Source organism: Sinorhizobium sp. 22678 (assembly GCF_052044265.1).
Lineage (GTDB): Bacteria > Pseudomonadota > Alphaproteobacteria > Rhizobiales > Rhizobiaceae > Sinorhizobium > Sinorhizobium meliloti_A.
The window spans coordinates 1-55,224 of record NZ_JBQEMS010000026.1 but is presented as its reverse complement, the minus strand read 5'-3'; the positions used below and the strand labels follow the sequence as shown (position 1 = coordinate 55,224).

51 protein-coding genes and 4 pseudogenes are annotated in these 55,224 nt (G+C 61.9%); 15 read left to right on the top strand and 40 right to left on the bottom strand.

Annotated features, from left to right (window positions below; all coding sequences use genetic code 11):
• Nucleotides 1–286 precede the first annotated feature (286 nt).
• Complete coding sequence (locus ACTJKL_RS27140; protein ID WP_440854273.1) at nt 287–1,072, top strand: alpha/beta fold hydrolase; 786 nt, start codon at nt 287–289, stop codon at nt 1,070–1,072.
• A gap of 244 nt (nt 1,073–1,316) precedes the next feature.
• Here the strand turns inward: ACTJKL_RS27140 and ACTJKL_RS27135 are convergent, their stop codons facing one another.
• Nucleotides 1,317–1,901, bottom strand: coding sequence for a GNAT family N-acetyltransferase (locus ACTJKL_RS27135; protein ID WP_440854272.1), 585 nt, complete (start codon nt 1,899–1,901; stop codon nt 1,317–1,319).
• Between the two features lie 368 nt (nt 1,902–2,269).
• On the opposite strand from ACTJKL_RS27135, the pseudogene ACTJKL_RS27130 reads away from it, so the two are divergent.
• Nucleotides 2,270–2,392 (top strand): annotated as a pseudogene (locus tag ACTJKL_RS27130) (GMC oxidoreductase); the annotation flags it as partial.
• Between the two features lie 198 nt (nt 2,393–2,590).
• On the opposite strand, the pseudogene ACTJKL_RS27125 reads toward ACTJKL_RS27130, so the two are convergent.
• The 3 genes and pseudogenes from ACTJKL_RS27125 to ACTJKL_RS27115 form a co-directional block, all read right to left on the bottom strand.
• Nucleotides 2,591–2,821, bottom strand: a pseudogene (locus ACTJKL_RS27125) (SMC-Scp complex subunit ScpB); the annotation flags it as partial.
• A gap of 33 nt (nt 2,822–2,854) precedes the next feature.
• Nucleotides 2,855–3,025: an invasion associated locus B family protein gene (locus ACTJKL_RS27120; RefSeq protein ID WP_440854297.1), complete on the bottom strand. Its 171-nt coding sequence runs from the start codon at nt 3,023–3,025 to the stop codon at nt 2,855–2,857.
• 196 nt (nt 3,026–3,221) lie between these two features.
• Nucleotides 3,222–3,482: pseudogene (locus ACTJKL_RS27115) on the bottom strand (helix-turn-helix transcriptional regulator); the annotation flags it as partial.
• Nucleotides 3,483–3,815: 333 nt separating this feature from the next.
• Between ACTJKL_RS27115 and ACTJKL_RS27110 the strand changes: the two are divergent.
• From ACTJKL_RS27110 to ACTJKL_RS27095, 4 genes are all read left to right on the top strand, one after another.
• Nucleotides 3,816–4,670: a type IV toxin-antitoxin system AbiEi family antitoxin domain-containing protein gene (locus ACTJKL_RS27110; RefSeq protein WP_440854271.1), complete on the top strand. Its 855-nt coding sequence runs from the start codon at nt 3,816–3,818 to the stop codon at nt 4,668–4,670.
• A complete protein-coding gene (locus ACTJKL_RS27105; protein WP_440854270.1) occupies nt 4,660–5,577 on the top strand; it encodes a nucleotidyl transferase AbiEii/AbiGii toxin family protein in 918 nt (305 codons plus the stop codon). The genes ACTJKL_RS27110 and ACTJKL_RS27105 overlap by 11 nt, the downstream gene beginning before the upstream one ends.
• Before the next feature lie 548 nt (nt 5,578–6,125).
• Nucleotides 6,126–6,737: a TetR/AcrR family transcriptional regulator gene (locus ACTJKL_RS27100; protein ID WP_440854269.1), complete on the top strand. Its 612-nt coding sequence runs from the start codon at nt 6,126–6,128 to the stop codon at nt 6,735–6,737.
• A gap of 38 nt (nt 6,738–6,775) precedes the next feature.
• Nucleotides 6,776–8,002 (top strand): MFS transporter, encoded by a 1,227-nt coding sequence (locus ACTJKL_RS27095; protein WP_440854268.1) that lies wholly within the window; start codon nt 6,776–6,778, stop codon nt 8,000–8,002.
• Nucleotides 8,003–8,070: 68 nt separating this feature from the next.
• On the opposite strand, the gene ACTJKL_RS27090 is transcribed toward ACTJKL_RS27095, so the two are convergent.
• Both ACTJKL_RS27090 and bla read right to left on the bottom strand, forming a co-directional pair.
• Nucleotides 8,071–11,046, bottom strand: coding sequence for an NAD(P)-dependent oxidoreductase (locus ACTJKL_RS27090; protein ID WP_440854267.1), 2,976 nt, complete (start codon nt 11,044–11,046; stop codon nt 8,071–8,073).
• A gap of 127 nt (nt 11,047–11,173) precedes the next feature.
• Nucleotides 11,174–12,160, bottom strand: a complete 987-nt coding sequence (bla, locus tag ACTJKL_RS27085; protein WP_440854294.1) for a class A beta-lactamase — start codon at nt 12,158–12,160, stop codon at nt 11,174–11,176.
• An 80-nt stretch (nt 12,161–12,240) separates the two neighbouring features.
• Here bla and ACTJKL_RS27080 point away from each other — a divergent pair, with 80 nt between their 5' ends.
• Nucleotides 12,241–13,275 (top strand): LysR family transcriptional regulator, encoded by a 1,035-nt coding sequence (locus ACTJKL_RS27080; protein WP_440854266.1) that lies wholly within the window; start codon nt 12,241–12,243, stop codon nt 13,273–13,275.
• A gap of 189 nt (nt 13,276–13,464) precedes the next feature.
• Here ACTJKL_RS27080 and ACTJKL_RS27075 read toward each other — a convergent pair whose 3' ends face one another.
• Both ACTJKL_RS27075 and ACTJKL_RS27070 read right to left on the bottom strand, forming a co-directional pair.
• Nucleotides 13,465–13,728 carry a hypothetical protein gene (locus ACTJKL_RS27075; RefSeq protein ID WP_100673320.1) on the bottom strand — a complete coding sequence of 88 codons (264 nt, stop codon included), beginning with the start codon at nt 13,726–13,728 and terminating at the stop codon, nt 13,465–13,467.
• 579 nt (nt 13,729–14,307) lie between these two features.
• On the bottom strand, nt 14,308–15,129 hold the full coding sequence (locus ACTJKL_RS27070; protein WP_440854293.1) for a DUF1206 domain-containing protein: 822 nt from the start codon (nt 15,127–15,129) through the stop codon (nt 14,308–14,310).
• Nucleotides 15,130–15,476: 347 nt separating this feature from the next.
• Here ACTJKL_RS27070 and ACTJKL_RS27065 point away from each other — a divergent pair.
• Nucleotides 15,477–15,850: pseudogene (locus ACTJKL_RS27065) on the top strand (VOC family protein).
• Nucleotides 15,851–15,942: 92 nt separating this feature from the next.
• On the opposite strand, the gene ACTJKL_RS27060 reads toward ACTJKL_RS27065, so the two are convergent.
• The 15 genes from ACTJKL_RS27060 to ACTJKL_RS26990 form a co-directional block, all read right to left on the bottom strand.
• Nucleotides 15,943–16,131 carry a hypothetical protein gene (locus ACTJKL_RS27060; protein WP_440854265.1) on the bottom strand — a complete coding sequence of 63 codons (189 nt, stop codon included), beginning with the start codon at nt 16,129–16,131 and terminating at the stop codon, nt 15,943–15,945.
• 328 nt (nt 16,132–16,459) lie between these two features.
• A complete protein-coding gene (locus tag ACTJKL_RS27055) occupies nt 16,460–18,112 on the bottom strand; it encodes an ABC transporter ATP-binding protein (RefSeq protein ID WP_440854264.1) in 1,653 nt (550 codons plus the stop codon).
• Nucleotides 18,109–19,026, bottom strand: a complete 918-nt coding sequence (locus tag ACTJKL_RS27050) for an ABC transporter permease (RefSeq protein WP_100673310.1) — start codon at nt 19,024–19,026, stop codon at nt 18,109–18,111. The genes ACTJKL_RS27055 and ACTJKL_RS27050 overlap by 4 nt, the downstream gene beginning before the upstream one ends.
• A 12-nt stretch (nt 19,027–19,038) precedes the next feature.
• Nucleotides 19,039–19,953 (bottom strand): ABC transporter permease, encoded by a 915-nt coding sequence (locus ACTJKL_RS27045; RefSeq protein WP_440854292.1) that lies wholly within the window; start codon nt 19,951–19,953, stop codon nt 19,039–19,041.
• A 76-nt stretch (nt 19,954–20,029) separates the two neighbouring features.
• A complete protein-coding gene (locus ACTJKL_RS27040; RefSeq protein WP_018096304.1) occupies nt 20,030–21,538 on the bottom strand; it encodes an ABC transporter substrate-binding protein in 1,509 nt (502 codons plus the stop codon).
• 75 nt (nt 21,539–21,613) lie between these two features.
• Nucleotides 21,614–22,519, bottom strand: a complete 906-nt coding sequence (gene kdgD / locus ACTJKL_RS27035; protein ID WP_102763196.1) for a 5-dehydro-4-deoxyglucarate dehydratase — start codon at nt 22,517–22,519, stop codon at nt 21,614–21,616.
• 60 nt (nt 22,520–22,579) lie between these two features.
• Nucleotides 22,580–23,344, bottom strand: coding sequence for a FadR/GntR family transcriptional regulator (locus ACTJKL_RS27030; protein WP_440854263.1), 765 nt, complete (start codon nt 23,342–23,344; stop codon nt 22,580–22,582).
• A 250-nt stretch (nt 23,345–23,594) separates the two neighbouring features.
• Nucleotides 23,595–24,674, bottom strand: a complete 1,080-nt coding sequence (locus tag ACTJKL_RS27025; RefSeq protein WP_440854291.1) for a proline racemase family protein — start codon at nt 24,672–24,674, stop codon at nt 23,595–23,597.
• Between the two features lie 14 nt (nt 24,675–24,688).
• A complete protein-coding gene (locus tag ACTJKL_RS27020) occupies nt 24,689–26,164 on the bottom strand; it encodes an aldehyde dehydrogenase family protein (RefSeq protein ID WP_440854262.1) in 1,476 nt (491 codons plus the stop codon).
• Between the two features lie 39 nt (nt 26,165–26,203).
• A complete protein-coding gene (locus ACTJKL_RS27015) occupies nt 26,204–27,439 on the bottom strand; it encodes an NAD(P)/FAD-dependent oxidoreductase (RefSeq protein ID WP_440854261.1) in 1,236 nt (411 codons plus the stop codon).
• A gap of 128 nt (nt 27,440–27,567) precedes the next feature.
• On the bottom strand, nt 27,568–28,446 hold the full coding sequence (locus tag ACTJKL_RS27010) for a dihydrodipicolinate synthase family protein (protein ID WP_440854260.1): 879 nt from the start codon (nt 28,444–28,446) through the stop codon (nt 27,568–27,570).
• A 28-nt stretch (nt 28,447–28,474) separates the two neighbouring features.
• Nucleotides 28,475–29,140, bottom strand: a complete 666-nt coding sequence (locus ACTJKL_RS27005; protein ID WP_440854259.1) for an amino acid ABC transporter permease — start codon at nt 29,138–29,140, stop codon at nt 28,475–28,477.
• Nucleotides 29,141–29,151: 11 nt separating this feature from the next.
• Nucleotides 29,152–29,814, bottom strand: coding sequence for an amino acid ABC transporter permease (locus ACTJKL_RS27000; RefSeq protein WP_440854258.1), 663 nt, complete (start codon nt 29,812–29,814; stop codon nt 29,152–29,154).
• Between the two features lie 9 nt (nt 29,815–29,823).
• Nucleotides 29,824–30,603, bottom strand: a complete 780-nt coding sequence (locus tag ACTJKL_RS26995; RefSeq protein ID WP_440854257.1) for an amino acid ABC transporter ATP-binding protein — start codon at nt 30,601–30,603, stop codon at nt 29,824–29,826.
• A gap of 70 nt (nt 30,604–30,673) precedes the next feature.
• A complete protein-coding gene (locus tag ACTJKL_RS26990; protein WP_440854256.1) occupies nt 30,674–31,507 on the bottom strand; it encodes a substrate-binding periplasmic protein in 834 nt (277 codons plus the stop codon).
• Nucleotides 31,508–31,709: 202 nt separating this feature from the next.
• Here ACTJKL_RS26990 and ACTJKL_RS26985 point away from each other — a divergent pair, with 202 nt between their 5' ends.
• A complete protein-coding gene (locus ACTJKL_RS26985) occupies nt 31,710–32,429 on the top strand; it encodes a GntR family transcriptional regulator (RefSeq protein ID WP_100673296.1) in 720 nt (239 codons plus the stop codon).
• Nucleotides 32,430–32,486: 57 nt separating this feature from the next.
• On the opposite strand, the gene ACTJKL_RS26980 is transcribed toward ACTJKL_RS26985, so the two are convergent.
• From ACTJKL_RS26980 to ACTJKL_RS26965, 4 genes are all read right to left on the bottom strand, one after another.
• Complete coding sequence (locus ACTJKL_RS26980; protein WP_440854255.1) at nt 32,487–33,800, bottom strand: MFS transporter; 1,314 nt, start codon at nt 33,798–33,800, stop codon at nt 32,487–32,489.
• Between the two features lie 159 nt (nt 33,801–33,959).
• Entirely contained in the window at nt 33,960–34,160 is a 201-nt protein-coding gene (locus ACTJKL_RS26975; RefSeq protein ID WP_440854254.1) for a prevent-host-death protein, read from the bottom strand.
• Between the two features lie 198 nt (nt 34,161–34,358).
• Entirely contained in the window at nt 34,359–35,549 is a 1,191-nt protein-coding gene (locus tag ACTJKL_RS26970; protein ID WP_440854253.1) for an acetyl-CoA C-acyltransferase, read from the bottom strand.
• A 24-nt stretch (nt 35,550–35,573) separates the two neighbouring features.
• Nucleotides 35,574–36,341, bottom strand: a complete 768-nt coding sequence (locus ACTJKL_RS26965) for an SDR family NAD(P)-dependent oxidoreductase (protein WP_440854252.1) — start codon at nt 36,339–36,341, stop codon at nt 35,574–35,576.
• A 120-nt stretch (nt 36,342–36,461) separates the two neighbouring features.
• Between ACTJKL_RS26965 and ACTJKL_RS26960 the strand changes: the two genes are divergently transcribed.
• Nucleotides 36,462–37,505 (top strand): AraC family transcriptional regulator, encoded by a 1,044-nt coding sequence (locus ACTJKL_RS26960; RefSeq protein WP_440854251.1) that lies wholly within the window; start codon nt 36,462–36,464, stop codon nt 37,503–37,505.
• Here ACTJKL_RS26960 and ACTJKL_RS26955 read toward each other — a convergent pair.
• The 12 genes from ACTJKL_RS26955 to ACTJKL_RS26900 form a co-directional block, all read right to left on the bottom strand.
• A complete protein-coding gene (locus ACTJKL_RS26955; protein ID WP_440854250.1) occupies nt 37,487–38,005 on the bottom strand; it encodes an RES family NAD+ phosphorylase in 519 nt (172 codons plus the stop codon). The genes ACTJKL_RS26960 and ACTJKL_RS26955 overlap by 19 nt on opposite strands.
• Complete coding sequence (locus tag ACTJKL_RS26950; protein ID WP_440854249.1) at nt 38,002–38,391, bottom strand: antitoxin Xre/MbcA/ParS toxin-binding domain-containing protein; 390 nt, start codon at nt 38,389–38,391, stop codon at nt 38,002–38,004. The genes ACTJKL_RS26955 and ACTJKL_RS26950 overlap by 4 nt, the downstream gene beginning before the upstream one ends.
• 101 nt (nt 38,392–38,492) lie before the next feature.
• Nucleotides 38,493–39,497 carry an Ldh family oxidoreductase gene (locus tag ACTJKL_RS26945; RefSeq protein WP_440854248.1) on the bottom strand — a complete coding sequence of 335 codons (1,005 nt, stop codon included), beginning with the start codon at nt 39,495–39,497 and terminating at the stop codon, nt 38,493–38,495.
• On the bottom strand, nt 39,494–40,618 hold the full coding sequence (locus tag ACTJKL_RS26940) for a mandelate racemase/muconate lactonizing enzyme family protein (protein WP_440854247.1): 1,125 nt from the start codon (nt 40,616–40,618) through the stop codon (nt 39,494–39,496). Before ACTJKL_RS26940 ends, ACTJKL_RS26945 begins: the two co-directional genes overlap by 4 nt.
• Before the next feature lie 138 nt (nt 40,619–40,756).
• On the bottom strand, nt 40,757–41,647 hold the full coding sequence (locus tag ACTJKL_RS26935) for a glycine betaine ABC transporter substrate-binding protein (protein WP_440854246.1): 891 nt from the start codon (nt 41,645–41,647) through the stop codon (nt 40,757–40,759).
• 23 nt (nt 41,648–41,670) lie between these two features.
• Nucleotides 41,671–42,426: an ABC transporter permease gene (locus ACTJKL_RS26930; RefSeq protein ID WP_440854245.1), complete on the bottom strand. Its 756-nt coding sequence runs from the start codon at nt 42,424–42,426 to the stop codon at nt 41,671–41,673.
• Entirely contained in the window at nt 42,423–43,538 is a 1,116-nt protein-coding gene (locus ACTJKL_RS26925) for an ABC transporter ATP-binding protein (protein WP_440854244.1), read from the bottom strand. Before ACTJKL_RS26925 ends, ACTJKL_RS26930 begins: the two co-directional genes overlap by 4 nt.
• Entirely contained in the window at nt 43,535–44,197 is a 663-nt protein-coding gene (locus ACTJKL_RS26920; RefSeq protein ID WP_018096326.1) for an ABC transporter permease, read from the bottom strand. Before ACTJKL_RS26920 ends, ACTJKL_RS26925 begins: the two co-directional genes overlap by 4 nt.
• A 148-nt stretch (nt 44,198–44,345) precedes the next feature.
• Nucleotides 44,346–45,026: an isochorismatase family protein gene (locus tag ACTJKL_RS26915; RefSeq protein WP_440854243.1), complete on the bottom strand. Its 681-nt coding sequence runs from the start codon at nt 45,024–45,026 to the stop codon at nt 44,346–44,348.
• Nucleotides 45,026–46,330 (bottom strand): M24 family metallopeptidase, encoded by a 1,305-nt coding sequence (locus tag ACTJKL_RS26910; protein WP_440854242.1) that lies wholly within the window; start codon nt 46,328–46,330, stop codon nt 45,026–45,028. Before ACTJKL_RS26910 ends, ACTJKL_RS26915 begins: the two co-directional genes overlap by 1 nt.
• A 91-nt stretch (nt 46,331–46,421) precedes the next feature.
• Nucleotides 46,422–47,414, bottom strand: coding sequence for a GlxA family transcriptional regulator (locus ACTJKL_RS26905; RefSeq protein ID WP_440854241.1), 993 nt, complete (start codon nt 47,412–47,414; stop codon nt 46,422–46,424).
• A gap of 7 nt (nt 47,415–47,421) precedes the next feature.
• Entirely contained in the window at nt 47,422–48,957 is a 1,536-nt protein-coding gene (locus tag ACTJKL_RS26900; protein ID WP_440854240.1) for a trimethylamine methyltransferase family protein, read from the bottom strand.
• A 227-nt stretch (nt 48,958–49,184) separates the two neighbouring features.
• Here ACTJKL_RS26900 and ACTJKL_RS26895 point away from each other — a divergent pair, with 227 nt between their 5' ends.
• The gene (locus ACTJKL_RS26895; protein ID WP_100673278.1) at nt 49,185–50,072 is read left to right on the top strand and encodes a LysR substrate-binding domain-containing protein; all 888 of its coding nucleotides are present in this window, start codon (nt 49,185–49,187) and stop codon (nt 50,070–50,072) included.
• A 229-nt stretch (nt 50,073–50,301) separates the two neighbouring features.
• A complete protein-coding gene (locus ACTJKL_RS26890; RefSeq protein WP_440854239.1) occupies nt 50,302–52,722 on the top strand; it encodes a GcvT family protein in 2,421 nt (806 codons plus the stop codon).
• 84 nt (nt 52,723–52,806) lie between these two features.
• Here the strand turns inward: ACTJKL_RS26890 and ACTJKL_RS26885 are convergent, their stop codons facing one another.
• Entirely contained in the window at nt 52,807–53,040 is a 234-nt protein-coding gene (locus ACTJKL_RS26885; RefSeq protein ID WP_440854238.1) for a hypothetical protein, read from the bottom strand.
• Between the two features lie 208 nt (nt 53,041–53,248).
• On the opposite strand from ACTJKL_RS26885, the gene ACTJKL_RS26880 reads away from it, so the two are divergent.
• The 3 genes from ACTJKL_RS26880 (at nt 53,249) to ACTJKL_RS26870 (ending at nt 55,206) form a co-directional block, all read left to right on the top strand.
• Complete coding sequence (locus ACTJKL_RS26880; protein ID WP_275598260.1) at nt 53,249–53,494, top strand: type II toxin-antitoxin system VapB family antitoxin; 246 nt, start codon at nt 53,249–53,251, stop codon at nt 53,492–53,494.
• Complete coding sequence (locus ACTJKL_RS26875; RefSeq protein WP_440854237.1) at nt 53,494–53,931, top strand: type II toxin-antitoxin system VapC family toxin; 438 nt, start codon at nt 53,494–53,496, stop codon at nt 53,929–53,931. The genes ACTJKL_RS26880 and ACTJKL_RS26875 overlap by 1 nt, the downstream gene beginning before the upstream one ends.
• Before the next feature lie 329 nt (nt 53,932–54,260).
• Nucleotides 54,261–55,206 (top strand): IS630 family transposase gene (locus ACTJKL_RS26870; RefSeq protein WP_440853413.1). Its coding sequence is split into 2 segments (ribosomal slippage): nt 54,261–54,599 and nt 54,601–55,206, totalling 945 coding nucleotides; the frame shifts between segments, so codons are not numbered across the junction.
• The last annotated feature ends 18 nt before the right edge of the window (nt 55,207–55,224 follow it).

Genomic DNA, 55,224 nt, shown 5'->3' with positions numbered 1-55,224 from the left:
CACGTTCGCTTTGCGGGCTTCGTCCTGCCCTTCAGCGATGATGCCCATAGCGTATGCTATGGCTCATCCCCGCGCTTCTCGCCGGCTCCGGCATCGCCGCGGGGATCGAGTTGCGAGCGTCCGCGCCCCTCCTGCGGCGACGCCCTCGTTATGAAAATTTGTAAGCAGATGTACGGCTGCGTTCTCGCGACAAACTTCGTTACACCGCCGCGCGTTTCGAACATAACGCGGATACACCCGAAAGCTCGTATTCGCGGGTCACTTCAAGCGAAAGGAGATCGATCACATGTCCCGCTACACGCATATCCTCGCGGCACTGGCAGCGAGTGCTCTGGCCCTTGCTGGGCCGGCTTTTGCCGGTCAGAAGCCTACTGTCGTACTCGTCCATGGTGCGTTCGCAGAATCGAACAGCTGGAACGGTGTCGTGCGGGAGCTGGAAAAAGACGGCTATCCTGTCGTAGGGGCCGCCAATCCGCTCAGAAGCGTCAAGGGCGATGCTGATTATGTTTCAGCCATTCTCTCCGGGATCAAGGGGCCGATTATTCTTGTCGGCCATTCCTACGGCGGCAGCGTCATCTCCAGCGCCGCGAACGGTCATGAGAACGTCAAGGCTCTGGTCTTCGTCGCGGCGTTTGCGCCGGAAGCGGGAGAAACCGCCATCGATCTCACCGGAAAGTTCCCCGGCAGTACCCTGGGCCCTACCCTCGCCCCGCCGGTCACCCTGCCGAATGGAGGTCATGATCTGTACATCGACCAGAACAAGTTTCCCGATCAGTTCGCCGCAGACGTTCCGCTCGTTGAAGCCAGGCTCATGGCAGCGGGACAACGCCCTGTCGCCGAAGCCGCGTTGAAGGAGCCGGCTGGCGCGCCTGCCTGGAAGAAAATCCCGTCCTGGTTTGTTTATGGCGACGCTGACAAGAACATTCCGCCTGCCGCGATGTCTTGGATGGCTGAGCGCGCAAAGTCCAAAGAGACCGTGGTCGTCAAGGGCGCTTCGCACGTCCTCATGGTTTCCCATCCGGAAGCTGTCTCCCACCTTATCGAGAAGGCCGCAGCGTCGGGCGAGAAGTAGTCGCAAAGCTCCCGACGACATTATCGCGCGTCGGGAGAATACACCCCACCATCTTAGTGCGGTTCATCAAAATGGTCAGCCGGCGCCCGCCCTACGCCCTGGTAGTAGGGAAGATAGCGGCGCAGGCAGGAAAGACGCGCCTTGCCGAAGCAGCAGTGGCTTCGAAGTCGTCGCGGATCGTGCCGCAGACCACCGGAAACGGCACTTCTGGCAAGGGACGGGCGACTCTCCGACCGATTGAAGCTCAACGCGGCGGCCGCAGCATCGGGACGAGCGTCGGCGACGAACCGGCCTGGATCGCGCCGAGCGGTTCGAAGCCGTAGCGTCGATAGAACGGAATGTTGCGCGGGTTTGAGGATTCCAAATAGGCTGGCGCGTGATCGCGATCGCACCGTGCGAGTGCGTACGCCATCAAGGCGTCGCCGTGACCTTCGCCTTGATGCGCCGGGTCGACGCCGATCAGGGGCAGGTACCAATGGGGTTCGGTCGGGTGGTACGTGGCCATCTGTTCGAATATGGCCGTGGTTTCGGGGGCAAGAGAGCGGGCAACCGTGCTCTCGAGCACCGCACCAAGCCCCTCCTCGTCGGAATGCACCCCGGGCGATAGCCACAGCGCCGCCCCGGCGTGGCCGTCGGTGCAAAAGGCGGTTCCGTTAGCGAATGCGCTGCTCCCGAACGCCCGGATCATTCGTGGCATGGCCGCAAGGTACTGGTGTGCATGCGGCCAGGTCCATCGCGCCATGGGATCCGCTGCAAACGCCAGCACGACCGTTTCGATCGCCAGATCTTCCTCGGCCGCGGCCATAACTCTCACCGTTGGCGATTTCACACTGCCCTCCTGACGCAGGTGGTCCGACGAGACGCCCGTTCTCAGCTACGCATCGTAACCCGGATGGCGTGGAAGCGATACCGGTTGCTGCCGGCTCAGCGGTTCCGGATTCGCTTCGGTCCATTCTGGCCACAAACGACAGTCGGCTTTGAGGGAACAATGACCAGAAGCGGCTGTTAGGGGGACAAAGCTCGAGCGGAGGTAGTAGTTGTGATCCACCATGTCTCGGTAGGGCCGAATGATGTCGGGCGCTCGAAGCGCTTCTACGATGCCGTTTTGCCCATCGTCGGCCTTGTGCCAATGGACGAAGACGAGGGTGGACTGGCTACGGAAGCGTCACTTTTCGGTTCAGCGTTCAGGTTCCGATTGGGCTGAAGCGGCTGCGGATCGCGGATGCCTCGGTCATGCCGTCACTGACCAGCGGTAATACCAACGCCCCCACCATCATGATCGGCGAAAGAAATGCCGATTTCATCCTGCGCGGTATTTGAATCCGGCTGCCTGACGCCCTGGCGTCAGGCCTTCGGCGTGGAGAAGGTTTCCAGCAGGTCCACCAGCTGTTCAAAACGTTCCTTGCCGAAATTGGCCTCCAGATCGGCAAAGATCTTGGCGCTATCGGGCGTGACCTTGCACAGCATCTCTCGCCCGGCAGGGGCGATTTCCAGCATCACGCGGCGGCCATCGCTGTCGTACGCGATACACGTCAGCACCAGGCTCTCGCTCAGCGACAGCGGCCGGAGGTTATCGCCGAGCCTCGTCGCGACCCAGATCGCGTCACCAAACGACTTTCGCGTGCGATGCTGCCAGCCGCCGGCGACCTTGACCAGCTTATACGGGCGACCGCGCAATTCCTCGCGGATGTCGTCGATGATGAGATCGAGATTGCAGTCGCGCCCGACGACCCGCGCCAATGCCTCTCGTTTTCATCGCTCTGTTGCAATGGAGGTTGGGCGTCAATGCTCTTCACGGCGCCGCGAGGACTGACCGGTGGCCTTGTCATCGACCTGGAGGCTGGCGCCTTTCGCGAGTGCCAGCCCGAAGGGCAGAACCAGTATGCCGCTGAATTTGCCTTTGGCTGGCGCGTTGAGTTCGACGGCGAGAATACGCTGGCCATTGGCGGCCAAACAGGTCCACACCGGCGCGCTGCAAGGTTGTCGCGAAGGTTCGCCAGTAAGCCGGGACATGGGCATACCCCCCTTGAAACCGCATGGCGAGAACAGGAAGGTCTCGGTGCCGATGCGGCTTGGTAGCCTCCGCAAAAGCGCGATGGCGGAGACTAGGTTGAGGGGCTCTCGTTGCGGCGAGCAACCTTGCCTTACGAGGCGGCACTCCAAACTGCCGGACAAAAGCGTGGTTGAAGGCCGCCTGGCTTCCGTATCCCGTTTGGAGAGCGATATCGAGAATGTTCTGGTCGCTACGGGTAAGAAGCGCGGCCGCTAGGTTCAGACGTAGACGGCGCTGATAATTTCCCAGCGTATCCCCGAGTGCACGTTTTAGCCGGCGATTGAGCTGGAACGGGCTTAGGCCCACGGAGCTTGCCAGGTCGGCGAGACCCAAGGTCGGGGAATTGATTGCCTCCATCTGAGCCAGAATTTCAATGATTTCAAAGTCATCTAAAGCTTGCGGCACTTGAAGGCCAAATTCGGACCCCGAATTCGGGAGCAATAAGGGTTCCATCCACGAATGTCCTGCTGCTTGTCATTTCGACATCGTAAGCTCTTCTACGCCATATTAAAAAAGGTGATGTGATACAGCTCTTCGTACTCACCTTCAGAAGCCGCGCCAACTTCGATAAGGGGCGCCCGGCCGAACGTGGATGCCCAACTTTGAATTCGTTATTAGGCGTCAATCAAGAATTGACAGTTATGTCATGTAATAAAGTTCCACTGGCGCTGACTTTAACTTTATGCCAAAATGTCAAATATGCGTGGACGACCCGAACCAAAGCTAAAGCGGCTTCTCCAAGACGTGCCTCCCGGTTTCCTGGTGGATACAGGGTGGATGACCCGTCATGCCATCTCGCGGCAATCCGTTTCCGGATACATCAAACAGGGATGGCTCGAGCCCGTCATGACGGGCGTGTACCGGCGTCCATTCTCGTCAGACGCCAACCCAGAAGCCGCCACCGGTTGGAAAATACCCCTGCTCTCGGCCATCTGGCTCATGCAGCATAGATTTCATGTCGGCGGGGCAAGCGCTCTCTCCCTGCGGGGCCACACCCACTACATTTCCCCCGGCCACGAATTCCCCCTCTACCTCTATGGCGCCGACATCCCGGCATGGCTGACGAAACTGCGCACCGACGCTCGCATCTCGGTCAGACGCAACGCCCTGTTTGGCGACAGCGCGATAGGAGTGGAAAATTCCGACTTCAGCCTGTCGAATGAAGACGATCCGGAGCTGGCGCAAAGCCCATGGCGCTGGCCGATGCCGATGTCGTCCCCCGAACGCGCAATCCTCGAGATGCTGGATGAACTCCCGAAGGGCGAGAGCTTCCATATAATCGACATGTCATTCGAGAGCCTCGCCAATCTGCGTCCGAGGTTGCTGACGATGCTGCTCGCGCAATGCCGGAGCGTCAAAACCAAGCGCCTTTTCTTCGTCTATGCCGATAAGCACAATCATGCCTGGCGCCGGCACATCGACATGTCGGCGGTCGATCTCGGCAAGGGCGACCGGGCGCTAACGCAAGGCGGTCGGCTGCACCCCCTCTACCGCATCACAATTCCGACCGATCTCATGCCGCAGGAGACCCCGCATGGCACGTGAGCAATACATGCGCCAGGTCGATCTCCTGGTGCGGACCCTTCCCTTCATCGCGCGACACGACGCCTTCGCGTTGAAGGGTGGTACGGCGATCAACCTCTTCTACCGCGATATGCCGCGGCTCTCGGTCGACATCGACCTGACCTATCTGCCGATCGAGGATCGTTTGACGACGTTGAAGGGCATCGACGCGGCGCTCGAACGCATCCGCGAGGATCTGCAGCATAATCTCCGCGGCGTCGCCGTCCAGAGAATTGCCGGCGGCGGCAACAACGACACCCGCGTCCTCGTCAGACAAGGCGGCGCGGAGATCAAGATCGAGACATCGCCCGTCGCGCGGGGAACCGTCCATGCGCCGGAACTGCGCCGCGTGAGCCCATCTGTGGAAGATGCATTCGGCTTTGCCGAGATGCAGGTCGTTGCGTTCGAAGACCTATTCGGCGGAAAGCTTCATGCGGCGGTCGACCGGCAGCATCCGCGCGATCTGTTCGACGTGAAGCTGCTCTATGAAAACGAGGGGCTGACCGACCCGCTATTCCGCACCTTCCTGATCTATGTCGCGAGCTCGGGGCGCCCGCCGCACGAGCTGGTGAGACCATCTCTTGCGGAGCTCGACGACACCTTCGTCAAGGAATTTGAGGGCATGACTATCGAGACCGTCAGCTTGGATGACCTGAAAGCGGCGCGAGCCAGGTTGATGACTGACATCCGCGCCCGGCTTGACGAGAAGGCTATGCGCTTTCTGCTGTCTCTGCATAACGGTGAACCGGACTTCGAGGCTATCGGCCTGCCCCAAGCAGCAGATCTTCCGGCTGTACGCTGGAAGCTGCTGAACTTGCAAAAGCTAAAAGAGCAGAACCCGGCGAAACACGCTGAGCAACGGCGGGAGATCGAGGGAATTCGGCCATAAGGGCTCCGCCGCCGGAACCCGGGCCTCAAGCTATGCGCGTTCGCGCTCACTCGACCGGCGGGAATTCGGCCTCACGTGTCCGCGCCGCAACCACCGAGGGGCGCGCCGCGATCCGATGCATGTAGTAGGCAATTCCAGGCCAAAGTCCGAGTTCGATCGCGAACACTGGCATCCAGCCGAGGATCGTGAAAGGAACCCTGATCGCAGCCTCATCCCGTTTGCAATACGACCATTTCAGGTGCTCCCGCACAGTGATGAAGTCTGCTTGTTTGAGAAATATAGGTGCCGACTGGCCGTAGGCTGTGCAACGGCTAGAGCCTCGGAAATCAATGGCATGCAAACACCGAACTCGACCGGATCGGCAGACCACTGGTGGCCGAATGCTTTTGCGGTTTGCTCGATTCCGGCAGGACGTCGAAGAGATCGGCGATGTTTCTAAAAGTTGCACCCTGCACTGCAACTGCTCGTCATGAGAACTCAAGGAGGCGCTTGACCAAGTCGATTCCGCGACCTATTAGGAAATGAACGTTTCCTAATAGGTCGATCAGATGAGTTTCGAAAGCATCTCTCCTCGCCCCGCCGGGCGGCCACGCGAATTCGACATGCACCAGGCTCTGGATGCGGCGATCCGCATATTTTCCGAGAAGGGCTATCACGGGACCTCGATCGCCGAGCTCAAGGCGGAAATGGGACTGACCGCCGGCAGCATATACAAGGCGTTTCGTGACAAGCGTGACGTCTTCGTCGCCGCCTACGACCGCTATAAGCAAATCCGGGCCGATCTTCTGGATGAGGCGCTGTCCTCAGCCTCCACCGGTCGCGAAAAGATCGCCCGCGTCGTCGGTTTCTATGCCATCTCCGCCTGCGGCGAAACCGGCAGGCGTGGATGCCTGGCCATTGGCGCTGCCGTGGAACTGGTTCTGTCGGACGCCGAGATCGCCGAAAAGGTGGCCGGACACAATCGCCATCTCGTCTCCCGGCTCGAAGGTTTCATCCACGAAGGCCACCAAGACGGTTCAATCCGCCAGAACGTCGATCCTGCGGGGACCGCGCTTGCGCTGTTTTCCTATCTTCAGGGCGTCCGCATCGCCGGCAAAACCGGAGAGCTGGAAAACCAGATGCTCGCTTCCGCCGAAGCCGTCCTGCGCATTCTCGACTGATTGAACCGTCCGCCTCCTGCCTCCCAAGGAACTCTTCAATGACAGCTCCCGTATCCATCGCCCAGACGCAGCATCCGGCCGGGCTTTCTGCCGGCATGACATTTCTCATGGCCGCCGCCTGCGGCCTGATTGCCGCCAACCTTTACTATACCCAGCCACTCGCCGGCCCGATCGCACTCGACATCGGCCTGCCGGCAGAGGCAACCGGCCTGATCGTTACCCTGACCCAGATCGGCTATGGCATCGGATTGCTGCTGCTCGTGCCGCTGGGCGATCTCCTGGAAAATCGTCGGCTGATCGTGACGATGATCGGACTGGTCACTCTTGCCCTGATCGCGGCCGGTCTCTCGACCACACCCGGGCCTTTCCTCACAGCTTCGCTTGCCATCGGTCTAGGCTCCGTCGCAGTCCAGATGATCGTGCCCTTCGCTGCCAACCTTGCTCCGGATGCGGCTCGGGGCCGCGTCGTCGGCAATGTCATGAGCGGGCTGATGGTCGGGATCATGATGGCGCGGCCGATTTCCGGGCTGATCGCCGGCCTCAGCTCCTGGCATGCCGTCTTCTATGTTTCGGCCGTCGTCATGGTCGGGCTGGGCAGCCTGCTGTGGGTGCAACTGCCGACCCGCCGACCGGCGGCCCGGATGACTTACGGCCAGCTCATCAAGTCGATGGGCAAGCTCCTCGCGACGCAGCCGGTCCTGCAGCGCCGCGCCGCCTATCAGGCCTGTCAGTTCGCTGCGTTCAGCCTCTTCTGGACCGTCACGCCGCTCTATCTTGCCGGCCCGCGCTGCGGGCTTGGTCATAACGGCATTGCGCTTTTTGCCCTGGCCGGTGTCGCGGGCGCAATTGCTTCCCCCATCGCCGGGCGCCTCGCGGATAAGGGCTTGATCCGGCCGGCGACGGCATTCGGCCTTGTCGGTGTAGGAGCCGCTTTCCTGATGACGCAGGTCGCTACCGAAGGGTCCACTACCGCGCTCACGCTTCTGACGCTGGCGGCGATCCTGCTCGACTTCGGCGTGACCATGACCTTGGTGACCGGGCAGCGCTCGATCTACGAACTCGGCGCGGAGTTGCGCAGCCGGCTCAACGGCCTGTTCATGGCCATATTCTTCACGGGCGGCGCCATCGGCTCTGCCCTGGGCGCCTGGGCATTTGCCTCTGGCGGGTGGTGGCTCGCCTCCATGATCGGGCTTGCGCTGCCCGCTACGGCGTTCGCCATCTTCCTGACCGAGAAAATCGATCAGAAAAGAGCCCTGAAGCACTGATCGAATTCAGATTTTACGGCCACGCCCTGCGCGTCAAGCGCGAACGGCGTGGCCGGAAGACGACCGGTCTACTCCTCCACCGGTCCGTAGAGACCGAGCCGGTCGAGCAGCGCCCGCTGACGATCGACACTTTCGACGAGCAGGCCGGTATAGCGATCGATGATCCGGCCGCGGTGATCCCGGTCGGCAACGGCGGCGAGCGCGCCCAGGATTGCCGCAACCCTTTCCGACGTCTGCCGCAGCTCCACCAGGAGTTCCGCCTTGCCACCGACCTCGGCGACCAGCCGCTTCGTTACGCGGCCGATGCCGGCGGGCGTGCGGCTGCCGGCCGATACGTAGCCCTCGGGCAGATCCCCCTTGAGATTGGTGACCGACTTGAAGCGGATGACATCGAAGATCTGGTCTACCGCCTGTTTCGCGCCGGTCACGCGCGAAGGATGATCCGTGTCGGCTGCCGCGTGAGGCAGGAGTTCCAGCCGGCCCTTATGGCGTTCCTCTAGTGCCAGGTAAGGAAGCATCGGCCCGCTGAGCTTGCCGGTCGCGACGTCCTTGAAGAGGTCGGCATCGATCGCCGCATGCGCGATCTTGCCTGTCGACAGCGCCTCGTCAAGCGCGGCGGTATCGACCACCTCGCCCCGGTCGTAGTTGACCAGCACGGCGCCATCCTTCATCGCGCAGAGCACCTTCTGATCGACGGTTCCGGCGTTGGAATAGAGACCGGTCACCGGATCCAGGCGTCCGAGACCGATATGGACGGAGAGCACGTCGGCGCCGGTTGCCGCGGCTACGGCACTTTCGGCATATTCGAAGCCCTCTGTCTCGATCCAGTGCTTGTGGTGGTGGCGGGCGTAGATCGCGACATGCATACCGAAGGCCTTGGCGAGCTTGGCGACTTCACGGCCGATATTGCCGTAGCCGAGAATGGCGATCCTGCGGCCCTCGAGCTTGGCGGTCGGGAAATCCTTGAGCTGACGGCCGGTATCGAAGTCGCCCTCTGCGACCATCCGGTGCAGCCTGTCGACCGGCAGGTCTGGAACGACCTTCAGTATCGCCTTCATCGCCATCTGGGCGGTCGCGCGGCTGTTTATGCCCGGCGTGTTCATCAGCGGCGCCTGGCCCCCCTCGCCATTGCCACCGCCCCAGGAGGCCGAGCCCATGTTGCCGGTGCCGGCGCCGATGCGCACGCCGCCGAGCGGGAATACGGAAGCTTTCGGAATGAAGGTCGCCGCCGCAATCAGCGCGTCGTACTGGCCCTTGTCGGTCTGCGGCAGAATTTCCGCCTCGGTGCTCAGGTCCGGCTGGTAGAAGAAGTGGATGCGGCCCTTCTCCAGGGCAGACCGGTCGCCGATCGGCCCCAGGTGGAACACGCCGCCCTTTTCCTCGATATAGGCCTTCACCTCGCCGTGATCCGGCCGGCCATCGGCACCGAAGCGCAGTCCGACCAGGTCGGCGATCAGCACGGTGTAGGCACGGTCGGGATCGTCCTTGCGGACGGCCTGGCCGGCTTTGGCAGGGGCTTCGAACGTGACGCCCTTCTTCGCCAGTTCCTCTTCGAGAACGACGATCTTGGCGCGCAGATAGGCGTATTGCAGGTTCTCCAGCAGTGCGACGACGTCGTCTGGCTCGCGGATGCCGCCGACCCAGGCGCGATAGTCCCCGGGTGTGCCGGGGAAGGCATTGACGTAGCGGGCCGCGTCGAGGCCGGGCTCGTACTCGCCATTCGGATGGGTGATGCCCTCATAGCCGAGCAGCTGCTTCGAACGTGCAATGATGCGGGCGTGGATGTCTGTATCTGTGATGTCTTCGTCGACCACCTTCAGGAGCGTCACTGCCGCACCGCGACGCTCCGGATCGGCAACGGTCAGCTTCAGGAGCGGATGCGTCTCCACCCACTCGTCGATCACCTTGCGATTGGCGGCGGAGCGCCGGTTGAGCTCGACCACGGAGCCGACGCGCGCCTCGGACTGCAAGAGACCGAAGGTGGTCTCGGCGAACGCGAGCGCGCTGTAGGTATTTATGACGCCGCCGAGCATGCGGTCTTCGGCGGCATCGTAGAACGGGCCGGCGTCGACAGAGCGCTTGGCCGAAAATGGCTGCCTCGGGTCGACCGGCGGCGCGATCTTCAGCTGGCGCGGGATAGCCCAGGCAGGGTCTTGCTGGTTCTTCTCGATCAACGTCAGGGCATGCGGCGTGAAGGAGGCGACGAAATAACCGGAGACCCCGCCGATCGCCTTCTGGAAGGGCATGAACAGGCAGCACTTCGCCATCACGGCGCTGACCAGTTCCGGCTCCCACGGCATGGCGCCGAGCATCGAGGTGGCATCGAAAACCGCATGCCGGTTGGCCGGATCACCGTCGATCCACTTCAACAGTTCGCGGATCTCGCCGCTGGTATAGGCATTGGCGCCGGTCGTCTCGTGCCCGACGCCGACGAAGATCGACACGCCGAGGGCGGAGAGCTCTTCTGCCGTCGGAATCACGCCTTCGGAGGCTGCGAAATGAATTCGGCTCTCGCAGCCCTTCTCGGCGAATCGCTGCATTTCGACGAGCTGGGTCGCCCAGGACTGGCGGAAGAAGCCCGCGGCTCTCGAAGGATCGCTCTCTGGCCGCGGCGTATCGACATAGACGCGTTGGGAGGCGTCGTTGGCGTTCATCAGGTGCTGGACGCAGACAGTGAAACCGCTGTGGCCGCCGCCGAGACCCACTGCCATACGGTTCGCCTTCGGAAAACCGAAATAGCGATGGATCGCCCGCATCATGTCGGTCAAAATCTTGTCGGCCGGATAGCCGCGATGCATGCTGCGGGAGATTTCCGCCGTGGTAAAGCCGCCGATATCATTGCCGCTGTCGTCGAACTTGCGATAGGTCTTCTCGATCCAGGCGTCGAAGGCGATCCGCCGCAAGCGGCTGTCCACCTCATCGGTGGTCGCGTCAGTGATCGGGCCGACGCCGAAGAAAGGATTGGACGGCAGCTTCGGCGCGCCATTCCTCGTCAGTTCGAGTGCCTTCAATCGCCGTTCCTGCATCTGCGCGCTGTTCGTCATGATCTGCCATCCATTGTCGAGGCCTGAGGATGCGCGATAGTGGATCTAACGGAGCATAAACAAGACCTCATCTGCGCCGATCAGCACGCGGAATGCGTCATGCCCGTGCTCGCGAGTACCCGTACTGCTATTCGTAGGCTGCAGTGATGGCTCGAGCCGCGGCCGCGATGACGGCAGCACGTTCGGCCTGACCGGCGCGAGACTCTGCAACGAACGCAGCCACGGCAATGCGCCTCCCGTCTGGCGCCGTCAGAATGCCGACATCATTGGTCGCACCATTGATGCCCCCACGGGTCTGGCTCGTGCCTGTCTTGTGCCCGATACCCCATTCTGGAGGGATGCCCGCGCGCAGCCGATCGGGAAAGGTGGTCGTTTGGCTCATGACCGTCAAAAGGAATTCCGTCGAGCCCGCAGTCAGAAGGCTGCCTGACGCAAGGCTGTACAGGAAAGCAGCCATGCCGCGGGGCGTCGCGGTGTCGCGCGGGTCCTTCATGTAGGCCTCGAAGGCGGTTTGGCGGACTGCCGCGGGGACTTCCCTGCGCGCCTGCTCCAGCCTCTGCGGAAAGACGAACTCTGGCTGCCACATGAGCCCATCGGTCTCAGTTTGAAGCTCGCGCTCGGTTCGGTCGATTCGGACGCCCGTCAGTCCCGCCTTTTCGAGGAAAACCTGTATCGCCTTCGTCCCACCCAGGCGGGCGATCAACACGTCCGTAGCCGCACTGTCACTCGCGACCACCGCCCGGCGCACAAGATCCCGAACACTCGTCTCAAAGGAGCCATGCCTGGCGACGATATCGGCGATGGGCTGGATGTTTACGCTCAGGTCTTCGCGCCTGATGGTGATTTGGTCGTCCAACCGGATACGCTGTTCGTCGACCGCCTGCATGACGGCTGCAGCGACGACCAATTTCATGACACTCTGCAGAGAGAAGCGTTGAGCGCCGTTCACACAAACAGGCGCCTTAGGCTGGTCCTGCACGCAAATGCCGACGCGGCCGGGATGCCCGTCGGCGAGTGTCTCGAGCTCCAGACGAAGACGGTCCGTTTGGGTGATCTCGCCTGCGAATATTCGAGAAGAAAAGAGGTTTATGAGAATTGCGACCGCAGCGGTCATGCAGATGATTCTTGGCATGCTCTCACCAATGAAAGGATGTGCTTCGAGCAGTTGTTGCCATAGGATACAAACTGAGTCAAATGATAGAATCTCAGCGTAACCTGAATGAGATTCACTTTATGGACTGGTGCAAGGTCGACCTTAACCTCTTGAAGGTGCTGGCGGTCATGTTGGAAGAGCGGAGCGTTGCCCGCTGCGCCGATCGTCTTTTTGTCTCTCCCTCTGCAGTCAGCCACGCACTCGCCCGGCTGAGAACGATGTTCTCGGATCCTCTCTTTGTACGCAGTGGCGGGGCGATGTTGCCTACAATTCGTGCGCAGAGCCTGGAACGCTCGCTTTCGCTCCTGAGTACGGTTTTGAACGCCGAGCTCGAAAAGACGCGAGGGAGCCAATGCACCACGGCGTTCCATCCGGCCGAGTCGGTGAGAGATGTTAAGATCGTTTCACCTGGGGCATTGGAGCTTACGCTGGTGCCGGCCGTTATAGCCATATTGCACGAGCAAGCTCCAAACTGGACACTGAGAGTGGAGCCGTTTGAACGGCGCAGCTATGAATCAGATCTCGCGACCGGTCGCGTCGACTTCGTGCTTTCCATCGGTGGAACCACGCCTGTCGGAGCATTGGTGGACGGAATCACCTTATGGGAGGACGAACTCGTTGTCCTCGCCGGTCCACGTTCGGATCTCTACGATTGTGCCGATCGGATTTCGACCGAGCTCTTTCTAGCCCATCGGCACGTTTATCCGCTTCCGTGGCCAATTTCCCAGAACTACCTTGACGTGGAGTTGGCGCGGCGCGGGCAGCACCGCAATATTGCCGTCTCGTTACCGAGCTATGCCGCACTTGGCCATCTGCTGGAAGCCACCGACCTGGTTTCGTCGCTGCCGGACCGTTCCGCCCGCGCGCTGATGCGCAGCCATCCAGATCTAAAACTGCTTCGCCTTGAACCAGCGCGACGATCGGAGCTCTCGCTCCTCTGGGGGATCGCGGCTGCTCAAGAACCGGCGATCGCGTGGATACGGGACATCATTCAACGTGCCGCGGGCGAGCTAGAGAGCTTCCCGGACAACGCGTTGCCGGTGACCCGGCGCCTCAGCCGGTCGACCGTCGCTTAGGCCCATTCGATAGGCCTGTCGTCTCATCGGGTTTGCGTCCGAGTCTGCGCATTCGTTGAAGACCCAACAAGGGCCGAAGCGTCTTCCGCGGTTACACTCAAAGGCGAGATCTCGAAAAGAGTGGCAGCGCCGCACCCTCCGTCGACGCCGCCACTTCTGTGCAGGAACTCCGTCGGCATTCTGCAGGAGCTATTGCTGTCCGCCGCCCGAGGGCGCTGGCGTCGCCGTGCCGCCTGAAGGCGCCGATGTTTCTCCACCAGACGGAGCCTGAGGCGCTTCGACGTTCGGCACGTTCACGTCGACATCGGTATTCCCGCCGCCTCCGCCGCCGTTGAACAGGTCGCCGCCGAACAGGAACAAGGCTCCGACGATCAGCAGAACCACGATCACTGCGACGGCCCAACCAGCACCGTTGCCTCCGGTATTCACAACTGTTGGTCCTCTATCAGCCATGTTGTTTCTCCTTGTCGTAGATTCCTTCATCGAAACCATCACAGAAGATTTAAGTTCCCTGAACGTAGGTAAAAGAAGAAGATGGCGACAACAGTTCCGACAAGGAAATCGGTGATCGCGTTCGCCTCGGAGCCAACATTCGGATGGCGCAGGTTTGTCGCGAGATATCTACTTCAAGACACCTTCACAGGTGCATTGAGTCAGTAATGCCTCCGAGAAACCAATGTCATCCTCATATGCCGAGGGGAAAGGGCATTAGTATATATCGGACCTTAGTCCCATGGACCCTGACAAAAGTCTTACGGCAGTTGCCGAAAAGTTTACCCGACACATATCCCGATGAACGCCATGGCGGATCTCGTCACCTGCTATTGCGTTTGAGGCTCCGGAACTGCTCATGTCGTCCCTTGAAGGCAGTTCCGGTGCCTCATGGTCCTCTAAGGAGGCGACAATGGCCGGCAGACTGCCGAGAAAGCTTCGTAAACTCGGCTCAGCGGCTCGGCATGGCACACCGTAATTGCCGCTCTGCCTTCACCCCCCACACGCTTTCACCAGCTCTATCAACCCGGCTGCGTCGGGTCAGGTTTTCTGCAGCGAGATCGGCTGCTTCACCGCTGTCAGATCAGGGCCGCGGACGACCCGATACCGCGCTTCAATGAGGTTATAGATGCCGAAAGCAGCAATACCGACAGCCACGGCGATGTACAGGATCGAGCCGAACGGCAGTTGTCGAAGCCACTCCAGGGCATCGCTCATGCTGCCGGCCTGTTCCGGGTCAACCCGGAATCCGGCATAGGCGAACAGGATGCCGATAATCACGAAGACAGCGCCACGCGCGACGAGGCCGTAAATGCAGATTGAGGTAAGGACACGGTTCCGATCGGGAATGCGGAGATATCGCTCGAACTTTCGTGTGAGGCCTTTGTACACGGTGACGACCCCCCCGGCGATGAAGCCGGTCCCGACCGCGATCGCCAGGTACGAGCCGAACGGCTTCGACATGATCCATTCCGCCAGCCCTTTCTCGCCAGATTCGTGGTTTCCACCCGCAAGAAATAGTGCATGTCCGAGGGAGTAGCCGGCCAGCCCAAGGTATACTACGGCGCTGCCGAACAATGCACTGCGCACAGTGAGACCCTTGCGATCGGATCCGTGGCCGTCACTATCCGCAAGGGACTGGGCCAGTCTCCAGGCGACGAACCCGAGCAGGCCGAGCCCGATCAATGCGACCCAGATCCGGCCGAAGGGCTGTCCGAGCAGCGTCAAGAGCGCTGACTTCATTTCGGGCCGACCGCCTGTCACTCCGGAGAAAAGAGCGAGTCCGGCAACGAGAAGGAACACGACACCACGGGCCGTGTAGCCTGCTTTCGCCAGTAGGCCGAAACGAAATCTTGAGGGCATCGTGCTCTCCGCGCTCCAATTTACTTCGTCTACTAACGCACGACCTGCCGGAAGGTTGTCGCGGTTCGACCCAAGCTCTCGGCCGGCAACAGGCAAGCACCCGTTACAAGATCGTTTTCAATGCACGGGCCTTCCCCCGAACAGCCGCTTGTCTTGGGAATTCTAAGGGTTGCCGCGGCACTCCCCACCCTCTGTTCCTTGCCATCAACGGCTGAGACATGCCATCAAATGTGAGACGCAAGCCGCCGCGAAGACCTTTGCAGTGCAAGCAAACATTGCAAGGCGCGCAGCAGAGGTACGCTCGGGCGCATCTTCGTCGGGCAGGCCCACACACTTCAGGAGAAGTCATGTTTGACCATGTCAAATTCGGCGTCAGCGACTACGCAGCGAGCAAAGCGTTCTTCCTCAAGGCACTCGAACCACTCGGCGTGACCGTCGTCTCGGAGGGTCTGCCGACCTACGGTGTCGAGCTTAGCCCAAAGGGCAAGCTTCATTGTGCCTGTACCAAACCGAGGAGAAGCCGGCGCATCTCCACCTGGCGTTCACAGCCGAGAATCGCCAGCAAGTCGAAGCTTTCTATCGCGCGGCTCTCCAGGCGGGTGGCAAAGACAATGGTGCCCCTGGTTTGCGCCCGAACTACCACGCGAACTACTATGCAGCTTTCGTCATTGGTCCGGACGGGCACAACATCGAAGTCGTTTGCCACGAAGCTGATGCCTAATCCTGCCATCGAGAGGCATCGGCAGAAGGGCTTCGCCTACCTGCCGGGTCTTTCTCGTTCGGTGTGCGCCCAGTATACCCTCGCCCTGAACCTCAATACCTCCACTTAGGAGCGCGCTTTGCGTTGTGAAGCAACTCGCGAGCCGTGGCAAACCGGCCGAAGAGGCGGGTCAAGCGCCGTTTTTCTTCCTCGCACAAGTTTTGCCGTCGGCAAAACTCCGGCACTGACCACATTTTGGTTGCAGCCACTGCTATTGCGGCTTGCGGCTGAATGCGCTCCATAGAAATCCTCCATCCCATGACGCGAGCACACTACCAAAGTCTAATTTAGCTACAAATAAACTAAGACATGTGCTGAGGGGTTTTTTCGGCAGTTGGGGTTTCAGACATAATAATACGGCAGTCGCTCAGTCCCAGCATCCGCATAACCGCCAACGGCTGCGATAGGATGCCGGCCGCGCTGGCGATCAAAACTGACAAAGGTCGACCGGCAGCGCCTGGCGCCCTAGCGGGCGTGGAACTGCTTGGCAGTTGGAGTTCTGCCAAAAGTGTTTGAGCGACTAAAGCGCGACGCAGTCTAAACTGACAAGAATACCCGCCGCTCAGCTTTCTACTCGGCAACCACGGCCGGATCGCGCTGCAACCACTTCGGCTGCGGAACGGCCCGGAGCAGAGCTTTCGTGTATTCATGCCGAGGTGAGACGAAAAGGGCTTCCGTCTCGCCTTCCTCGACGATCCTGCCGCGCTGCATCACCAGGATCCGGTCGGCGAATTGGCGCACGATGGGCAGATCGTGGGTAATGAAGACGTAGGAGAGGCCGAGGCGCTGGCGGAGATCGGCCAGAAGCTCGATGACCTGCATCTGAATCGACACGTCGAGCGCCGAGACCGCCTCGTCGCAGACGATCAGCTCGGGTTCACTGGCGAGTGCCCGGGCAATGGCGATGCGTTGCCGCTGCCCGCCGGAAAACTGATGCGGATGCCGTTCGGCATGCTCCGCCTTCAGGCCGACAAGCTCCAGCAGCTCCACGACACGGTCGTTCCAGCGTTCACGCGGCAGAATGTCCCCGTGGATCGCCCAGGGTTCGGAAATGATCGAGCGGACGTTCATGCGCGGATTCATCGACCCGAACGGATCCTGGAACACCATCTGCACCCTTCGGCGGAAACCGTCAAGCGCCCTGCCCTTGAGCTTGAAAATGTCCTCGCCGGCAAAGAGTGCCGCGCCCGACGTGGGCTCGTTCAGTCTCAGCAGCATGCGTGCAATGCTCGATTTACCCGAACCGGACTCGCCAACGATACCGACCGTTTCCCCGCGACGAAGCGTGAAACTGACGTCGTCCACGGCCTTGAACTCCCGCTTGGGCGAGAACGGACCGGACCCCAGCTTGTAATGCTTGCTTAAATGGACGACTTGCAGCAGGACCTCGCCCTGTGCGGCATTCCGAGGCGCTTTCGGCGCGTCGGCATGGGGCACGGCCGACATCAGCCGGCGGGTATAGGCGTGGCTCGGATTGGTGAACACGTCCTGGGCCTTGCCGCTCTCCACCACCCTGCCGCCATTCATCACGATGATCCGATCCGCCATAGCCGCGGCGACCTCGAGATCGTGGGTGATCATGATCAGCGCCATGCCGGTCTCGCGCTGCAGGTCCAGCAGGAGTTCGAGGATTTGTGCCTGGACGCTGACGTCGAGTGCCGTGGTCGGCTCGTCGGCGATCAGGATGTCCGGCTTCAGCGCAATCGCCATGGCGATCATCACGCGCTGCCTCTGTCCGCCCGAGAACTGGTGCGGGTAATAGTCGATCCGCTCGTCGGCTTCAGGAATTCCGACCCGTTCGAGCAGCCGAACGACCTTGTCGCGCACCGCACCCCCCTCGCCTCCGCCATGGCTCTCGAAAACCTCGGCGATCTGCCTGCCGACAGTATAGACCGGGTTGAGATAGGCCAGCGGATCCTGGAAGATCATGGCGATGCGGCGGCCGTTCAGTTCGCGCCGGCCTTCATCATCGAGGCGGGAAAGATCCGTCCCGTCGAACACTAGCGAGCCCGAGACGATGTCGCCCGGCGGGCAATCGATCAACCCCATCACCGTTCCGGTGCTGACGCTCTTTCCCGATCCGCTCTCGCCCAGGATGACGAGGGTTTCCCCCGGGCAGACGTCGAACGAGACGTCGTCGACGGCACGCACGGGGTCGCCTTCGGACAGGAAGTCGACCGTGAGTTTGTCGATACGCAATATGGGTTTGTCCGGCGCGTTCATCGCGGAGCCTTTCGCAGCGATTGCAGACGCCAGCGCTGCAGCGGATCGGCGACGGTCCGGGCCCAGCTGGCGAGAATGTTCAGGGAAAGCGTCGTCAGCAGGATCGCGAGGCCCGGCCAGAAAGCGATCCACCACGCCGTCTTCAGATAACCGCGGCCGTTGGCCACCATGGCGCCCCAGGTGAAATCCGGAGGCTGAATGCCAAGCCCGAGGAAACTCAAGGAGGATTCGGCCAGGATTACGGTAGCGAAATCGATCGCGGCTATCGTTACCAGCGTCGGGAGCACGAGCGGTGCGATATGACGGAACAGGATGCGTCCGGTGCTCGCGCCCATGGAGCGCGCGGCACTGACGAACATGCGTTCTCGCAGTTCGAGCACTTCGGCCCGTGCGGTGCGGATGAAGATGGGCATGCGGGTAATCGCCAGCACGATCACCAGGTTCGTCATGCTGGGACCGAGCGTATAGAGCACGATGAGCGCCAGCAGCAGCGAGGGAAAGCTCATCACCACATCGGCCAGGCGCAGGATGACGTGGCTGTACCAGCGCTCCGAATAGCCGGCAGCAAGGCCGAGAATGCCGCCTAAAGCCATGGAGCAGAAGACGGCAGCGGCTGCGATGCCGAGCGTGTTCTGCGCCCCGACGATCAGCCGCGCCAGGATCGGCCGCCCGAGCGTATCGGCTCCCAGAATGTAGATGAACCCGTGCTCCAGTGCGAAGGGCGGCAGGTTGCGTTGCCTGAGCCCGAGCTTGCCCGCAAGTTCGCCAACGAAGAGCGGTCCGACAAGCACGCAGACGATGAGCACGAAGAGAAAGACGGCTGCGCAGAGCGCCAGCTTGTCCCGGGTGAGATAGATTGCGAGCTGCCGCAGGGCGCCGGGCGATCTTACGGATGGCAATGCCAGGTCGGTCATTGTCGCCTCCCCTCAGTAGCGGATGCGCGGATCGAGCACTGCGTAAAGAAGATCGATCGCGATGTTGACGATGAAGATGGCGATTGCCGTGACGAGGATCGTCGATTGCACCACGGCAAAATCGCGCTGAACGATCGAATCGATCATCAGCTTGCCGATGCCCGGCCAGCCGAAGATCGTCTCGACGACGACGGCGCCGTTGATCAGCCCGGTCGCCAGGTCACCGGCGACGGTGATCACCGGCAGCAGCGAATTCCTGAGCGCGTGACCGAAGATGATCTTGCGACGCTTCATGCCTTTGGCGTGGGCGGTCTTGATAAAGGGCGAGGCGAGCGCAGAGATCATCGTGCCACGCACGACCTGGACCAGCAGCCCGAAAGGACGCAGCATCAGCACGACGATCGGCATGATCCAGTGCAGGGCGGTGCCCGTACCCGACGTCGGCAACATGCCGAGCCCGACCGCGAAGACGAGAATGCCGACGATCGCGATCCAGAAATCGGGGGTGCTCGCACCCGCCAGCGAAACGAGGCCGGCGACGCGGTCGAACAGGCTCGCGGGACGGGCAGCCGCCAGCGCGCCGACGACGATGGCCAGAACGGTTGCGAGCGTCATCGCGACCAAAGCCAGCTTCAACGTGGCCGGAAAGGCCTCGAGAGCGACCTCGATCGCCGACCGGTTCTGTCGCAGGGACTGGCCGAAATCCAGGGACATGAGGTTTTGCAGATACTGGATGAACTGCACGTAAATCGGCTGGTCCAGACCGTTCAGGCGGGCGAAGGCCTGGCGCGCCTCGAGACTTGAATCGAGCGGCAGGTAGAGGGCCGACGGATCGCCGGTCAAACGCGTGAGGAAGAAGACGAGCGTCAGCAGGCCGATCACCGAAATTACGCTGTGATATGCCCGCCGGCCGATATAACCGAGCATCATGCGGAGCCTCTGGATTCCCTTGCAGTTCATGCGAGCGCGCGAACGTGCCGCGCGCTCGCCCGGATGGTGGCACTCAGTCCTTGAGGGCGATATTGGCGAGCGGGATCTCGCTGTTGGTCGTGATGTCCGGCTTCCACTCGAGGCGGCTGCCGACCCGGGTGTAGCCGATCATGTGGAACATCGGGATGTCGACCGCGAGATCGTCATGCACCTTCGCAAAGATCGCCTTGAACTTTGCCGTACGGTCCTCGCCGGTGGCAGCCATGGCATCGGCGACCTCCTTGTCGAGGCCCGCATCCTCGAAGGTCGAATAGCTTCCGCCCGAGGTGTAGAAGATCGGAACGGTGAAGGCGGCATCACCCTTGTTGTTGTCGTGCATCATCTGCAGCAGGTTCGGCCCGCGGCTCTCCGGGAAAGGCTTCTGCAGGTAGCGCAGCCAATCGTTCACGTCGAGCATCGTCAGCTTGACGTTCAGGCCGACATCCTGCCACATGGCCATCATGGCTTCCATGGCTTCCGTACCGTTGGGGTAGATGCCGTTGCGGCCGATCAGTTCGATTTCGGTATCGACCGGTACGCCCGCGGCCTTGGCCTCGGCAATCAGCGCGCGCGCCTTTTCGGCATCGAAGGCCCAGGGCGCCAGCTTGTCGTCGTGGCCGTTGATGCCGGTGACGACCATCTGCGAAGCCCGCTGTACGTCCTCGCCGAAAAGCTGCGCGAGACCATCCCAGTCGATCGCCAGGTTCAGCGCCTTGCGGATTCGGACGTCGTCGAGCGGAGCAAAGCCGGCATCGATGCGGATCGCGGTGGTTTCGGAGTTCAGATAGGCGAAGTCCGTTTCTGGATTGGTCGCGTCCTGGATCGCAATGGACGGCGTCAGATCGGCCTCGCCGGTCTCCACCATGGCGGCGCGAATCGAGGATTCCGGGCGCCAGACATAGCTGGCCTTGGCAATGGCCGGCTTCTCGCCCCAGTAGCCGTCGAAGGCTTCCAGCACGACCGTCTGCGGGGTGAAGCTCGAAAGCTTGAACGGCCCGGTTCCGACCGGATCGTTCACGGCCTTGTCCGCCGGCGTGTTCGGCGAGACGATCATGACCACGCTGAGCAGCGTCGGCAGAATCGGCTGCGGCTTGTCCGATTTGATCTCGACCGTCAGGTCATCGATCGGCGTGACGGTCAGCTTGGCATCGCCGAACTTGGCGATGTTGCTGCAGGTCAGCTTGCCGCCGGTCATCCGCTCGATCGAGAATTTGACCGCCTCGGCATTGAAAGCGGCTCCGTCCTGGAACTTGACTCCTTCACGCAGCTTGAGCTGCCAGGTGTTCGGATCGGTCTGCTTCCACTCGGTCGCAAGGCCGGGTATTGGCTGACCGCTTTTCGGATCGACGATGGTCAGCGGCTCGACGACGTTGCGGCTCAATATCTGACCGACATTGGTGATGATGGTACCGCAGGGCTCAAGATTGGCCGGCTGTTCCGGCAGAACGATCTTGATTTCCGAGGCGCTCTGCGCGCCGGCCCAGCCGGCCCAGCCGGCCACCACCATTGCGCCTGCGATGACGCGAACAGATTTATTTCCCATTGCACTCCTCCCCAGTTGGAACGACGACGTTTGAGGCGGGCGCCATACTCCTGGCGCCCGGCCCGATGTTTCTCTTCAGCGGCGCGATGCCTCTATCAGCCCCTGCAAGATCTCCCGCTCCTCGCCGGTCAGGTCGACCAGAGGCGGGCGAACCGGGCCCGGCGCAAAACCGGCAAGCTCCACCCCCGCCTTGATGATCGAAACCGGATAGCCGGCCTTGCGGTCGCGCAGGGCCGCGAAGGGGAAGAAGAACGTATGAAGAATGCCTTCCATCACCGCCTTGTCGCCGGCACGCATGGCCCGGTAGAAGCGCTGCGCCAGTTCCGGCACGAAATTGAACACCGCCGACGAATAGGTCGTGACGCCGACGCCGTTGAAGCCTTCCGCGAAGAGCTCATGGGTCGGCATGCCGCCGATATAGCAGAGCCGGTCGCCGAGCCGGGCCGTCACATGACGCACGAGGTCCACCTTGCCGGTGCCGTCCTTGAAGCCGATCAGGTTGGGGCAGGCCTCGGCAAGGCGCGCGACCGTGTCGGCATTGGCGACCGAATTGGCGCGGTTGTAGAGAATGACGCCGAGGCCGGTCGAATCGCAGACGGCCTTCACATGGGCATAGATGCCTTCCTGCGGCGCTTCCGTCAGATAGTGCGGCAGCAGGAGAATACCGTCGGCACCCGCCTCCTCCACAATCTTCGCCGTCTCGACGGCAAGCGACGTGCCGTAGCCGCAACCCGCAATGATCGGCACCTCGCCCGATACGTCCTTGGCCGCGCGGGTGACCTGGCCCACTTCGTTCGGCGAGAGCGAAAAGAACTCGCCGGTGCCGCCGGCAGCGAACAGGGCCGCGGCCTCAAAGCCGGAAAGCCACTCCACATGACGTCGGTAGCTCTCCAGATTGAGCTTGTAGTCCGACGTGAAGTGCGTGACCGGAAAGGACAAGAGCCCCGAACCGACACGCGACTTGATTTCTTCAGGCGACAATGAATTCCCTCCGGCTGCGAGCTTAAGACGGGAAATTCATATGATGACTTTTGAGATGAGTCAATCAACCTCGCCGTATTTTTCGCTCGGGCGCCAGGTCGTCAGCGAGCGGTACCGCTTGATCCCGGTGACGAGATGGCGACGCATGGCCTCCCGGGCCCGGTCCGGATCCCGCGCAAGGATCGCCTCGGCGATCTCGCGGTGCTCGAGGAGAATGGGCTCGTCCCGGCTCGGCAACGGATCAACGCCGCCCATGACCGTGCGAAACTTCACGCGCGGGATCATGCGGCGCCCGACATGCTCCAGAAAGGTGCGGAAGCGGGTGTTGTTGGTGGCCGTCGCTATAGCCATGTGAAACTGGAAATCGGCCTCATCCGTAGGCTTTCCTTCGGCGACGAGATGGGCAAAGCGCTCGACCTGAGTCTGGATTTCGGCCTCCTGCGCCGGGGAACTGCGCGCCGCCGCCAGGCCTGCCGCCTCGACTTCGATACCGATGCGCAGTTCGAGCTCCTCGATGATATCGGAAATCTTGTCGGTCTCGCCGGTGAAAAGCCTGAGGCCCGGGTCGCTCTGCCGCGGCCCTATCACGAAGACGCCCGACCCCTGCCGCGACTCCACCAGCCCATCGGCCCTAAGCGCTGCGATCGCCTCCCTTACCACCGTCCGACTGAAGCCGAACTTGTCGATCAAGGCCGGCTCGGTGGGCAACTTGTCGCCCGGCGCGTAGTATCCCGCCTCGATCTGCGCCTTTATGGCGTCTGCCACCTGCGAGGACAGCGACGGGCGCGCGCCTCCCTTTTTCGTACTCGGCATGAATATTCCCATACCCCGCATCTAAAATCATCATATGACTGCGACTGTTAGTTGTCGCAGACATCTTATGGGATTATCGAACGGCGGTACAGCAGATTTCGAACCGGTTACGCGCGGACGAGATGTCGCAAAGTGCTCCAAGGCCTTTTGAGATTGGGGCCACCCGCCGCCGCTTGTTTGATTGCCTCATTCCTGTGCTTGTCACAGGAATCCAGCCAGACCAAAGTCCTTGGGCTGGAAGAACTCTCCCGCGCCGCGCGTCTTATGAGACGCGCAAAGGGAACTGTAGCACTTTGAGCTGCTGCATGTTTTGTAGCAAGTGAACCTGTGGCCCCCAACTGTCAGAGAGTGCAAAACCATTCTTGAAGGGGTCCTCGTCGGAAATTCGGAGCTGTTCGCGACCGTAGACCCAGCCGCGCCCCGTAATCCGGGGCAGCACCGCGGGATGCCCGCCAACTTCCGTGATGCCGATCGCTTCGGCAACAAATTCGCCGCCGATGATCGAGCGGGACGTCCGCCGGTCTCCCACGAGGACTTCACCGCGCGCATAGAGCGTCGCAAGGTTTGCCGAGCTTCCCGTGCCGCACGGCGACCGGTCGACGCGGCCCGGTTTAAGCGTCGTACATGTGCGAACCACCCCGTCAGGCTCATGGCCGCGGAACATCACATAGGCGATCTCATCGATCCCGGGGAGATCCGGATGTTTTACTTTCACCTGCTCGGCAAGCAACGACTTCAGCTCGATGCCCGCCTCGGCCAGATAGCGCGCATTGGCCGGCGCGATATCGCTGCCGATTTGATCGACATCGACGATCGCGTAATAGACGCCTCCGAAAGCCACATCGACTTTGATGCGGCCCCAGCGCGGCGTCTCTATGTCCCGGTCCAACGCTTCCGCGAAACTTGGCACATTGTCGAGGCTGACCGAGAGGCAGCGCCCTTGGAAGCAATCGGCCCGTGCGACGATCAATCCCGCAGGCGTGTCGAGCCGGACGATCGTTTCGGGTTCACGCATCGCAACCCGTCCGCTTTCAAGCAGTGCGGTCACGACGCAGATGCAATTGCTGCCGGACATGGGGTGAGCGCGGTCGGCCTGCAGCACGATGAAGCCCGCATCGGCTTCGGGCCGCGTCGGCGCGACGAGCAGATTGACCGACATGGCAACGCCGGCGCGCGGCTCGAAGGTCACGAAGCGGCGGAGGCTGTCGTCCACCATGTTGATGTGGTTCATTTTGTCGAGCATGGTCGCGCCCGGGATTTCCGGCGCACCGCCCACGATCACCTTGCCGATCTCGCCCTGGCAATGAACCAGAAGCAGATCGAGCGAGTTGTCCCAATCCATCGAAATACTGCCGGTCATCTGATGTACCAACCCCATTTCTCGCCAGCGGCAAAGCGGGTGATCTGCTTCGTCTCGAGATAGTTTTCGAGACCCCAGCGGCCGAGCTCGCGGCCGATGCCCGACTCCTTGTAACCGCCCCAGGGCGCCTCGGTGAAGGTCGGCTGCGAACAGTTGATCCAGACGATGCCGGCGCGGAAGGCTGCGGCGACCCGTTCGGCGCGGACATCGTCCTTCGACATGACAGCCGCAGCGAGGCCGAAGCGGGAATCGTTTGCAAGCGCAACCGCTTCGTCTTCCGTCGAGAACGGGCGGATGCAGAGCACCGGCCCGAAAATCTCCTCGCGCCACGCGTCGCTTTCCAAGGGCACGTCGGTCAGGATCGTCGGCTCGAGGTAGTAACCCCTGTCGAAACCTTCAGGGCGCTTGCCGCCGCATGCGACGGTCGCGCCGGCCGCTTTCGCCGCCTCGATCGCCCTGAGCACCTGCTCGTACTGGCGCCTGGAGACGAGCGGCCCGAGCAGTACGCCTTCCTCGAGACCGTTGCCGATAATGATCTTTTTCGTCTCCTCGATCAGACGCGACAGCAGGCGATCATAGATCCGCTCCTGCACGAGGACGCGCGACGTGGCCGAGCAGACCTGACCCTGGTTCCAGAAGATCCCGAACATGATCCATTCGACCGCGTCGTCGATATCGGCATCGTCGAAAACGACGAAAGGCGACTTGCCGCCAAGTTCGAGGCTCACCCGTTTAATGTCGCGAGCCGCAGCAGCCATGATTTTCGAACCGACCGGACCGGAGCCGGTGAAGGCCAGCTTGTCGACCGCCTTGTGGTCGATGAGCGCCTGCCCGGCAACGGGGCCTGCCCCTGTCACGATGTTGAGGACTCCCGGCGGTAAGCCCGCCTCATCGGCCACCGCCGCGAGTTCGAGTGCGGTAAGAGACGTAACCTCCGCCGGTTTCAGCACGACCGTGCAGCCGGCGGCGAGCGCCGGCGCAACCTTCCAGGCGGCCATCAGAAGCGGGTAGTTCCAGGGGATGATGGCGCCGGCAACACCGATCGGCTCCCTGACGGCCTTCGAGGTGAACCGGGCATCGGCGAGCGCGATCGGCTCCTCCGGATCATTGTCGAGCTGTTCGGCAAGTCCGGCGTAGAAATCGAAGCAGCCCGCGGCATCGGCGACGTCCCAGTCCGCTTCAGGAAGCGGCTTGCCGTTGTCGATAACCTCCAGCCTCGCGATCTCCCCCTGCCGTGCCCTGATGCCGACGGCGATCGCCCGGAGGTAGCGCGCGCGCTCTCGGCCGGAAAGCTTCGGCCAGCCGTCCTTGTCGAAAGCACGGCGTGCCGCCGTGACGGCAATGTCCACATCCTCGGCGCTCGCTGCGGCAGCCTTGTGAATGACCTCTTCCGTGGCCGGATTGACGATGTCGACAGTTCCGCCTTTGACCGGTGCCACCCATTTTCCGTCGATAAAGAGTCCGCTGCGCATTCGTCGCTCCATTCGTTCTGGTCGCCGCCCGTTCCGAAATCAGAACCGGTTCACGCGGTATGGTTTGATGTCGATCGGGAGTTGGGCGCCCGTGACGAGGTCGGCGATGAGCCGCGCGGTCGTCGCCGCATAGGTGAGCCCCAGATGCCCGTGACCCGTGGCGTAGAAGATGCCGGGATCCTTCGCCGAAGGGCCGATGATGGGCACCGTGTCGGGGAGCGCCGGCCGATGGCCCATCCACTCCGTGGCCTTCTCAGGTCGCAAATCCGGCAGGGCATCCTGCGCCCGCCTGACGAGCACCTTTGCCCGCCGATAGTCCGGAGCGGCGTCGAGGCCGGCCATCTCCACCGTGCCGCCGACGCGGATGCCGCCGGCCGTCGGAGTGACCATGAATGCACGCGCCGGCCAGATCACCGAGTGGCGCATCGAAATGCCTGAAGCCATGATCTGGGTGTGGTATCCGCGTTCGGTTTCGAGTGGAATCGGCTCGCCGAGAAGTCGCGACAGCCTGCCTGTATAGGCGCCGGCGCAAAGCACGATCGCGGATGCATCAAGCGAACGACCCTCGTCGAGGCGCAGCCCTTTGACACCGTCCGCATGCTTGAAGCCGAGGACCTCCGCTTGCTCGATCCTGCCGCCCAGCGACAGGAATTTCTCACTCAGTTTCACCACGAGCTTGTACGGGTCGACGACGGAACGATTGTCGGGAAAAAGAACCGCCTTCTCGATCTTCGACGTCAATGCGGGTTCAAGGTCGCGAATCCCGGACGCGTCCAGGATTTCGTGACGAAAGCCGAAGCGCTCGATAACCTCCATATGCTCCCGGTCCGCCCGAAACTCGGCTTCGTCCGCATAGAGGCTGAGGCAGCCCTCCTCCGTCAACATGTCCGCAAGATCAGCCCTTCTGAGGAGAGGCAGAAGATCTTCGTAGACGCGGCTGCACAGCACGGCCCCTGCCGCCTCCAGCTCCCTCACACGCGACGGACGGCTCGCTTCGACAAACCGAAGAAACCAGGGCGCGAGCTTCGGCAGATAGGAGGGGCGGATGCGCACCGGTCCTTCCGGATCGACAAGCCATTTCGGCATCTTCGCCCAGACCGAAGGCCGCGAGGCGGGCATGAACTCCGTGATCGCGATCGAGGCCATATTGCCATAGGAGGCACCTTTGCCCGGCCCATCGCGATCGACCAGCACCACGTTCAGTCCGCGGCGCTGAAGCTCGAAGGCGATGGTGACACCGATGATGCCGGCGCCGACGGCTGCGATGGGAGACACGATCTATCCTCTAACCCTGAGCGTGAGAACCGAAGAGCAACGTCCATTTCTCCCTCGGCTCTCAGGTCACGATGATTTTTGAAACGCGGGATGCGGGCAGAAAACCGCACGCTTCTCGTCATCCCGCTCTAGCAGTTCAGGATCGGCTCCATCGCAGCGCGGAACTCGGCCTTTTCATCCTCGGTCAGAGGACCGAGCGGCGCGCGGCACTCACCCACGGGCAAACCCTGAAGCTCGCAACCATATTTGATCTTCTGGACGAACTTGCCGCTTTCGAGAATGTTCATCGCCCGGAAGAGCGTCTTCATCTGCTGACGTGCCGTGTCCAGATCGCCGGATTTGAACGTCCGGTCGAGGTCACAGCAGTCCTTGGCCATGCAATTCGACGGTCCGCAGATCCAGCTCTCTGCTCCCCAGAACATGAAGTCGAGCGCGATGTCATCCGAACCGGAAACCAGTTGAATGCGGCCGTCGTAGCGACTGGCGATGTCGATTGCGCGCTGCAGCACCCCGGAGCTTTCCTTGATGCCGATCACGCGCGGATTGTCGGCGAAGTGGTCCATCAGTTCGTAACCGATATCCGACCCATCCTTGGCCGGATAGGAATAGAGGACCAGGTTTACGTCGACGGCACCGAGCACGGTTTCATAGTGCCCGATCAGTTCGGCTTGCGTAGGCCGGGTGTAGAACGGAGGAGCGAGCAGCACCGTATCGTAGCCAATCTCTTTGGCGATCGCCGTCTGTTCTATGACCTCGCGGGTGGCGGATGCGTTGGTGCCGGCGATCAGAATTTCCCCCGGTCTGGCGAAATCCTTGACGAATTGCAGCACGTCGCGGCGCTCTTCAGTGGATTGGCTGAAATACTCGCCGGTCGAGCCGTTCGGAACCCAGCCTGTGACACCCGCGTCGCGCAGATGCGCCAGAAGCTTTTCAAAAGCCTTGAAGTCGACCCTGTTGTTCGCGTCGAACGGAGTGACGAGCGCGGGCATGACGCCAGACAGTTTCATGGAATATCTCCTTTAGAAAGAATTCGGTTCAGATAGCGAGCTTGGCGAGCACGCGCCGCTCGACGAGCGTGACTGCGCGCGTCAGCGGGAAGGCAATGACGAAGTAGATGAGGGCGACGACCGTCAGCACCTCGACCGGGCGCGCGGTGTTGTTGGAAATGTTCTGTCCGACGAACATCAGGTCGGCCATGCCGACTGCCGAGACGAGTGCGCTTTCCTTGAACAGGCTGACGCAATTCGACAGCAGCGTCGGGACGGCGCGCAGCACCGCCTGAGGCAGGATGACGCTCGTCACCTGAACCCGGCGCGACAGGCCGAGCGCGACGCAGGCATCGAGTTGCTCGCGGCCGATGGATTTCAGCGATGCACGGAACGTCTCGCTGGTGACCGCGCCCATGTAGAGGGTGAGTGCGATCACTCCCGAGGCGAGATTGGAGAGCTCGACGCCAAGGATCAATGGCAGGCAGAAGAATATCCAGAAGAGCTGGATCAGCACCGGCGTGCCGCGGAAGAACTCGACATAGATGCCGGAAACGGCCCGCAGAATGCCGCTCCGCGATGCGCGGGCGAGACCGACGAAGAAGCCGAGGCTGCATCCGAGGACGACGCAGATCAGCGTCAGCTTGATGGTCATCCAGAGACCGAGCGCAAGGGCTTCCTGGAAGCGGAGGACGATAGAGAAGTCGAGAGCCATCAGTATTCTCCTCAACTCGTCATCAGCTGACGGCGGCGTTCGAGATAGCCGACGACCTGCGAGACCGGGAACGAGACGGCGAAATAGACGAGCGCGACGATCGTGAAGGTCTCGATCGGCCTATAGGTCTCCGTCGCGAGCGTCTTCGCCTGATACATGAGGTCCTGTACTGCGACGATCGCGACCAGGGCGCTCTGTTGGAAGATGCCGATACCATTGGTGAGCAGGACCGGGATCGAAGCACGAACCGCGGTCGGCAGGACGATATGGAGGGTGCGCTGGAGCGGATTGAGCCCGAGCGCGATGCCCGCATCGAGCTGTTCGCGCGGCACCGCCTGGATCGAGGCGCGGTATGCCTCGGCGTTGAAGGCCATCAGATTGAGGCCGAGTGCCAGGATGCCCATCGTCATCGATCCTAGGAAGACGTTGAACAGCATCGGCACGCAATAGAAGAACCAGACGATCTGCACGATCGCCGGCGTACACCGGAAGAATTCGACGAAAAGCACCGCCGGCAGCCGTACCGGCGCAAAGCGGCTCATGATGAGGAGTGCCAGCGGAAATCCGAGCACGACGCCGATGAGATTGGCAGCGGCTGTCAATTGCAGCGTGACCATAAGCCCTTCCCATAGCGGCCCGAAGGAGATGGACTGGAAGTCGAAAGTGTAATCCATCGCCCGCTCCTAGTGCCGGATATGGAAAACGCGGTCGATGAATTCGCGGGTGCGCTCTTCCTTTGGAGAACCAAGTACCTGCTCCGGCGGCCCGTCTTCAACCACGATGCCGCCGGCACAGAAGATGACGCGCGAGGCGATGTTCTTCGCAAACCACATGTCATGGGTGACGATCATCATCGGCATATCTTGAGCGGCGAGTTGCAGGATGACCTGCTCGACTTCGGCGACGAGCTCGGGATCGAGCGCCGAGGTCACCTCATCGAACAACATCAACTTGGGGTCGAGCATCAGAGCGCGGGCGATCGCCACGCGCTGTTTCTGGCCACCGGAGAGCTGCGCCGGATAGGCATTGGTCTTTGCGCCAAGGCCAAAGCGCTCGAGCAGCGCCTGGGCACGCTTAGTGGCACTGGCTTTGTTCTCGCCGCGCACCTTGCACGGCGCGAGAATCAGGTTCTGAGTGACGTTCAGATGCGGGAACAGCGTGTAATGCTGGAACACCATGCCGATCGAGCGCCGCACCTCGGTGTCGATGACGGTTTTCTTGTCGGCTCCCTGCGATGATATGTATGGCTTGCCGCCGAAGCTGATCGCACCGCTGTCGATCTTCTCGAGGCCCATCATGACGCGCAGCAGCGTACTCTTCCCGCCGCCGCTCGGGCCGATGACTACGACCCTTTCGCCGAGCTTCATTTCGATGTCTAAGCCCTTGAGCACCTGGATATGCGGTCCATAGCTCTTGTGGAGAGACTGGATTTTGACAAGGGGGGCACTGAAGGACATGGTCATCGCCGATCTCGCTGGTCAAAAGAAGGGATGAGAGGCCGGGCAAACGGTGGCGTGCCCGGCCCGGCCCTCGTCATTGAGCGCTCTTGAGCACTTCGTCGACAGCCTTGCGGATCAGCTCATCCACGTGACCGGTCGCGACCTTTTCCTCGAGAAAGATGTTCAGCACTTCGACGTCGGCCGCCGACAACCGATGCGGCAAGCCGAATGCAACGCCTTGCTTCGCCAATGCCGGCGTAGGGTTCAACGCAACCGCCCACTCGGGATTGGACTGGGTGAAGAGTTGATTGGTGTCGGAGGCATCGACGAGGATATCTGCGCGCCGTGATACGAGGGCGAGTCGTGTCTCGTCGTTGCCGGGAAGCCGGAGAATCGTCGCGTTCTTGATCGCGGCGGTAATCGCCTTGTCCTGCGCAGTCCCGGACATGACGGCCAGCGTCACGTCCTTCTTGTCGACGTCGGCAACGGACGTTGCGCCGCTTGGGACCTTGGGGTTTTCCTGATTGTAGGCGAGCGATATCTGATATTCCATCGCGGGGATCGAGAACTGCACGGCCATCGCGCGGGCCGGCGTCCTGTTCAGGGCAAGGGAGAGGTCCCATTTTCCCGCCTGGAGTCCGGCGACGATGTTGTCCCAGCTCGTGTCCACGAATTCCGCCTTCACTTTCAACGCATCGGCGAACTCGCGGCAAAGATCGGCGAAGAAACCGGAATAATTCCCGGAAGCCGGATCGCGCATGACGTAGGGCGGCGCGACGGCGGCGCCGCAACGAAGGACGCCGGCTTTCTGTACGCCTTGCCAGTAGCCTTCGGCGGTTTCGGCCGAGGCGGCAGCGGTTGAAAGTCCAGTCATCAAGGCAAGCGCAGGCAGCACCCGCAGCACGGGCGAAAGCATCTTCGAAAGCATCGTCGTTTCCTCTGTTTGACGTGCGCGTGACGCGCGGTTCCTCTCGCCGGCTTGGAGCCGATCTTCGCAGCTTTGGTGTCGTCTTCGTGTCGACATTCAAATTAATGTCGTCTGTGTGTCGACATTGTCAAGCGGAAAAATTACATTGTCTTGGGATGCGCGTTCTGGCGTTATGCAGCCGGACAACGGGAAAGGGACGTAAGTGTCTGAGGAAACAGAGACGAAACGGGCGAAGGGTACCGGCTGGAAAAGCGTCTACGAGACGCTGCGGAACGAGATTCTGGCGCTTACCATCCCCCCCGGCCAGCTTCTCGACGAAAACACGCTCGCCGAGCGGTTTGACATGTCGCGCTCACCCGTTCGCGAGGCGTTGATCCGGCTTGCCGGCGAGGACCTCGTCGTCACGCTTTCGAACCGCAGCACCATCGTCGCGCCGATCGAGGTCGGAACCTTCCCGAAATATGTTGAAGCGCTTGATATCGCGCAACGCATGAACACCCGCCTTGCCGCCGAACTGCGGACAGAGGCAGACCTGAAGGCGATCGCCAGGCGGCAGAAGGAGTTCGAAGCGGCGGTGAAGTCCGGCAATCATCTGCAGATGTCGGAGGCAAACAAGCAATTCCACATTGCGATCGCCGCGGCCGGCAAGAACCCTTATCTCGCCGCGTTCTACGAGCGGCTGTTGAACCAGGGGCAACGGATGCTCCATCTCCATTTCGAGTATCTGGAGCGAACGCATGAAGGATATCTGCTGACGGACGAGCACAATCTGATGCTCGAGGCGATCCGGGTGAAGAACGTCGACCTCGCCGACGAGCTGGCGCATGCCCATACGCGGCAGTTCCAGCAGAATTTCATCGACTTCATGCGCGAAAACTACACGACGGACGTCTCGCTCGGCCGGCGTAAGGCGGCAGAGTAGAACACGAGCCTGCCGACCCGCCGGGAATCGCAGTGAGCTCACATCGTTGCGGAGAGCTCAGGCCAGCGATACCTGGCGCGTCTCGGCGTCGATCAGAAAGGCCGCAACGGCAGCCACGAGCAGAAGGCCGGCAAAGATGCCGATGGCGAGACCGAAACTCTGCGCCACCACCAGCCCCATCAGCGATGGAGCAAGCAAGCCGCCGAGTCGGGCCATGGCGCCGGCAGCACCCATTCCCGTCGCCCGCGATGCCGTCGGATAGAGTTCCGGCGTATAGGCATAAAGCGCGCCCCAGGTGCCGAGCAAGGCAAAGCTCATGATCAGGAGCGAGGCGGCGATCAGCGTTGCATTGCCGGCAATCACGAAGAGCAGGCAGCCAAGTGCCGAGAGGAGGCAGAAGCCTATCAGCGTAGGCCTTCGGCCCCATTTCTCGACCCCATAGGCGGCCAGCGCGTAGCCGGGGATCTGCGCCAACGCCAGGACGACGAGGAAACCGTAGCCCCGAACGAATCCGAAGCCTTCGCCCGCGAGCCGCGGAGGCATCCAGGTAAAGACGCCGTAATATGATATCGAGACCAGAAACCAGATGGCCAGGATCATCAGGCTGCGCTTGCGAAGATCGACGGAAAAAATGCCGGCGCTCTGCGCCACCGGCGACGGCACCAGCGATGCGTCGGCACCAAGCTGCGTCTTGCCGTTGACGACGAGGATCCGATCGACGATGGCCTTCGCCTCGGAGGTCTTTCCGCGGCGAAGCAGATAGAGCGGCGATTCAGGCACCAGGAAACGCAACCCCAGGCCGATCAGCGCCGGCAGTGCAGTCACGGCGAAAATGTAGCGCCAGGCGTCCGCTACCCCGGCGAGGCTCGCACCCCATGCGGCGAGCGCAACGATGAGCGTGCCGACGGCCCAGAAGCCCTCCAGCATCACCAGCCAGCGGCCGCGATTGCGAGCAGGCAGAAACTCCGCCATCATCGCATAGTCGACCGGCAGAGTTCCCCCCACCGCCGCGCCGGTGAGGAACCGCAGCAGAAGCAGGACGGAAAAATCCTGTGCAAAGACCGACAGCAGGCCGAAGACTGCGTCGCAGGCGACGGTGGCAATCAGGACGCGCCGGCGGCCGATACGGTCCGCAAGCCTGCCGAAACCCGCGGCGCCGAACAACATCCCGAGAAAGAACAGCGTGCCCGTCTGCAGCGCCTGCGGAACCGACAGCCCGAAAGTGGCGGCGATCGATGCGGCCGTGAATCCGACCGCCAGCACCTGCATCGCGTCGGCAGCCCAAACCAGACCGAAAATGGCGATGAGGCGGCGCTGGTAGGCGCCGGTTCCGGCGCGGTCGAGCGCATCGTCTATCGTGATTGTCGTCATTCGCCCTTTCTCCAAGTTGGCGAGCCGCTGCAATCAGCACCTCGTCCTTGCTGCGCCGGTCGGGGGCGTGCTGGTGGGCGCGGCGTGCCGTAGCCGCATCGTCAACCGGCAAATCCGTCTTGCGCAGTTTGGAAACGACCTTGCTACCCAGCAAGTACCTCAAGACAAGTCCACATCGCGGCGCCTGATCTCGACGCGGTGGCGCACGAAATCGATTGCCGACAGGCCAGGCCTGGCCAAAGCGTCGACAAGGCTGCGTTGCTTGCCGGTCAAGCGCCCGTTTTCGTCATAGCTCGCCAGGGCATGGGAAGGCCTGCCGCCGTCGGTGATGATTACCGGACCGTTTTTCGTGATGTTCACGGCTCAACTCCATAGGTCATTACCTACGTTTACCATTGGCAGAGGCGATCGCAAGCCATGCGGACGCCGAACCCGGATCAACGCGAACCCGGCCAAACGTGGCCGGGCCGACGCGGTTGTCGAAGGATAATCCTGTGTTTTAGTCGGGGTGCAAGATGCAGCAGATTGGTGATTTTACGGGGCGCGCCCTGTCCTCCCTCAGCCTGATATCTCCACCGCCACCGCGGTCGCCTCGCCGCCGCCGATACAGACGGAAGCTATGCCGCGTCTGAGGCCGCGGCGGCGCAGCGCATTGACGAGCGTGACGATCACCCGGGCGCCCGAGGCGCCGATTGGATGGCCCAACGCGCAGGCGCCGCCGTGGACGTTCACCTTTTCCGCATCAAGGCTGAGCTCGCGCATTGCCGCCATCGGCACGACGGCAAAGGCCTCGTTGATTTCGAAGAGATCGACATCGCCGATTTCCCAGCCGATACGCCGGCAGAGTGCCTTGATCGCTCCGATCGGCGCCGTCGGAAAGAGACTGGGGGCGTCCGCATGGGTGGCATGACCGCAGATCATCGCCAGAGGGGCAATGCCCTGCTTATCCGCCGCCGACCGGCGCATCAGCACCAGCGCCGCCGCGCCGTCCGAGATCGAAGAGGCGTTGGCAGCCGTGATCGTGCCGCCGTCGCGAAAAGCCGGTTTCAACAGGGGAATCTTGTCGAGCCGCGCCTTTTGCGGCTGCTCGTCCAGGCTGACGGTTCGTTCCCCCTTGCCCGAGACGATGCTCAAGGGGACGATCTCCTCCGCAAAGCTGCCGTCGGCACTTGCCTTTTGCGCCTTCTCAAGGGACGCAATGGCATACTCATCCTGGGCGCTGCGGGTGAATTGGTAGGCTTCGGCGCAATCCTCGGCAAAGGTGCCCATCAGGCGCCCCTTGTCATAGGCATCCTCGAGGCCATCGAGGAACATGTGGTCCAGCACCTTCTGGTGCCCGATGCGATAGCCCTGCCGCGCGCGGTCGAGCAGATAGGGGGCATTGGTCATGCTCTCCATGCCGCCCGCAACCACGATCGAGGCGGAGTCCGCCTTGATCAGGTCATGTGCCAGCATCGCCGCCTTCATGCCCGAACCGCACATCTTGTTGACGGTGGTCGCGCCTACGCCGGGAGGAAGACCCGCACCGAGCGCAGCCTGACGGGCTGGCGCCTGTCCCTGTCCCGCGGTCAGGACACAACCGAACATCACCTCATCGACCGCATCCGGGGCAAGCCCGGCGCGCTTCAGAGCATCGGCAATCGCGGCCGCCCCTAGCTCGGCGGCGCAAAGGTCCCTCAACTCACCTTGGAAACTGCCAAGCGGGGTTCGGGCCTGCCCGACGATGAGCACAGGATCCTGCTTGTTCATTCGAACCTCCCTGCATGGCCATGCTTACCGGGGCGCCATGCGCAAAGCCCCGTCGAGGCGGATGACCTCGCCATTAAGCATCGTATTCTCGCAAATATGCTTCACGAGGGCGGCATATTCCTCGGCCCGACCAAGACGCGGGGGAAAGGGCACACTTGCCGCGAGCGCGTCCTGAACATCCTGAGGTATACCGGCCATCATCGGCGTATCGAAGATGCCAGGCGCAATGGTGACGACGCGAATTCCAAAACGCGCGAGCTCGCGCGCGGCCGGAAGCGTCAGCGCGGCGACGCCGCCTTTCGACGCAGCGTAGGCGGCCTGGCCGATTTGCCCGTCGAAAGCGGCGATCGAGGCGGTATTGACGATCACCCCCCGCTCTCCGTCGGCGTCCGGCACTCCCTGCGACATGACCTCGGCGGCAAGCCGTATCATGTTGAATGTCCCGATCAGATTGACGGCGACCGTGCGGGCGAAACTGCCCAGTGCGTGCGGGCCGCTCCTGCCGAGAATCTTCTCGCCGGGCGCAGTGCCGGCACAATTCACCAATCCGTGGACGTGCCCGAATTCCTGTTTCGCGAACGCCAGAGCGGCGGTGGCGTCGGCCTCACTCGTCACGTCGGCATTTCGGAAGCACACCGCCGCGCCGAGTTCGGCGGCAAGCGCCTCTCCCGCTTGAGGCTTCAGGTCGAGCCCCAGCACCCTCGCGCCCTCATGAGCCAGCATGCGCGTCACAGCCGCGCCCAGTCCGGAACTGGCCCCCGTGACGATAAAGACGCGGCCCTTGAGTTGCATAGGCTCCGGCTCCAACTTTTCCCAACCGTGATGATGCAGAGGAGAAATATGGTATGCAATGACCGAATGACTCAGATTACGTGATCGCTTTTGCAATGTTCGACGAGAGGGACGTCGCTCATGGAACGCCGGATGATCGCCCCATGTTTCATGGACGACACGCTCGAATGCCTCCGGCGCCATGGAGTGGATGCCGAACCCCTCCTTGCACAAGCCGGCCTGCCATCCGTCGTCACCGGTCCGGTTTCGGCCGAACAATACGGCGCCTTCTGGCATGCGGTGGCACAGGCCATGGATGACGAGTTTTTCGGCGAGGGCGCTCGGCCGATGCGCGCCGGCAGCTTCGCATTGCTGTGCCACGCCATTCTTTCGACCGTGACGCTCGAACATGCGCTGCGGCGAGCGCTGCGCTTCCTCAGGGTGGTCCTCGAGGAACCGCATGGCGAGCTGGTCGTCGAAAACGGTCTGGCACAGATTGTCCTGAAGGACGCCGGCGCTACGCGCTCCGCCTTCGCCTGTCGTACCTTCTGGATCATCCTGCATGGCGTCAATTGCTGGCTGATCGGACGCCGGCTTCCGATCCGCTGGGTCGACTTCCGTTGCAGTGCGCCCCCCGCCGGAACCGATTATCGGCTCTTCTTCGGCGCGCCCGTCCACTTCGATCAGCCCCGGACGCGGCTCGTTTTCGATGCCGAGTACCTGAAACTGCCGCCCATTCGTGACGAGCGGGCACTGAAGCACTTCCTCCGGCATGCGCCTGCAAATATTCTCGTGCGCTATCGCCACGACGCGGGATTGTCCGCGGCAATACGCCAGCGGCTCCATGCCACGGCTCCGTCCGCCTGGCCGGGTTTCGAGGCGCTTGCCGCGCGCATGCGGATTGCAGTGCCGACCCTTCGACGCAGATTGAAGCAGGAGGGTCAGACCTATCGATCGATCAAGGAGGACCTGCGCCGGGCGCTTGCGATGGAAGCCCTCGCCGACGGCCGGACGAATGTGGCCCAGCTTGCCGTCGAGCTCGGCTTTTCCGAGCCGAGCGCCTTTCACCGCGCGTTCCGGAAATCGACCGGAAAGTCCCCGGCGCAATTCCGGCGCAATGCGACGCGGACGGATTTCGCGGAAAGCACTTCACCACGGAAACGCACTCAGCCCCAGGAGAGCTGATCTTTAGGCAGCCGGCCACTTGGATCGTACACGTCGACGCGATGCGGCAGATCCGGTCCCCACGTCCAAAGTACGAGATTCCGGTCTCCCGCTTCGGTCCCCGGTGCGAAACTCGGAACCAGGATGCCGGCGGTCCCGCGCGGATGAAGAAGGTCGTAGATGGCCCAGGAGGCCGGACGTCTCCCCTCGGCAAGCGCGCCCGCCCAGCTGCAGGCCATCTCCTCCAGCGATACCCCGTGTTCTGCCCTCCCCCTCTCGGTCGTCAGATCAGCGATGTCGGCGCAATCGATGTCGTAGGAGCAAAGCACGCAAGGATCGATACGATGGGCGAAGCCCTGATTGGCCTCCTTGACCGCTGTCATGATGCTGAGTGCAAGGTAAAGCGTTTTGACGCCCTTCGGGTTGAAGCGCGCGCCCTTTATTGCCGCGCCATCGCCGGATGTAGGTCTGAAAGCCCAGCGTGGGTCATGCGCGCGATAGCAGGTTCCCGTGAACCTCAAGCAAAGCCCCCGAGGGCCATGTGGTCGAGATAATCACGCACGGCCGCCGCCTTGCCGTCCTTCACCAGAGCTTCCGCCGTTCGTCCGCCGAATGCCGGGAGGGGCTGGGCGCGATACCAGGCCATTGCCTGCTCCTTGCCGCCCGCCCAGTCGGTGACGCGGCTGATGATCTCGAGCATTTCGCGGAGGCGGTTCTGCGTCTTCGTCGCCCGGCTGCGCTCCAGCCGGTAGAGCGTTTCACGCGCAAGCCCGGCCGTTTCGGCAAGTTGCGTTTTCGACATGCCGAAGCCGTCCGCGACCTGCTGAACCGCAATCTTTCCGCCCTTGTCCATGTAGGACAGTATCAGCAGTCCGCCATCGCTTTGGGTCTTTTGAGACTGAGCCATATTGCGTCATATCCAAGAACATATTTCCTGTGCAAAATATATGGCAGTGAATGCGATTTCGCAAGATAGACACGACCGCCCATCGATAATCGCTTTCACCTCTAACAAGGATTCCGACCGTCCTTCGATTCCGAAAGCGAAACCGCCTTCTTCCAGAGATCGGCATCGACGAAAACGGGCTGCTTTCGTCCGGAGTGGCCGGGAAGCCTTACGCCGGCGGCGCCATGGGAGGCGACCAGATCATCCATCGCTTCGCAGAAGCGATCGGCGGCGAAGTGACCAGGGTCGATGGCGATCAGGAATTGGCCGACATGCGGCGGCCCACCCTCGTCGCTTCCGAAGGCGCTCGCCTCCGTGCTGAGGGCCGACCCGGTCAGAGCGGCAGCAAGGATTTCCACGAGAAGGGCTATATTGGCGCCCTTACGGCCGCCGGCGGGCAGCAGCGAGCCTTCCAGCCCGATGGCCGCGTCGGTCGTCGGCTGTCCGTTCCCGTCCTGCGCCCAGCCGATCGGGATTGCCTCGCCGCGATCTCGGCGCAGGATCATCTCGGTCTTGGTGACGGCACTCATGCTCTGGTCGACGACGATTGCCGGAGCCCCTTCCTTCGAAGGTACGGCGAAGGCAAGCGGGTTCGTGCCGAAGAGCGCCCGCGTCGCCCCCGGCGGCGCAACGGAGGCAGGCGCATTCGAAACGCAGATGCCGATCAGGCCGGCGTCGGCAAGGGGCCGGACGTGATGACCGAGGGCGAGGCAATTATAGGAGTTGCGCACCGCCATTGCCGCGAGGCCCGCTTGGCGTGCGAGGTCGATCAGGACCGGCGTACCGGCGGCAATGGCGGGATGTGCGAAGCCGGATCTTGCGTCGACCGTGACCGTCACACCGCGCGTCGTCACCTCGGGAACGGCTTCTCCAGCGACCTTTCCGATCGCCAGGTGCCTGCAGAAGATCGGCAGGTAGTAAAGGCCGCAGACGCGATTGCCGTCGGCCTCCGCCGTGGCGATCGCGCTCGCCACGGCGCGTGCGTTTTCGGCTGCCGCACCATGGACCGTCAGCGCCTTGAGGCAAACTGCCTCGATCTCTCCACGGGAGGTTTCGACCGGTGTCATCGACTTGCTACGTAGCGTCTTTCGCCTTCGGCGACCAGGTCTTCGGCGAGCTGGAAACCGAGTCCCGGCTTCCTGAAGGCATCCAGCCAGCCGTTTTTGGGAGCCAGATCGGGCGAGGAGACGATATCCTTCTGGACGAGCTGCCACATGATCTGGTTGCCGTCGTCGAGATTGGGAATGGCGAGCCCTATGTGGTGTTCCGCGCAGGTGGTGATGCCGGTGGTAAAGGAAGAATGGATGCAGATCTTCAGTCCGGCGGCCTCTGCCACGGCTGCCGCCTTCATCATCGGCTGTATGCCGCCGATTTCACGCGGGCCGATGCAGATCATGTCCGCAGCACGCTGGCGGCATATCTCATAGACGTCGTAGAGCGTAAAGGCGGCCTGATCTGCAACGATCGGGATACCGACTTTCTCGCGGACATGCGCCATGGCCGGAATGCTCCAGCTCACCGTTGGCTGCTCGATGAACTCGATGTCGAATTTTTCGAGCTTTCGGCACATGTTGATCGCGTCATGGACGCTCCAGCCTTCGTTCGCATCGAGGCGCAGGCGCGCGTCGCCGATCTCGCGGCGAACCGCCGCGGTGATCTCCAGGTCGAGCTTCTCGCCGCGGCCGACCTTGAGATAGAAGACCCGCTCGCCCTCGGCGTGACCGACCGCGGCATCGCTCGCAAGCTCCTCGGCGGTCTCGCCCTGCAGGAAATAGAAGTAGCCGACCGCCTTCCGGTGAGCCCCCCCGAGCAGCTGGTGGACCGGCAGGCCGGCGAGCTTACCCTGCAGATCCCACATGGCCATGTCGATTCCGGAAAATATCTGATTGGCGGCCCGCATGATATTGGCGCCGTGTCCGAGATATTCCTGGTGAAAGATGCGCGCGATGAGCGGCGCCAGATCATGGGGCGAATGGCCGACGAGATGTTTGGCGAGGCGATAGAGGATAGCCGCCGTACCGGTCTGATCCGGCGCGACCGTGCACTCGCCGACCCCTACCGTGCCGTCATCTGCCTCGATCTCGATGAGGTTGACCGCAAAAGATTCACGGATGCCGTAGGACCAGTGGTAGGGCTGCTTGAGCGGCAGTACCAGCGGGCGGACGCGGACGTTTGATATTTTGACCATTCTCGGAGTTCCTCGAAAAGACGGCCGGCACGGCCGATCCGGTATATCTGCGCCCGGTTCTCCGGCACGCACCCTTCCCGCCCGCCGGCAGAAAACCTGCAGGCGGGACGAGACGTTCGTCGATAGATGCGGCGCGTTTTACATGCCGAGCGACTTCAGATAGTCGGCGGCGACCGTTTCGATGGTCTTCTTCTCCACATCGACCTGGCTGTTCAAACGCTGCATCGTGGCGTCATCGAGCTTCTTCGAGACCGCTTCGAGCGTTTCCTTGAGATCCGGATTCGCGTCGAGCACTTCCTTGCGCACGACGGGGGTCAGCGCATAGTTGGGGAAGAAGCCCTTGTCGTCCTTCAGCGTCTTCAAACCGAGCGCCGCGATCTGGCCGTCGGTCGCCTGCGCGGCGATCGTGTCGAGATCGCCATTGGCGAGAGCGTTATAGGCGAGACCAAGATCCATCGGCCGGATATTGGCCCGGCCGGTTTCGAAACCGTAGACCTTCTCCAAACCGATCAGGCCGTCCGGACGCTTCGGAAATTCGGCCGTCGTGCCCATGAGGACATCCTTGCCGTCGTTATACGCCTTGGCGAGGTCGGAGATCGTCTCCATGCCGTCCGTCTTGGCGTTGCCCGGCTTGATGACATAGGCGTAGGTGTTGTTCGCCGCGGACGGCGCCAGCCAGACGAGGCCTTTCTCACCGTCGAGTTCCTTGACGCGGTTGTAGGTCTCCTCCGGCGAAAGCCGTTCCGTCACCTTGTTGAAGGTGATGAGCGACGTCCCCGTATATTCCCAGTAAAGATCGACCTCGCCGTTCTCCAGTGCGGCGCGAACGATCTTCGTGCCCATGCCGTCTTTCTTGTCGACCGTGTGGCCCTTGCTCTGAAGGAGCCGCTTGGTGATCTCTGCGATGATCAGCTGCTCGGTGAAGTTTTTGCCGCCGACGGTAAGGCTGGCGGCCCAGGCAGTCGTCGTGACGAGCGCAATGGCTGCCGCCGACAGAAGGGTCCTGGCAAGTTTCGGTGCGAAGTTCATTTCAGTTCCTCTCTCTCATTTTGTTATCGTAGCGGATTGATGCCCCGTGGAACGAGGTAGTACTGAATCTGGCCGACGATGAAATCGACCAGGACCGCGAGCATTGCCGTGGGAATGGCCCCGGCCATCATCATCGGGAGTTCGTCCAGCGAGATCCCGGTGAAGATCAGTTCGCCAAGCCCGCCCGCGCCGATCAGAAAGACCAGGGGCGCCGAGCCGACGCAGATCGCGAGCGCCGTGCGGATGCCGCCGAAGATCACGAAGAGGGCGTTTGGAAGTTCGACGCGCCACAGAACCTGCCGCGGCGTCATGCCCATCCCGGTTGCGGCCTCCACAAAGTGCGGCGGCACGGCGCGCAGGCCGGCATAGGTGTTGCGCACGATCGGCAGGAGGGTGGCCGCCCAGAGGCCGAACACCGCGGGCACCGTACCGATCCCGAGCAGCGTCATCGAAAGCGCCAGGATCGCGAGCGTCGGCACGGTGCTGCCGATATTGAAGATCTGCATCACGGCTTCCGAAACGAGGCGGAAGGCAGGCCGCGAAAGGACGATGCCGACCGGTACGGCCACAAGGATGGCGAGCCCTCCCGCCCAGGCGACCAGCTCCAGATGCTGCACGGCGAGATAGGAAATGTCGTCGGAATAGGCGAGGATTTCCTCCGCCATGCCGCTCCACCACAGCCAGGCGACGGCTCCGGCCAGCACGACGAGCACGATCATCGGTGCGGTCTCGATCCGGCGGCGATGCTGCGGTGCGGCCTGGCCGGCGAGAGCGCTCATGCCTTCCCTCCATGGCCGAGATTGTGCACGATGGAACGGTAGCTCATCACGCCCGCCATCCGTCCGCCCTCGTCGACGCAGGGCAGCAGCGCCATGTCGTGTGCGAACATCATCGACACGGCCTGCCTAAGATCGCCGGTGGTCGGGACGGCGGACTTTACCGGTTCCGAATGATCGCCCACCGTACCGGAGCGCAGCTCCGCCACCTGCTCGCTCAAGAGAGATTGCGGTGCGCCGTCGGCGTCCAGAACGAAGACTGCAGCGCTGCGCGACGATCGCATTCGCTCAAGCGCATGTTCGACCGAGTCCGAGCTCCGGACCGTGATGAAACCCGTCTCCATGGCGTCGCGCACCGAAACGAGCCTCAGCCGCTTGAGTGCCCGGTCAGAACCCAGGAAGTCTTCGATGAAGCTGTTGGCGGGACGGGCGAGCAACTCGTCGGGCGCGGCATATTGTTCGAGCCTGCCGCTGCGGAAGATCGCGATCTTGTCCGCCATCTTCACCGCTTCGTCGAGATCGTGCGAGACGAAGATGATCGTCTTGCGGATCTCCCGCTGCATCTTCAGAAATTCTTCCTGGATGACTTCGCGGTTGATCGGATCGATCGCCCCGAACGGTTCGTCCATCAGCATGACCGGCGGATCGGCCGCCAGCGCGCGCAGGACGCCGACACGCTGCTGCTGGCCGCCTGAAAGTTCCTTCGGATAGCGCGTGAGGAAAAGGTCCGGCTGGAGACCGACAAGCTCGAGGAGCTCTTTGGCGCGGTCGCGCGACTTGCGGCGATCCCAGCCGAGGAGGTCTGGCACGACACAGATATTTTCCTCGATCGTCTTGTTCGGGAAAAGGCCGATCTGCTGGATCACATAGCCGATGCTCCGCCGCAGCTTGATCGGATCAATGGTGCTCGTGTCCTTGCCGTTGATGAAGACCTTGCCGCTGGTGGGCTGGATCAGCCGGTTGATCATCTTCATCGTCGTCGTCTTGCCGCACCCCGAAGGGCCGAGTAGCACGCAGATCTCTCCGGTGGGTAAGTCAAGACTTACATTGTCGACGGCAATGAGGGGATCATGCGCCGGACCGTAGTGTTTCGTCAGATTTTCGAGCCGGATCATGGCGTGACCTCCCCCTGAATACCGCGTGACGTGAGAAGGCGCTGTACGAGCGCGAGGAAAAGGTCGGCTGCGATCGCAAGCAGCGAGACCGCCAGCGCCCCGGTCACCAGCTGTCGGGGATCGGACTGGCTGATGCCGCGCGAGATGAACGTGCCGAGGCCGCCCGCGCCGATATAAGCCGCGATCGCCGTCACGCCGATGTTCATGACGACGGCAGTCCTGACCCCGGCCATGATGACGGGAATGGCAAGCGGGATTTCGACCTGGCGCAAACGTTGCCAGGTGCTCATCCCCATGCCTTTAGCGGCCTCTCGAAGAGACGGATCGACATTGGTGATGGCGGTGTAGGTGTTGCGGATGATGGGAAGCTGGGAATAGAGAATGACGGCTACGACCGCCGGGACATAGCCGATGCCGTGGCCGATCGGCGAGAGCAGCGGGATCATCAGGCCGAACAGCGCAATCGAGGGAACGGTGATCATCATCGACGCGAGATAGAGAACGGTATCAGCCGTGCTCTTCGACTGCGTGATCGCAATCCCGATCGGCACGGCCGTCGCGATCGCAATCCCGACCGCCAGGAAGACGATCGAAATGTGCTCGATCGTCCGCGTGCCTATGATGTCCAGATTGTCGATGATGAACCGTATGATCTCCATTCGTTGCGGCCTGCCTTTCCTAAACTGGGTCACGATGTCTCGGTCGGATTCGACCTGAACCGCGCGTGACCGATTCTAATAAATCAGAGCGGTAGGCAGGCGGGACACCCGGCCTTCCGCACTGATGCGCGCCACTGTCAAACGCTCGTCAGAGTTCGCCGTAAAGTTTAGCGGCATTCCCGAAAGTGTAACGCAGGGGCACCGATCCCTCGACCCGCCATGCTTCGACCGTATCTCCTTTCAGAAGGGCGCAAGCGGCTTCGGTATCGACGACCGCGCCGCCATAGAGGCGGTTCGCCAGGTTGAGAATGCCGGTCTGGTGCATCGCAAGGCCGCCGCTGCCGCAGGCGTCCTTGACGAGCAGGACATGCAGGCCAAGGTTGATCGCGTCCTTGACCGTTGCATCGACACAAGCCTCGGTCCAGACGCCGGCGATCACCAGCCATTCCACGCCAGCGTCCCGCAATTCGCCGACCAAGGGGCTCTTGCCGAAGGCGCTCGCTTCGCTTTTGACAAGCAGCCGCTCCGACGGAAGCGGAGCGACCTCCGGGCAGATCGCCGTGAGCGGATCGTCCTTGTCGCTGAAGGCGGAACGTCCATCCGGCCCGATGGGATGGAACGGCCGAAGATTCTCGGCGGGATTGACGATATAGGCGCAATGAAAGACGGGGATGCCGCTGCGGCGGGCCGCCTCCTGAAGGCGCGCGGCATTGCCGAGCACCGTCTCGTAACCGTCTACGAGATAGCGCTCGTCGTGGCGATGCTCCTCCTGGAGATCGATAAAGAGAGCGGCAGCTTTCGCGCGGTCGATCCGCAACGGTTTCTTCATCAAGTCTCCCCGCTCAGGAATTCGTCCTCATAGGGAAAGCGCGACAGGAGTTCCGTGCCGTTCTCCGTGATGAGGATCTCGTCTTCGAGTTTCACGCCCTCGCGGCCGCCCTTTTCGCCGATGTAGCTTTCGACCGAGACGACCATTCCGGGCACGAGACATCCGTCGCGACCGTAGGTCTCGTAGTCCATCGCATGGGCGATGAACGGCGTCTCGCCGTGCATGCCAACGCCGTGCATCACGGACGTGTAACGCTGATCGACGAAGCGGTCCGGTATCTTCCAGGCCTTTTCAGCGATCTCGCGGAAGGCCATGCCCGGCTTGACGATGTCGATATTGTGCTGAACCTGTTCGTAGGCCATTCGGTAGAGCGACTTCTGGTAAGGGGTCGGCTTGCCGGGACCGCAGCGGAATGTTCGCGAGAAATCGGAATAGTAGCCGTAGCAGCCGATCGTATCGGTATCGAGGGCCACAAGTTCGCCCGGCCTGATCTTGCGGCCGCTTGCCTCGTTGAACCAGGGATTGGTTCGCTGGCCGGAACTCAGCAGCCGGGTCTCGATGAACTCGCCGCCCTGCCGGATCACTTCATGATACATGATCGCGAAGAGCTCGTTTTCGGAAACGCCCGGCTTGATCGCTTCGCGTACGGCGGCCACGGCAGCTTCGGCGCCGGCCATGGATACCTGAAGGCATTTGATCTCTTCGGGAGTCTTGACGGCTCTGACGGCGAGAATTTCGCCCTGACAGTCCTTTACCTCGCACCCGCGCTTTTCGAGCGCCAGTGCCTGCAGATGGCTGCAGCGGTCCATGCCGAGCTTCATCGACCCGCCGCCATGCTGCTTGAGCAAATCGGTAATCTCGTCCGCGAAGGGCCTGGCGGTCTCGTCGTCCTTACCGGAGACGGAGGACCAGACAAGCTTGGAAGGGCGGGCCTCGTCAATCGTGTCGAGGACCATCGAGACATGATAGCTCTGCGGATATTCGAAGAGAACGATCGGACCTTCAGTGGGGATGAAGAAATAGCGGGTGGAGTTGCGCAGGAAATACCCGAACATGTTTCGGGAGCCCGTCGCGTAGCGCTGGTTGTAGGGATCGAAAAGGACCACCGCGCCGTAGCCGGCCGCGCGCATCCAGTCGCGAAGCTTCTTCAGCCTCCCCTTGCGCAGGGCGTCGGCGTCGATGAAGGACGGTTCCGTGTCCGAAAGCCACATGCCGCCGGCCGGATCGGCTGCCTCCGGATGGCGCATCCGGTCTTTGAAGTCCACGTCATCCACGCTGTCGGGATCGAATACAACAATGCTCATGACATTCTCCTTTTCCAGCAGGATGGAGAAGAGTCGGAGCGCGCATTTGCGCAAGTTCCGCGGTATCTATGCCAGAATCCGCAGAGTTTCATTATTTCAGCCCCGCGACTGCACGAGGCGCCTCGCCCGCTCGCGAAACGCGGCGGCGAACGCTGTGCGGGACATATCCGAACTGCTCTTTGAAGGCGCGGGAGAAGTTGGCGGCATTTCCGAACCCGCAGGCGACCGCGACTTCATTCACCTTGAGATTGGAATGCGTCAGCATGTCTGCCGCGTGACCAAGCCTCAGATTGCGGTAATAGCTGTTGGGCGACACGCCAAGTTCGGCCTTGAAGGCGCGTTCGAGCTTATCGGACGAGACATTCAGCCGGTCGGCCAGGTCCCCGATCCGCAATAGGTCCTCGATCGCATTCTCCATCATCGCCACAGCGGAAAGGACGAGGTCGTCGGCGATGCCGCTCCGGATACGCAAGGTCAGCTTCCGGCGATCGGCGTCGGGCCGCAGCGGGCTGTGCATGAACCAGCCGGCGACGCCGTCGGCGAGCTCGGCGCCATAGTCCCGTCCGATCATGTCCAGCATCATGTCGAGGCTGCCGATGCCGCCGACGGAAGTGAAGCGGCGGCGGTCGATCACATAGAGGTCCGAGCGCATGTCGAGCTGCGGGAACGCTTCCTTGAAGGCCGGCTGGCTGGTCCAGTGGAGCGTGCAGGAATGGCCGTCGAGCAACCCTTTGCGCGCCAGGAAGAAGGCAGCATCGGCTACCGCACCGAGTTGCGCACCGGATCGGAGATTCTTGCGGATCCACGCCATCTCCTCGTCCGCAACGAGATGCTCTGCGTCACCGCCCGAACACACGACAATCCGGTCGACCTCCGGTGCGTTGCGCACAGGAAAGTCCGGCTCGATACCGATGCCGTTCGATGCCGTGATCTTCTCGCCGGCCGCCACGGTAATCCAGGAATAGCAGCGCTTGCCGGAGAGCGTATTGGCTGCGCGCAGCGGCTCGATGACCGAACTGAAGGCCATCAGCGGAAAGTTCGGAAACATCAAAACCGCAAAGCGGATTTCCTGCGTATCCCTCATCTGCCCCTCAAGGTTCGCCCGCCCCGATCTCCGCTCGCCGCTTGATCATGTAGGCATCGAGCTCTTCCCGGATCGCCGGGTCGAGGACCGGTTCCTCGTATTCGCTCAGGGCTTGCTGCCAGATGCCGGTCGCGCGCTCCAGCGCGTCGTGCCCGCCGGCTTCCTGCCAGCTGCCGTAATTCTGCCAGTTGGACAGCATCGGCTGGTAGAAAGCAGTTTCGTATCGCGCCATCGTATGTTCGGAACCGAAGAAGTGTCCTCCGGCCGGTACCGATTTGATGGCGTCGAAACCGAGATCGTCCTCGGAGAATGGCATGGGCTCGAGGAAGCCCATCATGTTCTGCAGGATCTCCACGTCCAGCACCAGCTTCTCATAGGAGGCCGTCAGGCCACCTTCGAGCCATCCGGCAGCGTGATAGATAAGGTTGGCACCCCCGAGCACCGCACCCCAGGTGGCCATCTCCGTCTCGTAGGCCGCCTGAAGGTCGACGGCGTTGGAGGCATTGGCGTTCGACGTGCGATAGGGAAGCTTGTAGCGCCGCGCGAGCTGACCCGCGATGATGTTGGCCTTGGCGTTTTCCGGTGTGCCGAAGGCGGGGGCACCGGACCGCATGTCCACATTGGACGTGAATGCGCCATACATGACCGGCGTACCCGGATTGACCAGTTGCGCAAGCGTGACGCCGAACAGCGCCTCGGCATTCTGCTGGCAGAGTGCCGCCGCAAGCGTCACCGGCGTCATGGCGCCCATTAGCGTGAAGGGCGTGATGGTCACGGGCTGCCCGTGCTCGGCCATGGCGATCAGTCCGTCCGCCATTGCGTCGTCGAAAAGCCGCGGCGAGTTCACCGAGATGATCGTGATGACGCCGGGGGATCGGCGCATCTCCTCGACGCTGATGCCGCGCGCGATCGCCATCATGTTGATGCCGTCCACGGCCCGCCCCCGCCCGATGGCGGTGCAATGGAAGCAGAGATCACTGAGCGTGATGTTCGCCTTGTAGGTATCGAGGTGCCGGGAATTGGCCGGCAGCTCCATCGGCGCGCAGACCTGGTTCCCGAGAATGTGGATCGCGTTGAAGTGGTGGGCGAGACGCGTGAAGTTCTGGTAATCGGCGAGATTTCCCTGCCGCCGGCCGTTGATCCGGTCGTGCACGTTCGGAGGACCTGCCACGAGGCCGAAGGCGATCCTATTGCCGCCGATCGTCAGACGCTTTTCGGGATTGCGGCTGGTCAGCGTGAAGGAAGACGGCGTCGTGGCGAGCGCCGCCTCGACGATGGATTCGTCGATGCGGATCATCAGGTTCTCGCGGTCGACGATGGCGCCCGCCTTCTCGAACAGCGCCATCGCCTTTTCGCTCATGACGCGGATACCGATTTCGGAGAGGATGCGCATCGAATTGCGATGAAGCGCCTCGAGACGATCCTCGTCGAGAAGCTGCATTGGGGAATAGGTGTTGACGACCTCCTGCCATGGCAGCTGCGAGATGCCCTCGCCGCCCCGGATTGCCCGCGATCGTCTTCCGCCGCCGCGTCTGCCGCTCATCGAGAACTGCCTTTCATCCCCTGATCCGCGCAGCCGCGCCATAGAAGGCCCTGCTCCGGATACTTATGATTTTTCTGTTCCGCTCCCCGAAACTATGGCCAATCACGCACCGGTCTTCACATGATAAGTTCGGCGGCAATGGCCAAAAAAAACCATGTCATGGCACGCGTGCACCTTGCAAGTCCCGGACGGGCCCGACTAGCATGGAGCAAAAGGGGAACTTTCAGATGAAGCCGCCGCCGCCATTGAACTACATCCGCTCCTTCGAATGCTCCGCCCGGCATCTCAGCTTCACCGAGGCGGCCAACGAACTGGGCTATACGCAGGCCGCCATCAGCAATCATGTGCGGGCGCTCGAGCAATATCTCGGGCGTCAGCTCTTCATCCGCTATCCGCGCAGCCTCAAGCTGACCGAAATGGGAGAGGCCTTTCTTCCCACCCTGCGCCAGGCTCTGAACCAGATCGACTTCGCCACGGAAGCGGTACTTGCGTCGGCGCGCAACAAAACCGTCGTCATCTCCTGCCCGACGAGCCTTGCCGAAAACTGGCTGGCAAGGTGCGTTGCCGGGTTCAGCAGGAAACATCCCGACGTTGAAATCCTTCTGCATGGCACGATCTGGGAGGATTCGACCGAGCAGATCGCCGATATCCTCATTTCGATCCGCCGCTTCGACAACATGCCGGCGAGCGGCATGCAATTGTGGAACGACCGGCTTGTGCTTCTATGCGCGCCCCAGCTCGTTCACGGGCAGAATGCGATCAGGACGCCGGCCGACGTTCTGAAATCGAACTGGATCGCGGTGCACGGGCGGCAGGAGTTCTGGCAGGAAATGGCCGATGCGCTCGGAATAGACGCCTCCGCGAACGACAAGCGGCTTTCCACCAATTCCACCAATATCGCGCTGGAAATGGCGGCGAGCGGCGCCGGCTGCATCGTGACCACCCAGTCGCTGGCGCGGACCTATGTGGATCGCGGCCTGCTTGTCGAGCCGTTCCAGATCCGCACCAAGAGCGCGTGGAACTACTACCTCGCCGAAGGGCAGGCGTCGAGGGGAACGACCGTCTCGAAGGTGCGCGACTGGATCATCGCCGAGGCTCAGAAGGTGATCGGCTGACCGGTTCACCCCCGATACCGAAAGGGCCGATTTCACACTAGCCAGAGCCCATCCGGCAACAAACGAAAATTGCGAGATCAATGACCTCGTTTTATTTGTTCATTCGATGACAATAGGGGCCGATTTCCCGCTTTGGGCCGCTTTGCAAAAAACGGCTCGTCCCTAAACTGAAGCCGCGACGGCAGAGATTTGCCGGCGTCAGAGGTCATCGTTTCAAGGCTGGATTTTCATGCGCTCCCACGCTCAAGCGGTCGTCATCGGCGGCGGTCTCATCGGCTGCTCCATTCTCTACCATCTCACCAAGCTCGGCTGGTCCGACGTCGTGCTTCTCGAGCGCAGCGAACTGACATCGGGATCGACCTGGCATGCGGCCGCCAACATCCACGGTCTGCACGACTCCACGAACATCAGTCTGCTTCAGCATTATACAATGGCGCTCTACAAGGAGTTGGAGGTCGAGACCGGGCAAGGCTGCGGCATCTTCCAGCCGGGTTCGCTCTATCTTGCGCAGACCGAGGCGCGCGAGCACCAGCTCCGGCTCCAGGAGGCCAAGGCGCGCCGCTACAAGATGAACTTCTACGAGATCGGCCGTGACGAAGCGGAGCGGCTGCATCCGCTCGTGAACTTCGACGGCATCCGCTGCATCATGTACGAGCCGGAGGGCGGCAATGTCGACCCCTCCGGCGTGACGATGGCCTATGCCGCAGGCGCGCGCAAGCGCGGCGCCGAAATCCACCGCTTCACGCCCGTCACCGGTACGGAGGCGCAAGCGGACGGCAGCTGGATCGTGCGCACGCCGAAGGGCGACATCCGCACCCGGTGGGTGGTCAACGCCGCCGGGCTCTGGGGCCGCGAAGTCGCGGCCATGGCGGGGCTCGAACTTCCGCTGATGCCGACGGAACACCAGTATTTCGTGACCGAGACCATAGCGGAGATCGCCGCCCTCGACCGGCGGCTTCCCTCCGTCGCGGACCGCGACGGCGAATATTACCTCCGGCAGGAGGGCCTGGGCCTGCTGATCGGTGCCTATGAGCGCGACATGCGTTTCTGGGCCGAAGAGGGCACGCCGCTCGGCTTCGGTCACGAACTCTTCCCCGACGACCTCGAACGCATCGAGGAAAACATGATGCGCGCGATCGACCGCGTGCCGGTGGTCGGAACGGCGGGCATCAAGCGCGTCATCAACGGGCCGATGATCTGGTCGCCCGATAGCGCGGTCCTCTTCGGCCCCGTGCCGGAAATGACGAACTACTTCTGCTGCAACGGCATCATCCCCGGCTTCTCGCAGTCGGGCGGCATGGGCAAGCTTGCGGCGGAATGGATGATCGAGGGCGAACCGTCGCTCGACATGTTCGGCTGGGACATGGCGCGCTTCGGCCACTGGGCGAACAAGGCCTTCACCAAGGCGCGCGTGCAGGACCAGTACAGCCACCGCTTCAAGATCCATTTCCCCAATGAGGAGCGGGCGGCCGGACGCCCGGTACGCACCCGGCCGGCCTATGAGAAGCAGAAGGCGATGGGCGCCGTCTTCGGCCTGAATTTCGGCTGGGAACATCCCCTCTGGTTTTCCGCCGATGGCGAGCCGAAGGAAGAGACGACCGGCTTTACCCGCCAGAACTGGTGGGCGCCCGTCGGCCGCGAGGCCCGCATGCTGCGCGAAAGCGCCGGCATCATCGACATTTCCAACTTTGCGAAATACGCGGTGAAGGGACCGGGTGCCTCCGACTGGCTGAACGCGCTTTTCGCCAACCGCATGCCCACGACGGTCGGCCGGTCGTGCCTGACGCCTCTCATCGGAAAGCGGGGGGGCATTGCGGGCGATTTCACCGTGACGAAGCTCGGCGACGACGACTTCATGATCTTCGGCTCCGGCATGGCGGAACGCTACCACCAGCGCTTCTTCAATGCGGTTCCGCTTCCCGAGGGCACGAGCCTTACCTCGATGACGGAGCGCCTTTGCGCCTTCAACATCGCCGGGCCGAAATCGCGCGAATTGCTGATGCGCCTGACGAATGACGACCTTTACAACGAGAACTTCCCCTTCATGCGGTCGCGCAGGATGCGTGTCGCCGGCGTCGAGGTTATCGCGCTGCGCGTCTCCTTCACCGGCGATCTCGGCTGGGAACTCTACTGCGACGCCGACCGGCAGGTCGGGCTCTACGACGCCTTGCTGGAGGCCGGCGCGGTTCTCGGCGCGGGCCCGGTCGGCTCACGCGCACTCGCCTCGCTGCGCATCGAAAAGGGCTATGGCAGCTGGAGCCGCGAGTATTCGCCGGAATACTGGCCGCAGGAATGCGCTCTCGACCGGCTGATCAAGCTTGACAAGGACGCGTTCCTCAACAAGGTCCCCTACCAGGAAATCGCAGGGAAGCGTCCGAGGCAGAAGCTCGCCATGATATCGATCGACGCCACGGATGCGGACGCCACCGGCGGCGAGCCGATCTTTCTCCGTGACGGCACCCCGATCGGCCATGTTTCGTCCGGCGCCTACGGCTATACGGTCGGCATGTCGCTGGCGCTCTGCTACATCAAGGCTGACATGGCGAAACCGGGCGACAAGGTGAGTGTCGCCATCCTCGGCCGCCCCCATGACGCAGTCATCCTGGGACGGCCGCCCTTCGACCCGGAAGGCGAAAGGCTTCGAATGTGACGGACAGATGTGCGCCGTTGCCCTGAAGGCGGCACTGTAGAACAGGCGCGATGCCCTCACGCATGACCCGGATCTGAAAATAGACTAGATTGCCAGCTGGACGATATGAGCAAAGGGAGTCATCACCCATTTGCCGCTACCATCCTTTGCGGTTCTGTAGATTATGAAGTCACTGCCGACCGTGAACCGTCCATGCATCGTGATTTCGTTTCCGGTTGACAGCACGGCTCGCAGCTCTGTTGCATTCCGCTGCTCAATTTGTTCGCTGATCAGCTCAGCCAAGGTAAGGTGGAGCCGTTCGGGTTTTGGATCGCTCATTGGAAGCCCGCCTTTGCCGTGGTTTGCTGGTCAAAGACCATACGTTTTCGAGCTTAGCAGAAACGAGCGGGCGACGCTCCTCACCATTCTCTTCGCGCCTGACCGAAAGCCGATTGGAGAGGCGGATGCGCCCTGATCCTTGCACTTAACGTATATTCCAACTAATATATTCGAATATTCCACACTACATATACACGAGGAACAGGTCTTGTCTCTCTACATTCGCGACGACGATGTCGATGCGCTGGCAAAGAAAGTGCAGCAGGTCACCAAAGCCCCGACGAAGACCGAAGCGGTCAGACGCGCTCTGGAAAATGAGTTGGCGCGAGCGGAACAAGTAGTGCCGCTAAAAGAGCGCGTCAGGAAAATTCAGGACAGTGTGCGAGCCAAGATGGGGCCTAACAAGCCAGACTTCGACATGAAGAAATTTACTGACGACATGTGGGAGATATGATGTTCTTGGACGCGTCGGCAATCGTGGCCATCCTGGCTGGTGAAGAAGAAGCAGGTTACCTCCTCGCCAAGATCGAAATGTCGGAAAATCCTAAGATTTACTCGGCGCTTTCGATGTTCGAGGCGGTGATCGGCTTAGCCCGGATAGTCTCGATCTCGCAGTTCGGCGATCAGGCCCCTACTCCGCCCGAGTTGATCGATGAGGTTCAAGAGGACGTAGCGAAGTTCATGGAGACGATCGGCGCGCGCGAAGTGTCCGTGAGTGGCTCCCTACATGACAAGGCCATTGAAGCGGCTCGCAACTATGGCCGTTTTGTCGCGCACCCGGCGCGACTGAATTTTGGTGACTGCTTCTCCTATGCCTGCGCCAAGGAATACCGTCTTCCTCTTCTGTTCAAAGGCGATGATTTCTCGAAAACGGATATCGACGCTGCCTGAAAGTGCGCACCTTCGCAGGCCTCGCCGAGGGGCCCGCACTTGGACAGTGCCCCTGCTTTGGTCTGGAAGTGCTCTAAGGCCTGTTGAGATTCGGGATACCCGCCGCGGCCTGTTTGTTGTGCTCGTCACAGGGATCCAGCCAGACCAAGTCCTTGGGCTGAAAGAACGCTTCCCGCGCCGCAGACGCGGCGCTGCTCTCATCTCTGTGACAAGCACAGATGAGGTAGAGGACGCCCTAGAGTCGGTCAGCCTTAAGCTGAATCGAACCGGGATTCCCTTTTTGCTTCGATTGTGATTCAAGATCATTGCTGGTGAGGAGGCCAGCAATGATGGCGCGACCTCTTTCTCTTGATTTACGCCAGCGCGTCGCCGACGCCTTGGCAGGAGGCATGACGGTGCGGGCGGCAGCGTTGCGCTTTGGAATATCAGCGGCGACGGCGGTGCGGATCGGCCAGCTCGACCGGTCCGGCCGCGGTTTGGCGCCGGCCAAGATGGGTGGCCATGTCAAACCCATGCTGCGGGGCGCGGCGGCCGATGAGGTTCACCGTCGGCTGGCGGCCAAGCCCGATTGGACGGTGCGGGCGCTTGCCGCCGATCTGAAGGCGGCCGGGATCGATGTCTCTCACGACACCGTTTGGCGTTTCCTGCGCCGCGAAGGCAAGACATTTAAAAAAAACGCTGATCGCCAGCGAACAGGACAGGCCGAAGGTGGCGCGGTTCCGAAGCCGCTGGAAGACCCATCAACATCGACTTGATCCGCGCCGCCTGGTGTTCGTCGACGAAACCTGGGTCAAAACCAACATGACGCGCACCCGCGGCTGGTGTCAGCGCGGCCAGCCGCTTTTCGCCAGAATACCGCATGGCCATTGGAAGACGCTGACCTTCCTCGCCGGGCTGCGCCACGACCGCATCGTCGCGCCCTTCGTGCTCGATGGCCCGATCAACGGCATTGCCTTCACCGCGTGGGTCGAGCAATGCCTGGCACCAACCCTCAGTCCCGGCGATATCGTCATCCTCGACAATCTCGGCAGCCATAAGGGCAAGCCTGCGCGCAACGCCATCCGCGATGCCGGCGCCCATCTGTTCTTCCTGCCGCCTTACAGCCCCGACCTCAATCCGATCGAGATGATGTTCGCCAAACTGAAGACCCTGCTGCGCAAATCCGACGAGCGCAGCGTCGACGCGACATGGAGACGCCTCGGCGAAGTCCTCAAAGCCTTCAACCCGCACGAATGCGCCGCCTATCTCAGGCATGCAGGATATGTTTCAACATAAACCTGACAGACTCTAGAA

Bases quoted from the DNA above. Each gene is read 5' to 3' on its own strand.
- ACTJKL_RS26965 (WP_440854252.1), bottom strand. From the start codon at position 36,341: ATGCAACTCAAGGGCCGCGTCTTTATCGTCACGGGGGCCAGTTCCGGA.
- ACTJKL_RS26885 (WP_440854238.1), bottom strand. From the start codon at position 53,040: ATGAGCGATCCAAAACCCGAACGGCTCCACCTTACCTTGGCTGAGCTG.
- ACTJKL_RS26970 (WP_440854253.1), bottom strand. From the start codon at position 35,549: ATGAACAAGCAGGATCCTGTGCTCATCGTCGGGCAGGCCCGAACCCCG.
- ACTJKL_RS27000 (WP_440854258.1), bottom strand. From the start codon at position 29,814: ATGGATTACACTTTCGACTTCCAGTCCATCTCCTTCGGGCCGCTATGG.
- ACTJKL_RS27020 (WP_440854262.1), bottom strand. From the start codon at position 26,164: ATGCGCAGCGGACTCTTTATCGACGGAAAATGGGTGGCACCGGTCAAA.
- ACTJKL_RS26940 (WP_440854247.1), bottom strand. From the start codon at position 40,618: ATGGTCAAAATATCAAACGTCCGCGTCCGCCCGCTGGTACTGCCGCTC.
- ACTJKL_RS27105 (WP_440854270.1), top strand. From the start codon at position 4,660: ATGGCACGTGAGCAATACATGCGCCAGGTCGATCTCCTGGTGCGGACC.
- ACTJKL_RS26990 (WP_440854256.1), bottom strand. From the start codon at position 31,507: ATGCTTTCGAAGATGCTTTCGCCCGTGCTGCGGGTGCTGCCTGCGCTT.
- ACTJKL_RS27095 (WP_440854268.1), top strand. From the start codon at position 6,776: ATGACAGCTCCCGTATCCATCGCCCAGACGCAGCATCCGGCCGGGCTT.
- ACTJKL_RS27090 (WP_440854267.1), bottom strand. From the start codon at position 11,046: ATGACGAACAGCGCGCAGATGCAGGAACGGCGATTGAAGGCACTCGAA.
- ACTJKL_RS27075 (WP_100673320.1), bottom strand. From the start codon at position 13,728: ATGGCTGATAGAGGACCAACAGTTGTGAATACCGGAGGCAACGGTGCT.
- ACTJKL_RS26925 (WP_440854244.1), bottom strand. From the start codon at position 43,538: ATGATCCGGCTCGAAAATCTGACGAAACACTACGGTCCGGCGCATGAT.
- ACTJKL_RS26910 (WP_440854242.1), bottom strand. From the start codon at position 46,330: ATGAGCATTGTTGTATTCGATCCCGACAGCGTGGATGACGTGGACTTC.
- ACTJKL_RS26905 (WP_440854241.1), bottom strand. From the start codon at position 47,414: ATGAGGGATACGCAGGAAATCCGCTTTGCGGTTTTGATGTTTCCGAAC.
- ACTJKL_RS27010 (WP_440854260.1), bottom strand. From the start codon at position 28,446: ATGAAACTGTCTGGCGTCATGCCCGCGCTCGTCACTCCGTTCGACGCG.
- ACTJKL_RS27100 (WP_440854269.1), top strand. From the start codon at position 6,126: ATGAGTTTCGAAAGCATCTCTCCTCGCCCCGCCGGGCGGCCACGCGAA.
- ACTJKL_RS27110 (WP_440854271.1), top strand. From the start codon at position 3,816: ATGTCAAATATGCGTGGACGACCCGAACCAAAGCTAAAGCGGCTTCTC.
- ACTJKL_RS26890 (WP_440854239.1), top strand. From the start codon at position 50,302: ATGCGCTCCCACGCTCAAGCGGTCGTCATCGGCGGCGGTCTCATCGGC.
- ACTJKL_RS27005 (WP_440854259.1), bottom strand. From the start codon at position 29,140: ATGGCTCTCGACTTCTCTATCGTCCTCCGCTTCCAGGAAGCCCTTGCG.
- ACTJKL_RS26930 (WP_440854245.1), bottom strand. From the start codon at position 42,426: ATGAGCGCTCTCGCCGGCCAGGCCGCACCGCAGCATCGCCGCCGGATC.
- ACTJKL_RS26875 (WP_440854237.1), top strand. From the start codon at position 53,494: ATGTTCTTGGACGCGTCGGCAATCGTGGCCATCCTGGCTGGTGAAGAA.
- ACTJKL_RS26935 (WP_440854246.1), bottom strand. From the start codon at position 41,647: ATGAACTTCGCACCGAAACTTGCCAGGACCCTTCTGTCGGCGGCAGCC.
- ACTJKL_RS27140 (WP_440854273.1), top strand. From the start codon at position 287: ATGTCCCGCTACACGCATATCCTCGCGGCACTGGCAGCGAGTGCTCTG.
- ACTJKL_RS26960 (WP_440854251.1), top strand. From the start codon at position 36,462: ATGGAACGCCGGATGATCGCCCCATGTTTCATGGACGACACGCTCGAA.
- bla (WP_440854294.1), bottom strand. From the start codon at position 12,160: ATGACCGCTGCGGTCGCAATTCTCATAAACCTCTTTTCTTCTCGAATA.
- ACTJKL_RS26895 (WP_100673278.1), top strand. From the start codon at position 49,185: ATGAAGCCGCCGCCGCCATTGAACTACATCCGCTCCTTCGAATGCTCC.
- ACTJKL_RS26945 (WP_440854248.1), bottom strand. From the start codon at position 39,497: ATGACACCGGTCGAAACCTCCCGTGGAGAGATCGAGGCAGTTTGCCTC.
- ACTJKL_RS27060 (WP_440854265.1), bottom strand. From the start codon at position 16,131: ATGGAGCGCATTCAGCCGCAAGCCGCAATAGCAGTGGCTGCAACCAAA.
- ACTJKL_RS27055 (WP_440854264.1), bottom strand. From the start codon at position 18,112: ATGAACGCGCCGGACAAACCCATATTGCGTATCGACAAACTCACGGTC.
- ACTJKL_RS26920 (WP_018096326.1), bottom strand. From the start codon at position 44,197: ATGGAGATCATACGGTTCATCATCGACAATCTGGACATCATAGGCACG.
- ACTJKL_RS26950 (WP_440854249.1), bottom strand. From the start codon at position 38,391: ATGGCTCAGTCTCAAAAGACCCAAAGCGATGGCGGACTGCTGATACTG.
- ACTJKL_RS27070 (WP_440854293.1), bottom strand. From the start codon at position 15,129: ATGCCCTCAAGATTTCGTTTCGGCCTACTGGCGAAAGCAGGCTACACG.
- ACTJKL_RS27045 (WP_440854292.1), bottom strand. From the start codon at position 19,953: ATGCTCGGTTATATCGGCCGGCGGGCATATCACAGCGTAATTTCGGTG.
- ACTJKL_RS26980 (WP_440854255.1), bottom strand. From the start codon at position 33,800: ATGACGACAATCACGATAGACGATGCGCTCGACCGCGCCGGAACCGGC.
- ACTJKL_RS27080 (WP_440854266.1), top strand. From the start codon at position 12,241: ATGATAGAATCTCAGCGTAACCTGAATGAGATTCACTTTATGGACTGG.
- ACTJKL_RS26995 (WP_440854257.1), bottom strand. From the start codon at position 30,603: ATGACCATGTCCTTCAGTGCCCCCCTTGTCAAAATCCAGTCTCTCCAC.
- ACTJKL_RS27050 (WP_100673310.1), bottom strand. From the start codon at position 19,026: ATGACCGACCTGGCATTGCCATCCGTAAGATCGCCCGGCGCCCTGCGG.
- ACTJKL_RS27030 (WP_440854263.1), bottom strand. From the start codon at position 23,344: ATGGGAATATTCATGCCGAGTACGAAAAAGGGAGGCGCGCGCCCGTCG.
- ACTJKL_RS27025 (WP_440854291.1), bottom strand. From the start codon at position 24,674: ATGGATTGGGACAACTCGCTCGATCTGCTTCTGGTTCATTGCCAGGGC.
- ACTJKL_RS26915 (WP_440854243.1), bottom strand. From the start codon at position 45,026: ATGAAGAAACCGTTGCGGATCGACCGCGCGAAAGCTGCCGCTCTCTTT.
- ACTJKL_RS27040 (WP_018096304.1), bottom strand. From the start codon at position 21,538: ATGGGAAATAAATCTGTTCGCGTCATCGCAGGCGCAATGGTGGTGGCC.
- ACTJKL_RS26900 (WP_440854240.1), bottom strand. From the start codon at position 48,957: ATGAGCGGCAGACGCGGCGGCGGAAGACGATCGCGGGCAATCCGGGGC.